This window comes from Streptomyces sp. NPDC093546 (genome assembly GCF_044765045.1).
In the GTDB taxonomy this organism is placed as follows: domain Bacteria; phylum Actinomycetota; class Actinomycetes; order Streptomycetales; family Streptomycetaceae; genus Streptomyces.
The window spans coordinates 1-56,316 of record NZ_JBIWJG010000002.1; the positions used below are offsets into that span (position 1 = coordinate 1).

Annotated in this window: 46 protein-coding genes, 6 tRNA genes, 2 pseudogenes and 1 riboswitch; of the genes and pseudogenes, 31 read left to right on the forward strand and 23 right to left on the reverse strand. The window is 71.7% G+C overall.

From position 1 onward, the window contains the following. Window positions 1-439: 439 nt before the first annotated feature. The gene (locus ACIRNI_RS03045) at window positions 440-979 is read right to left on the reverse strand and encodes a MarR family winged helix-turn-helix transcriptional regulator (protein WP_403547808.1); all 540 of its coding nucleotides are present in this window, start codon (window positions 977-979) and stop codon (window positions 440-442) included. A 131-nt stretch (window positions 980-1,110) separates the two neighbouring features. Between ACIRNI_RS03045 and ACIRNI_RS03050 the strand changes: the two genes are divergently transcribed. Further along, window positions 1,111-2,385: an MFS transporter gene (locus ACIRNI_RS03050; RefSeq protein ID WP_403548794.1), complete on the forward strand. Its 1,275-nt coding sequence runs from the start codon at window positions 1,111-1,113 to the stop codon at window positions 2,383-2,385. Here ACIRNI_RS03050 and ACIRNI_RS03055 read toward each other — a convergent pair. Both ACIRNI_RS03055 and ACIRNI_RS03060 read right to left on the reverse strand, forming a co-directional pair. Continuing rightward, window positions 2,382-4,049: a SpoIIE family protein phosphatase gene (locus ACIRNI_RS03055; RefSeq protein ID WP_403547810.1), complete on the reverse strand. Its 1,668-nt coding sequence runs from the start codon at window positions 4,047-4,049 to the stop codon at window positions 2,382-2,384. The two genes, ACIRNI_RS03050 and ACIRNI_RS03055, sit on opposite strands and share 4 nt — an antisense overlap. A gap of 174 nt (window positions 4,050-4,223) precedes the next feature. Beyond that, a complete protein-coding gene (locus ACIRNI_RS03060) occupies window positions 4,224-5,624 on the reverse strand; it encodes an NAD(P)/FAD-dependent oxidoreductase (RefSeq protein WP_403547811.1) in 1,401 nt (466 codons plus the stop codon). 367 nt (window positions 5,625-5,991) lie between these two features. On the opposite strand from ACIRNI_RS03060, the gene ACIRNI_RS03065 reads away from it, so the two are divergent. Beyond that, window positions 5,992-6,831: a TetR/AcrR family transcriptional regulator gene (locus ACIRNI_RS03065; protein WP_403547813.1), complete on the forward strand. Its 840-nt coding sequence runs from the start codon at window positions 5,992-5,994 to the stop codon at window positions 6,829-6,831. Window positions 6,832-7,006: 175 nt separating this feature from the next. Next, a complete protein-coding gene (locus ACIRNI_RS03070; protein WP_403547815.1) occupies window positions 7,007-8,908 on the forward strand; it encodes a sigma-70 family RNA polymerase sigma factor in 1,902 nt (633 codons plus the stop codon). A 15-nt stretch (window positions 8,909-8,923) separates the two neighbouring features. Here ACIRNI_RS03070 and ACIRNI_RS03075 read toward each other — a convergent pair whose 3' ends face one another. Beyond that, complete coding sequence (locus tag ACIRNI_RS03075) at window positions 8,924-11,014, reverse strand: asparagine synthase-related protein (RefSeq protein WP_403547817.1); 2,091 nt, start codon at window positions 11,012-11,014, stop codon at window positions 8,924-8,926. Window positions 11,015-11,725: 711 nt separating this feature from the next. Here ACIRNI_RS03075 and ACIRNI_RS03080 point away from each other — a divergent pair. From ACIRNI_RS03080 to ACIRNI_RS03095, 4 genes are all read left to right on the forward strand, one after another. Then, the gene (locus ACIRNI_RS03080) at window positions 11,726-13,156 is read left to right on the forward strand and encodes an MFS transporter (protein ID WP_403547819.1); all 1,431 of its coding nucleotides are present in this window, start codon (window positions 11,726-11,728) and stop codon (window positions 13,154-13,156) included. A gap of 69 nt (window positions 13,157-13,225) precedes the next feature. Beyond that, window positions 13,226-14,434, forward strand: coding sequence for an L-2-hydroxyglutarate oxidase (gene lhgO, locus ACIRNI_RS03085; protein ID WP_403547820.1), 1,209 nt, complete (start codon window positions 13,226-13,228; stop codon window positions 14,432-14,434). Between the two features lie 79 nt (window positions 14,435-14,513). Then, window positions 14,514-15,305: a tRNA (guanosine(46)-N7)-methyltransferase TrmB gene (gene trmB / locus ACIRNI_RS03090; RefSeq protein ID WP_403547822.1), complete on the forward strand. Its 792-nt coding sequence runs from the start codon at window positions 14,514-14,516 to the stop codon at window positions 15,303-15,305. A 44-nt stretch (window positions 15,306-15,349) separates the two neighbouring features. After that, window positions 15,350-16,681 carry a PrsW family intramembrane metalloprotease gene (locus ACIRNI_RS03095; RefSeq protein WP_403547824.1) on the forward strand — a complete coding sequence of 444 codons (1,332 nt, stop codon included), beginning with the start codon at window positions 15,350-15,352 and terminating at the stop codon, window positions 16,679-16,681. 39 nt (window positions 16,682-16,720) lie between these two features. On the opposite strand, the gene ACIRNI_RS03100 is transcribed toward ACIRNI_RS03095, so the two are convergent. The 5 genes and pseudogenes from ACIRNI_RS03100 to ACIRNI_RS03120 all read right to left on the reverse strand — a co-directional run bounded on the left by ACIRNI_RS03100 (window position 16,721) and on the right by ACIRNI_RS03120 (window position 21,322). Beyond that, a complete protein-coding gene (locus tag ACIRNI_RS03100; RefSeq protein ID WP_403547826.1) occupies window positions 16,721-17,671 on the reverse strand; it encodes an aldo/keto reductase in 951 nt (316 codons plus the stop codon). Between the two features lie 179 nt (window positions 17,672-17,850). Continuing rightward, window positions 17,851-19,020 carry a M23 family metallopeptidase gene (locus ACIRNI_RS03105; RefSeq protein WP_403547828.1) on the reverse strand — a complete coding sequence of 390 codons (1,170 nt, stop codon included), beginning with the start codon at window positions 19,018-19,020 and terminating at the stop codon, window positions 17,851-17,853. 11 nt (window positions 19,021-19,031) lie between these two features. Further along, window positions 19,032-19,168: riboswitch (cyclic di-AMP (ydaO/yuaA leader) on the reverse strand. Between the two features lie 227 nt (window positions 19,169-19,395). Next, window positions 19,396-20,559: a PP2C family protein-serine/threonine phosphatase gene (locus tag ACIRNI_RS03110; RefSeq protein ID WP_403547830.1), complete on the reverse strand. Its 1,164-nt coding sequence runs from the start codon at window positions 20,557-20,559 to the stop codon at window positions 19,396-19,398. A 168-nt stretch (window positions 20,560-20,727) separates the two neighbouring features. After that, window positions 20,728-20,801 (reverse strand) — tRNA-Met (locus ACIRNI_RS03115). A 45-nt stretch (window positions 20,802-20,846) separates the two neighbouring features. Beyond that, window positions 20,847-21,322 (reverse strand): annotated as a pseudogene (locus tag ACIRNI_RS03120) (carboxymuconolactone decarboxylase family protein). 47 nt (window positions 21,323-21,369) lie between these two features. Between ACIRNI_RS03120 and ACIRNI_RS03125 the strand changes: the two are divergent. Next, window positions 21,370-22,848, forward strand: a complete 1,479-nt coding sequence (locus ACIRNI_RS03125; protein ID WP_403547831.1) for a PLP-dependent aminotransferase family protein — start codon at window positions 21,370-21,372, stop codon at window positions 22,846-22,848. 14 nt (window positions 22,849-22,862) lie between these two features. On the opposite strand, the gene ACIRNI_RS03130 is transcribed toward ACIRNI_RS03125, so the two are convergent. Continuing rightward, complete coding sequence (locus ACIRNI_RS03130; protein ID WP_403547833.1) at window positions 22,863-23,300, reverse strand: PaaI family thioesterase; 438 nt, start codon at window positions 23,298-23,300, stop codon at window positions 22,863-22,865. A 47-nt stretch (window positions 23,301-23,347) separates the two neighbouring features. After that, the gene (locus tag ACIRNI_RS03135) at window positions 23,348-24,535 is read right to left on the reverse strand and encodes a PLP-dependent aminotransferase family protein (protein ID WP_403547835.1); all 1,188 of its coding nucleotides are present in this window, start codon (window positions 24,533-24,535) and stop codon (window positions 23,348-23,350) included. A 550-nt stretch (window positions 24,536-25,085) separates the two neighbouring features. Between ACIRNI_RS03135 and ACIRNI_RS03140 the strand changes: the two genes are divergently transcribed. The 8 genes from ACIRNI_RS03140 (at window position 25,086) to ACIRNI_RS03175 (ending at window position 32,897) form a co-directional block, all read left to right on the forward strand. Beyond that, the gene (locus ACIRNI_RS03140; protein ID WP_403547838.1) at window positions 25,086-25,805 is read left to right on the forward strand and encodes a Phenylacetic acid catabolic protein; all 720 of its coding nucleotides are present in this window, start codon (window positions 25,086-25,088) and stop codon (window positions 25,803-25,805) included. 83 nt (window positions 25,806-25,888) lie between these two features. After that, window positions 25,889-27,001: a radical SAM protein gene (locus tag ACIRNI_RS03145; protein WP_403547840.1), complete on the forward strand. Its 1,113-nt coding sequence runs from the start codon at window positions 25,889-25,891 to the stop codon at window positions 26,999-27,001. Window positions 27,002-27,061: 60 nt separating this feature from the next. Next, window positions 27,062-27,307, forward strand: coding sequence for an acyl carrier protein (locus ACIRNI_RS03150; RefSeq protein WP_403547842.1), 246 nt, complete (start codon window positions 27,062-27,064; stop codon window positions 27,305-27,307). Further along, window positions 27,300-28,514, forward strand: coding sequence for a beta-ketoacyl-[acyl-carrier-protein] synthase family protein (locus ACIRNI_RS03155; protein WP_403547844.1), 1,215 nt, complete (start codon window positions 27,300-27,302; stop codon window positions 28,512-28,514). The genes ACIRNI_RS03150 and ACIRNI_RS03155 overlap by 8 nt, the downstream gene beginning before the upstream one ends. A 21-nt stretch (window positions 28,515-28,535) precedes the next feature. Next, entirely contained in the window at window positions 28,536-29,348 is an 813-nt protein-coding gene (fabI, locus tag ACIRNI_RS03160) for an enoyl-ACP reductase FabI (protein ID WP_403547847.1), read from the forward strand. Next, window positions 29,345-30,286, forward strand: coding sequence for a beta-ketoacyl-ACP synthase 3 (locus tag ACIRNI_RS03165; protein ID WP_403547849.1), 942 nt, complete (start codon window positions 29,345-29,347; stop codon window positions 30,284-30,286). Before fabI ends, ACIRNI_RS03165 begins: the two co-directional genes overlap by 4 nt. Further along, window positions 30,283-31,179 (forward strand): alpha/beta fold hydrolase, encoded by an 897-nt coding sequence (locus ACIRNI_RS03170; protein ID WP_403547851.1) that lies wholly within the window; start codon window positions 30,283-30,285, stop codon window positions 31,177-31,179. Before ACIRNI_RS03165 ends, ACIRNI_RS03170 begins: the two co-directional genes overlap by 4 nt. A 185-nt stretch (window positions 31,180-31,364) precedes the next feature. Then, complete coding sequence (locus tag ACIRNI_RS03175) at window positions 31,365-32,897, forward strand: long-chain fatty acid--CoA ligase (protein ID WP_403547853.1); 1,533 nt, start codon at window positions 31,365-31,367, stop codon at window positions 32,895-32,897. 499 nt (window positions 32,898-33,396) lie between these two features. Here ACIRNI_RS03175 and ACIRNI_RS03180 read toward each other — a convergent pair whose 3' ends face one another. Further along, the gene (locus ACIRNI_RS03180) at window positions 33,397-33,651 is read right to left on the reverse strand and encodes a hypothetical protein (protein WP_403547855.1); all 255 of its coding nucleotides are present in this window, start codon (window positions 33,649-33,651) and stop codon (window positions 33,397-33,399) included. Between the two features lie 171 nt (window positions 33,652-33,822). Here ACIRNI_RS03180 and ACIRNI_RS03185 point away from each other — a divergent pair. Both ACIRNI_RS03185 and ACIRNI_RS03190 read left to right on the forward strand, forming a co-directional pair. Next, window positions 33,823-33,975 (forward strand): annotated as a pseudogene (locus ACIRNI_RS03185) (helix-turn-helix domain-containing protein); the annotation flags it as partial. 225 nt (window positions 33,976-34,200) lie between these two features. Beyond that, window positions 34,201-35,127, forward strand: coding sequence for a pentapeptide repeat-containing protein (locus ACIRNI_RS03190; RefSeq protein WP_403548795.1), 927 nt, complete (start codon window positions 34,201-34,203; stop codon window positions 35,125-35,127). 25 nt (window positions 35,128-35,152) lie between these two features. Here ACIRNI_RS03190 and ACIRNI_RS03195 read toward each other — a convergent pair whose 3' ends face one another. Continuing rightward, on the reverse strand, window positions 35,153-36,034 hold the full coding sequence (locus tag ACIRNI_RS03195) for a hypothetical protein (RefSeq protein ID WP_403547857.1): 882 nt from the start codon (window positions 36,032-36,034) through the stop codon (window positions 35,153-35,155). A 94-nt stretch (window positions 36,035-36,128) separates the two neighbouring features. Here ACIRNI_RS03195 and ACIRNI_RS03200 point away from each other — a divergent pair, with 94 nt between their 5' ends. From ACIRNI_RS03200 to ACIRNI_RS03215, 4 genes are read left to right on the forward strand one after another with little or no spacing between them, the layout of a single operon-like run. After that, window positions 36,129-36,422: a hypothetical protein gene (locus ACIRNI_RS03200; protein ID WP_403547859.1), complete on the forward strand. Its 294-nt coding sequence runs from the start codon at window positions 36,129-36,131 to the stop codon at window positions 36,420-36,422. Continuing rightward, window positions 36,419-37,540: a hypothetical protein gene (locus ACIRNI_RS03205; RefSeq protein WP_403547861.1), complete on the forward strand. Its 1,122-nt coding sequence runs from the start codon at window positions 36,419-36,421 to the stop codon at window positions 37,538-37,540. The genes ACIRNI_RS03200 and ACIRNI_RS03205 overlap by 4 nt, the downstream gene beginning before the upstream one ends. Continuing rightward, on the forward strand, window positions 37,521-38,312 hold the full coding sequence (locus tag ACIRNI_RS03210; protein ID WP_403547862.1) for an SDR family NAD(P)-dependent oxidoreductase: 792 nt from the start codon (window positions 37,521-37,523) through the stop codon (window positions 38,310-38,312). The genes ACIRNI_RS03205 and ACIRNI_RS03210 overlap by 20 nt, the downstream gene beginning before the upstream one ends. Before the next feature lie 30 nt (window positions 38,313-38,342). Beyond that, complete coding sequence (locus ACIRNI_RS03215; protein ID WP_403547864.1) at window positions 38,343-38,780, forward strand: NUDIX domain-containing protein; 438 nt, start codon at window positions 38,343-38,345, stop codon at window positions 38,778-38,780. 151 nt (window positions 38,781-38,931) lie between these two features. Here the strand turns inward: ACIRNI_RS03215 and ACIRNI_RS03220 are convergent, their stop codons facing one another. Both ACIRNI_RS03220 and ACIRNI_RS03225 read right to left on the reverse strand, forming a co-directional pair. Beyond that, window positions 38,932-39,216: a hypothetical protein gene (locus ACIRNI_RS03220; RefSeq protein WP_403547866.1), complete on the reverse strand. Its 285-nt coding sequence runs from the start codon at window positions 39,214-39,216 to the stop codon at window positions 38,932-38,934. A 331-nt stretch (window positions 39,217-39,547) separates the two neighbouring features. Next, complete coding sequence (locus tag ACIRNI_RS03225) at window positions 39,548-41,455, reverse strand: DnaB-like helicase C-terminal domain-containing protein (protein WP_403547867.1); 1,908 nt, start codon at window positions 41,453-41,455, stop codon at window positions 39,548-39,550. Window positions 41,456-41,608: 153 nt separating this feature from the next. Between ACIRNI_RS03225 and ACIRNI_RS03230 the strand changes: the two genes are divergently transcribed. Together ACIRNI_RS03230 and ACIRNI_RS03235 are read left to right on the forward strand one after the other, a co-directional pair. Beyond that, entirely contained in the window at window positions 41,609-41,815 is a 207-nt protein-coding gene (locus ACIRNI_RS03230; protein WP_403547869.1) for a hypothetical protein, read from the forward strand. A 234-nt stretch (window positions 41,816-42,049) separates the two neighbouring features. Then, window positions 42,050-42,772 carry an SMI1/KNR4 family protein gene (locus ACIRNI_RS03235; protein ID WP_403547871.1) on the forward strand — a complete coding sequence of 241 codons (723 nt, stop codon included), beginning with the start codon at window positions 42,050-42,052 and terminating at the stop codon, window positions 42,770-42,772. On the opposite strand, the gene ACIRNI_RS03240 is transcribed toward ACIRNI_RS03235, so the two are convergent. From ACIRNI_RS03240 to ACIRNI_RS03255, 4 genes are all read right to left on the reverse strand, one after another. Then, window positions 42,770-42,842, reverse strand: a tRNA-Lys gene (locus ACIRNI_RS03240). The genes ACIRNI_RS03235 and ACIRNI_RS03240 overlap by 3 nt on opposite strands. A gap of 178 nt (window positions 42,843-43,020) precedes the next feature. Next, complete coding sequence (locus ACIRNI_RS03245; RefSeq protein WP_355352654.1) at window positions 43,021-45,201, reverse strand: DEAD/DEAH box helicase; 2,181 nt, start codon at window positions 45,199-45,201, stop codon at window positions 43,021-43,023. A gap of 202 nt (window positions 45,202-45,403) precedes the next feature. Continuing rightward, on the reverse strand, window positions 45,404-46,051 hold the full coding sequence (locus ACIRNI_RS03250; protein ID WP_403547873.1) for a hypothetical protein: 648 nt from the start codon (window positions 46,049-46,051) through the stop codon (window positions 45,404-45,406). Between the two features lie 119 nt (window positions 46,052-46,170). After that, window positions 46,171-46,521, reverse strand: a complete 351-nt coding sequence (locus tag ACIRNI_RS03255) for a metallopeptidase family protein (RefSeq protein WP_355352648.1) — start codon at window positions 46,519-46,521, stop codon at window positions 46,171-46,173. Between the two features lie 68 nt (window positions 46,522-46,589). Here ACIRNI_RS03255 and ACIRNI_RS03260 point away from each other — a divergent pair, with 68 nt between their 5' ends. From ACIRNI_RS03260 to ACIRNI_RS03275, 4 genes are all read left to right on the forward strand, one after another. Further along, window positions 46,590-48,161, forward strand: a complete 1,572-nt coding sequence (locus ACIRNI_RS03260; protein ID WP_403547875.1) for a metallophosphoesterase — start codon at window positions 46,590-46,592, stop codon at window positions 48,159-48,161. Window positions 48,162-48,242: 81 nt separating this feature from the next. After that, window positions 48,243-48,315: transfer RNA gene (locus tag ACIRNI_RS03265), tRNA-Glu, on the forward strand. 39 nt (window positions 48,316-48,354) lie between these two features. After that, window positions 48,355-48,429, forward strand: a tRNA-Asp gene (locus ACIRNI_RS03270). A 22-nt stretch (window positions 48,430-48,451) separates the two neighbouring features. Further along, window positions 48,452-48,528 (forward strand) — tRNA-Phe (locus tag ACIRNI_RS03275). A gap of 114 nt (window positions 48,529-48,642) precedes the next feature. On the opposite strand, the gene ACIRNI_RS03280 is transcribed toward ACIRNI_RS03275, so the two are convergent. From ACIRNI_RS03280 to ACIRNI_RS03290, 3 genes are all read right to left on the reverse strand, one after another. Further along, entirely contained in the window at window positions 48,643-49,467 is an 825-nt protein-coding gene (locus ACIRNI_RS03280; RefSeq protein WP_403547877.1) for a cytochrome c biogenesis CcdA family protein, read from the reverse strand. Then, window positions 49,464-50,216 carry a DsbA family protein gene (locus tag ACIRNI_RS03285; protein WP_403547880.1) on the reverse strand — a complete coding sequence of 251 codons (753 nt, stop codon included), beginning with the start codon at window positions 50,214-50,216 and terminating at the stop codon, window positions 49,464-49,466. The genes ACIRNI_RS03280 and ACIRNI_RS03285 overlap by 4 nt, the downstream gene beginning before the upstream one ends. Window positions 50,217-50,290: 74 nt before the next feature. After that, entirely contained in the window at window positions 50,291-50,644 is a 354-nt protein-coding gene (locus tag ACIRNI_RS03290) for a hypothetical protein (protein WP_403547882.1), read from the reverse strand. A 101-nt stretch (window positions 50,645-50,745) separates the two neighbouring features. On the opposite strand from ACIRNI_RS03290, the gene hrpA reads away from it, so the two are divergent. The 3 genes from hrpA to ACIRNI_RS03305 all read left to right on the forward strand — a co-directional run bounded on the left by hrpA (window position 50,746) and on the right by ACIRNI_RS03305 (window position 55,382). Next, window positions 50,746-54,684 (forward strand): ATP-dependent RNA helicase HrpA, encoded by a 3,939-nt coding sequence (hrpA, locus tag ACIRNI_RS03295; protein ID WP_403547884.1) that lies wholly within the window; start codon window positions 50,746-50,748, stop codon window positions 54,682-54,684. A gap of 261 nt (window positions 54,685-54,945) precedes the next feature. Further along, a tRNA-Asp gene (locus ACIRNI_RS03300) sits at window positions 54,946-55,020 on the forward strand. Between the two features lie 125 nt (window positions 55,021-55,145). Beyond that, on the forward strand, window positions 55,146-55,382 hold the full coding sequence (locus tag ACIRNI_RS03305; RefSeq protein WP_403547886.1) for a DUF6274 family protein: 237 nt from the start codon (window positions 55,146-55,148) through the stop codon (window positions 55,380-55,382). Between the two features lie 298 nt (window positions 55,383-55,680). Here the strand turns inward: ACIRNI_RS03305 and bldC are convergent, their stop codons facing one another. Next, the gene (bldC, locus tag ACIRNI_RS03310; protein ID WP_003949541.1) at window positions 55,681-55,887 is read right to left on the reverse strand and encodes a developmental transcriptional regulator BldC; all 207 of its coding nucleotides are present in this window, start codon (window positions 55,885-55,887) and stop codon (window positions 55,681-55,683) included. Window positions 55,888-56,316: the final 429 nt, after the last annotated feature.

Sequence of the window (56,316 nt, forward strand, 5' to 3'; positions counted from 1 at the left end):
GGACGCTTCCTTTGTACTCACCCTCTCGGGCTTTCCTCCGGGCGCTTCCCTTCGGTCTTTCGTGTTTCCAGCTTAGCAGATCCGTTTTCCGTTTCTGCCACCCGCTGGAGCGGGCTGCCGGGCCGTTCTTCGCTTTCGCGTTTCCCTTTCCGGCGGTTCCGACTCTATCAGATCCCTTCGGGCCTGATTCCCAGTCAGCGGGCTTGTCTTCCCGACCCGTTGGGCCGTTCCGACGTTTCAAACTCTAGCGGATTTCCCGGGCGGCTCATAATCGAGCCTTTCGAAATGCATTTCGGCATGCCGAAAATACGTCCCGTTCGGGAGATCGTGCTGGGTTTGGTTGCCGCGTTCGCGGCGGGATCGGCTGTCGCAGAACCGTTCCGGCTCCGTGACAACTCGAAGAACCTTACGGATCGGCCAGGGGTGTGTCAAGTGACCTCTACTCGAGGTCGGTCAGCCGGCCGCCCGCGTCCGGCTGGGCGTGCTCGACCCTCCGCAGGACGCGGATCAGGAGCTCCCCCAGCACGCCGCGCTCCTCGCTCGACAGGTCCTGGAGGAGGTCCTCCTCGAAGGCGGTCGCCATGCGCATCGCCTCCAGCCACTTGGCGCGGCCCTCGTCCGTCAGCTCGACGATGACGCGCACCCGGTTGGTCTCGTCGCGGTCCCGCGTGACCAGGCCGTCGGCCGCCATACGGTCGATGCGGTGCGTCATGGCCGCCGGCGTGAGGCCGAGCCGCTTGGCGAGGTCGCCGGGGCCCAGGCGGTACGGGGCGCCGGAGAGGACGAGGTGCTTGAGGACCTCCCACTCGGCGTTGCTGATGCCGAGCTCGGCGACCTGGCGGCCGTACGCCACGTTCATGCGGCGGTTCAGCCGGCCCAGCGCCGAGACCACCTTCTCGACCTGAGGGTCGAGGTCGCGAAATTCGCGCTGGTAGGCGGCGATCTGTTCGTCGAGGGTCGGCTCCTGCGTTGCGGACATGCCCCGGAGTATCCCATGGCACGGCTTGGCGTTGAAGTCCTTCCATGTGTAGAGTTAAGGATCGAACTTTAGTGTTGAAGTCTTCCGAGGTAAGACCTCGCGAACCGAAGTAGGTGAGTGTGTCCAAGGCGATGGGCGCTGCGATGCGCCGGATCCAGGCAGGGAACGTGCTGAGTGCGTTCGGGCTCGGGTTCACCGTTCCGTATCTCTATGTGTATGTGGCTCAGGTGCGGAACCTGGGCGCCGGCACGGCGGGTGTCGTGCTGGCCGTCTTCGCCATGGCCGCACTCGTCGTGCTGCCCTTCACCGGGCGGGCCATCGACCGTCGCGGGCCGCTTCCCGTGCTGGTCGGCGCCGCGCTGCTGGCCGCCGTCGGGGCGCTGGGCATGGGCCTGGCGGGCAGCGTGTCCACCGTCGTCCTGGCCGCCGCCCTGCTGGGTGCCGGTACGGCCGTGATGCAGCCCGCGCTCGCGACGATGATCGTGTGGTGCTCCTCCACGTCGACGCGCACGCGCGCGTTCGCCGTGCAGTTCTTCCTGCAGAACCTCGGGCTCGGCATCGGCGGCCTGATCGGCGGGCAGCTCGTCGACGAGAGCCGTCCGGACAGCTTCCTGCTGCTGTTCTCCATCGAGGCGGCGATGTTCCTGGTGCTGGCCGGGATCGCCGCGACCGTACGGATGCCGCGTACGCCGTCGATCGCGGACGCGCGGCCGCAGACCGAGGGTGGCGGCGTACGGGCGCTGCTCGGGCACCGGGCCATGGTGCAGCTGTGCGTGCTGGGGTTCGTGCTGTTCTTCGCCTGCTACGGGCAGTTCGAGTCGGGCCTCGCGGCGTACGGCACGGAGGCCGCCGGGATCGAGCCGTCGGCGCTCGGCCTGGCCCTGGCCGCGAACACGGCGGTCATCGTGGTCGCGCAGTTCCTGGTGCTGCGCTTCGTGGAGCGGCGTCGGCGGACGCGGATGATCGCGGCGGTCGGGCTCATCTGGACCGTGGCGTGGCTCTTCGCGGGGTACGCCGGGCTCGGGCACGGCAGCCAGACGATGGCGACGGCCGCGTTCATCACCACGTACGGCCTCTTCGGTCTCGGCGAGGCGATGCTGTCGCCGACCGTGGCGCCGCTGGTGGCCGACCTGGCGCCGGAGTCGATGGTCGGGCAGTACAACTCGGCCTTCGCGCTGGTCAAGCAGCTCGCGCTGGCCGTCGGCCCGGCCGTGGGCGGGCCCATGGGGGCCGCGCTGCACGGCCCGTACATCGTGACCTTCGTGCTCTTCTCGCTGGGCATCACCGTGCTGGCCCTGCGGCTGGGCAAGAAGCTCACCCCGGTGCAGGACCACCCGTACCTCGTGGCGAAGTCCCGGGTGGTCGCCCGGCACCAGCCCGAGCAGGCGGTGGAGGCCGCCGTCTAACCCGGTAGCGCGAACTCGCACCAGACCGCCTTGCCGCCTCCCGGCGTGCGGCGGCTGCCCCAGGACGAGGCGATCGTGGCGATGATCGAGATGCCGCGACCCGCCTCGTCCTCCGTTTCGGCGCGGCGGCGGCGCGGCAGGTGGTCGTCCCCATCCGTCACCTCGATGATCAGGCGGCGGTCGGTGCGGCGGAGTCGAAGGCGCATCGGCGGGGTGCCGTGCTGGAGGGAGTTCGCGACCAGCTCGCTGGTGGCGAGCACCCCCAGGTCGCGCAGCTCGACCGGGAAGCGCCAGCTGGAGAGCACCCCGGAGGCGAAGGCACGCGCGCGCGGCGCCGCCTCCACGCCGCCGAGCAGGTCGAGCGCGGCGTTGTGGAACAGCTCCGCGTCCGGGCCCGTACGGGCCGGGTGCTGGAGGACCAGGACGGCGACGTCGTCGTCGTGCTCCGCGGTGACGCCGAGGGAGCGCAGCAGGCGGTCGCAGACGACCTGGGGGGTGCCGGTGGCGCCGGAGAGGGCGCGCTCCAGGGCGGCGACGCCTTCGTCGATGTCCTCGCGGCGCCGCTCGACCAGGCCGTCGGTGTAGAGGACGGCGGTGGAGCCGGGCGGGAGGGCGATGGTTCCGGAGGTGTGCAGCCAGCCGCCGGTGCCGAGCGGCGGCCCGGTCGGCTCGTCGGCGCGGCGTACGGTGCCGTCCTCGTCTCTGACGAGGATGGGGAGGTGCCCGGCGGAGGCGTAGACGAGACGGCCCTCGTTGGGATCGTGGACAGCGTAGACGCAGGTGGCGATCTGGCTGGCGTCGATTTCGGAGGCGAGTCCGTCGAGGAGCTGGAGCACCTCGTGGGGCGGCAGGTCGAGGCGGGCGTACGCGCGCACGGCCGTGCGCAGCTGGCCCATGACGGCCGCCGCGCGCACACCGCGGCCCATGACGTCGCCGATGACCAGGGCGGTGCGGCCGGCGCCGAGGGTGATCACGTCGTACCAGTCGCCGCCGACCGCCGCGTCCGTGCCTCCCGGCTGGTACGTGGCGGCGACGCGCAAGTCGTCGGGCTGCTCCAGCTCCTGCGGGAGGAGGGAGCGCTGGAGGGTGACGGCGGTCTCGCGGTGGCGGCGCTCGCTGGCGCGGAGCCGGGCCGCGGCGTCGGCGTGGTCGGTGACGTCGGCGGCGTGGACCAGGACCCCGCCGCCCTCGTGGCCGGGCGTGTCGACGGGGAGGCAGGTGACCGTGTACGAGCCGCCGTGCGTGCGGCGCGACTTGACCGTACGGGGCTTCCCGCTGCGCAGCACCTGGTCCATGAGCGGCAGCAGGCCCAGCTCGGCGAGCTCCGGGCAGCCGGCCGCGAGGGTGGTGCCGGGGGCGCGGTGGCCGAAGGCGGTGGCATAGGCGTCGTTGACGTACGCGATGCGGTGTTCGGGTCCGTACGCGACGGCGACCAGGCCGGGCAGGCGGCTGAGGATCTCCCGTACGGAGAAGTCCTCCAGGGCGGGAACGCCGTCGGGCAGGGGCTCCGGTCGGCGGCCGGGCTCACCCGTGCCCGACTCTCCGCGCGCGGCGGGGACCGAGCCGTCCCCGCGCTGCGCCGGCGCGACCCCAGGGTCGGTGCCGCGCGCGGCGGCGCGGCGTTGCGTACCGGGGAGCCGGGCGCTCCAACGGGTGAAGTTCACGGATCTGTATGCCTCGTGGTGTCGGTGCCGTGCTGGGTCGCTGGGTCACTCTGTGCAGGTGTGAGCCCACCTATGGTCACACGTCCAGTGTGACCGAGCGCACTGACAATGGCGTCGGCCGTTGCGTCAGCCAGTACGTGCGGTACGTGTGGTGCCTGCGGGACGTGCCGTACCTCAGTCGGACTTCGGCGCGCCGTCCGCGGTTCCGCCCTCGGCAACCTCGTCGGGGTCGGGTGGCGGTGGTCCGGCCGCGAGTTCGAACTCGGCACGCGGGTGTTCCAGCGATCCGAGGGAGACGATCTCGCGCTTGAACAGCCCGGCCAGCGTCCACTCGGCCAGCACGCGCGCCTTGCGGTTGAACGTCGGCACGCGGCTGAGGTGGTACGCGCGGTGCATGAACCAGGCGGGGTAGCCCTTGAGCTTGCGGCCGTAGATGTGCGCCACGCCCTTGTGCAGGCCGAGGGAGGCGACGGAGCCGGCGTACTTGTGGGCGTACGGCTTGAGCGGCCGGCCCTGGAGGGAGGCGGCGAGGTTCTCGGCAAGGGCCTTGGCCTGGCGTACGGCGTGCTGGGCGTTGGGGGCGCACTCCCTGCCCTCCTCCTCGGCCGTGACGTCCGGTACCGCTGCCGCGTCCCCGGCCGCCCAGGCGTGTTCGACGCCCTTGACGGTGAGGAACGGGGTGCAGGAGAGGCGGCCGCGTTCGTTGCGGGGCAGGTCCGTCGCGGCGAGGACGGGTGCGGGCTTGACGCCCGCCGTCCACACGACCGTACGGGTGGGGAAGCGGGTGCCGTCGCTGAGGACGGCGACGCGGCCCTCACACGATTCGAGGCGGGTTTCGAGCCGTACGTCGATGTTGCGGGCGCGCAGCTCGCGCACGGTGTACCGGCCCATGTCCTCGCCGACCTCCGGGAGGATGCGGTTCGTCGCCTCGACGAGGACCCACTTCAGGTCCTCCGGCTTGATGTTGTGGTAGTACCGCGCGGTGTAGCGGGCCATGTCCTCCAGCTCGCCGAGGGCCTCCACGCCTGCGTAGCCGCCGCCGACGAAGACGAAGGTGAGGGCCGCGTCGCGGATGGCGGGGTCGCGGGTGGAGGAGGCGATGTCCATCTGCTCGATGACGTGGTTGCGCAGGCCGATCGCCTCTTCGACGGTCTTGAAGCCGATGCCGTAGTCGGCGAGGCCCGGGACCGGAAGAGCACGCGAGATGGAGCCGGGCGCGATGACCAGCTCGTCGTAGGAGATCTCGACCGGGCCCGCGCCCTCCTCCTCGGTGGCGAGGGTGGTGACGGTCGCGGTGCGCTTGGCGTGGTCGACGGCCGTGGCCTCGCCGATGAGGATCTGGCACCGGTCGAGGACGCGGCGGAGCGGGACCACGACGTGGCGGGGCGAGATGTTGCCGGCCGCCGCCTCGGGAAGGAAGGGCTGGTACGTCATGTAGGGGTCGGGCGTGACCACGGTGATCCGGGCCGTGCCGCTTCTCAGCCGGTCCTTGAGGTGCCGCTGGAGGTGCAGCGCGGTGTACATCCCGACGTAGCCACCGCCGACAACGAGAATGCGCACAGGTTCGGTCACCATCCCATGACGCAACGGGGGCCGGGGTTTGTCCACAGGCCCGACAACTTGTATGACCGGTGACCGCGGCGGGCCCGGAGTGCCGTGGCGGGGTCCGGACGCCGATCGGGCCGGAAGGTGCGCAGGTCAGGGGAGGCGGCGCGGGTGGGGGCGGGGTCGTGTGAGGGGCCGGAATCGGGAGTGTTCCGGTCCTTGCTCCGATCGGGGGGCGCACCGGACGGAACTGCCCCTTCTGAATTGACCCCGACTCAACTATGTTCGTATGTCGTCGGGGTGTCCGGGTCGTTGCGCGTGACCTGAGCAAGGGGTTCGGCCCCCGATCGTCAGGGCGGGGAGTCTCCGGGGGGAGACGTCATAACCGGGGGAACACATGCATGTTCAGGATTCGCATTTGCAGGCCGTCGTCACGTCGTCGTCGGCTGACGGGACCGTACGGGCGATGGCCGACGGGCGCTCGGTGACCGGCGGGAGCGCCATGACGGGCGGCGGCTCCCTGTCCGGCGGGGGCTCCCTCGCCGGCTCGACCGGTCGTACGGCGCCGCTGCGCGTGGACGCGCAGCGCAATCTGGAACACGTCCTGCGGGCGGCCCGCGAGGTGTTCGGCGAGCTCGGGTACGGGGCGCCGATGGAGGACGTGGCGCGCCGGGCGAGGGTCGGCGTCGGCACGGTCTACCGGCGCTTCCCGAGCAAGGACGTGCTGGTGCGCCGCATAGCCGAGGAGGAGACCGCCCGGCTGACCGAGCAGGCGCGCACGGCGCTGGGCCAGGAGGAGGACCCCTGGTCGGCGCTCTCCCGCTTCCTGCGTACGTCGGTGGCCTCGGGCGCCGGGCGGCTGCTGCCGCCGCACGTGCTGCGGGTGGGCGTGGACGACGCGCCCCAGGCCGACGAGCTCGGTGGGCCGCGTGACCTCGGCGGGCTGGGAGAGCTCGGTGACCTCGGTGAGCTGGGCGACTCGCGGGTTCCGCACCAGCGCGCGGTGCCGGTGGCGGAGCTGGACGACCCGGGCGCGGCGGAGCTGCTGGAGGTCGTGGGCCGGCTCGTCGAGCGGGCGCGCGAGGCGGGCGAGCTGCGCGGTGACGTGACCGTGGCCGACGTCCTGCTGGTCATCGCGACGGCGGCGCCCTCGCTGCCGGACGCCGCCCAGCAGAGCGCGGCGTCGGCACGGCTCCTGGACATCCTGCTGGAGGGCCTCCGCTCCCGGCCCGCGTAGCGGCGGGCGCCCGGATCCGCACCCGCGCCGCACCCGAACGGGTGAGGGCTCGTGCGCCGATTCGGGCCGGTTCCCCGGATGAGTGGTCAACGGGCCAACGGCCCCGGACGGGGCCGGGCCCGTGGCACGCTGGCCCGGTTATTCGGGTTCGAGCAGTGGTACGGGGGCTTCCGCCATGAGCGGTGAGGGTCGCGACGAGCCGCCGGGCGGCAGGGTGGCCGGCACGGACGCCGACGCGGGCGTGAATGTGCCCGCGCAGCGCTCCGGCGGGTCCGCCGGAGCCTCCCAGGCTTCCGAGTCCGTGCTGCCTCCGCCGATCGAGCTGCCCCCGTCGGACGTCGAGCTGGTACGGCGCATGCGCTCCGGCGACGACGGCGCGTACGAGGAACTCTTCCGCCGCCACGCGGAGGCGGTGCGGCGGTACGCCCGCACGTGCTGCCGGGACGGGCACACGGCCGACGACCTCACCGCCGAGGTGTTCGCGCGGACGCTCCAGGCCGTGCGCGGTGGCGCGGGACCGGAGCACGCCGTGCGGGCGTACCTGCTGACGACCGTGCGGCGGGTCGCGGCGGCCTGGACGAAGACCGCCAAGCGGGAGCAGCTCGTCGAGGACTTCGCGCTGTTCGCCGCCCAGGCGGCGCGTACGGCGGAGGTGTCCGAGGAGGACACCCTCGAGCTCGGTGCGGACGTGCGGGCGATGCAGGAGGCGGAGCGCTCGCTCGCCATGCGGGCGTTCCGTTCGCTGCCCGAGCGGTGGCAGGCGGTGCTGTGGCACACGACGGTCGAGGAGGAATCACCGAGCGAGGTGGCGCCGCTCTTCGGGCTGACCCCCAACGCCACGGCGGTGCTGGCCAGCCGCGCCCGCGAAGGGCTCAAGCAGGCCTACCTCCAGGCGCACGTGAGCCGGGCGCTCACGTCCGGCGGTGACTGCGCCCGGTACGCCGACCGGCTGGGCGCGTACGCCCGGGGCGGGCTGCGGATGCGCGCCGAGCGGGGGCTGCGCGGGCACCTGGAGGAGTGCGCGCAGTGCCGCGTGGCCGTGGGGGAGCTGGAGCAGGTCAACGCCGGCATCCCCGCGCTGCTGCCGGTCGCCGTCATCGGCTGGTTCGCCGCCGGGGCCTCCCTCAAGGCGGCCGGGGTCGTGGCCGCCGGCGGCGCTGCGGGGGCGACGGGCGCGGCCGGAGCCGCGGCGGCGGCCACCGGCGCGGGAACCGGTGCCGCGACCGGGTCCGGGGCCGGGGGAGCCGTCGGCGGGGCCGCCGCCGAGGGGCTCGGGGCTCCGGCGAAGGCCGGGATCGGAGCCGCGTTGGCCGTCGCGGCGACCGCGGGGCTGGTCTGGGCGTTCGCGGGCGATCCGAAGCCGGCGCCGCAGCCGCAGGCGAGGCCCCCGCAGGCGGAACCGGCCGTCCCGCGCGAGGAGCCGTCGCCCCGGCCCGCCCCCGCGAAGCCGACCCCGACCCCGTCCCCCGCCCCAACTCCGGCACCCACGCCCAGCCCGCGCCCGGCACCGGTCCGTGCGCCATCACCGACGCCCACGCCCACACCGGCGAAACCCGCACCCCCGGCTCCGGCCCCGCAGCCGACCCCGCCTCCGACACCGAAACCGAAGCCGACACCCCCTCCGCCGCCCGCCCTGACCACGTACCGGGTCAACACGCTGCACTACAGCCTCTACGGCGACCACACCCGCCCCGAGGTGCGGCTGCTGGAGTCCAGCTGGCTGTGGCAGCGCTGGGGCATGTCGATAGGCGGCAAGCGGTACGGCCACGGCGTGACCGTGCACGCGCGGTCGTCCGTCGCCATCGACCTCAACCGCCGCTGCTCGACGTACGACTCCTTCGTCGGCGTCGACGACATGGCGCTGGGCCTGGGCGCGGCGCGGTTCTCCGTGTACGGGGACGGGGGCGTGCGGCTGTGGCGGTCGCCGGTGATGCGCGGCGGCGACGCGGCGGTGCCCGCGCGCGTGCCCATCGCCGGGCACCGCACCATCCGGCTCGTCGTCGAGCCGGACCCCGGCACGCCCCTCGGCGCGGTGGCCCCGGTCGACTGGGCCGAGTCGCGGATCAGCTGCGGCTGACGGCCAGGCCCGGCGTCACGACCTCAGTGTCGGCCGCGGCGGAACCCCCGCCGCCACCGCGCGCTGCCGGGGCGCCGCCGTGCCGGTCCAGCAGGTGCCGCGGCGGGCGATCAGGCGGCGCAGCCACAACTCCGTGGAGACCAGGTCGGCGAGGCCGTCCAGGGGCAGCGCTTCGCCCTCGGAGGCGGCGCGCAGCGCCTTGCGGACGACCCGGGCCTCGATCAGGCCCGCGTCCGCGAGCAGCGGCGCCTCGAAGAGGGCCATCAGCTGCGGCAGGGCGAGGCGCAGCCCCGCGCGCGTGGCGGCGGCCGACGGCGTGTGGGAGGGCGCGCCCCAGCCGGGCGGGAGGTCGCGGATGCCGGCGCCCGCGAGCACGGCGCGCAGGATCGCGGCCCGGGCACCGGGCTGGACGCGCAGCGACTCCGGGAGGTCGCGGCAGGCCCGTACGACCTGGTTGTCCAGGAAGGGCGCGTGCAGCCGCTGGCTGCGGATCTCGGCGGCCTGCTCCAGGATGCGGTGGTCCGCCGCGTGCCGCGCCAGGGCCGCACGGGCGCGTGCTTCGCCCGGCCGCTGGACGGACGTGGGGCGGGTCGCCGCCTGCCCCAGGCGAACCGATACTTCAGCGAGCGCCTCGCCGGTGAGCCAGCGCGCGGCGGGCCCCGGCCGGGACCAGGCCAGCGCGGAGAGGGAGGCGTCCAGAGGCCCCGTCACGGCCGACGCGGTCCGGTTCGCCGCGAGCAGGCCGTCGGCGGCGGACTCCAAACCTGCGCGGTAGGGCGTACGGGCCAGTTTGCGCGCCGCGCGGTAGACGGTCAGCGGCACCAGCAGGGAGCCCGCCGAGGGCCCGGCGGCCTTGGCGAGCGCGGTGACCGGCCGCAGCAGGTGCCGGCGTCTGCGGTCCAGCAACAGGTCGGCGAGGCGCGCGGGGTGGGCGTCCAGGACCTGGCGGGCGCCGTGCCCGGTGAAGTGGTCGGCGCTGCCCGCGGCGAGGCGCCGCCGGTGCCGTGCGGCCGCCACCAGGGAGGGGCCCGGCTCGTCGGTCAGGGGCCCTTCCAACTCCAGGTACGGCAACGCCTCTTCGCCCGCGGCGACCACCACGTGGTGGAGGCGGGGGTTCTCGGCGATGAGCCGGGCCCGTTCCAGTTCGTCGTCGCGGCCGCCCGTGGCCAGGTCGTTGAAGGTGACGGCGAGCAGCCGCTCCCCGGCGCCCGTGCCGTGTCCGAGGATCGTGCCGGGCGCGCCGGGCAGCCCCGCCGCGAGCAGCGCCAGGGTGCTGGACGCGCTGCCGCCCGACAGGTCGGCGCCGATGCCCGGAGCGGGCGCCCCGCGCGCGGCGCGCCGCTCGGCGGGCCCCATGCCGGGCACGGGCCCCGGGTCGGGCAGCGGGGTCTCGGGGGCGTGCCGGGGCGCCGTGAGCCGGGCCCGTACCGCCTCGACCAGCGCTTCCCGTACGCCTTCCACGGCCCGGTCCGGGTCGATGCGGGGGCCCTCGACGGCGAGCGAGGCGACCGGTTCGTACCCGGTGATCTCGCGGGAGCCCTCGCGCAGCACGAGCGCGTGTCCGGGCGGGACCCGCTTCACCCCGGCGTACGGCGTGGAGTCGCGCAGCGCCTCGGGCGTTTCGGGGCAGGCGAGGAGCGCCGCCAGGTGGCCGATGTCGAGTTGCGCCTCGATGAGGTCGGCGAGGGGCAGGGCGGCGGTCGCGTACGCCGTGCCGTTGGCCCAGGGGGTGTGGAACACCGGGCGCGCCCCGGCCAGGTCGCCGGCGACGATGATGCGCCGCCCGGTCTGCACGACGGCGGTGTAGCTTCCCGGCCACGCGGTGAGGTGGCGCATGGCGCCGCCGCGCGCCGCGAACAGCCCGACCCTGAGCTGCTCGTCGCTGGCGGCGCAACAGCCCAGTACGGCAAGGCGCGTACAGGGGTCGACGGTGATGATGCGCACCTCGTCGGGGCGCCAGTCGCCCACCGCCCACAGCGGATCCGGGTCACCCCACAGCAGTTGGGCGCCGACCGGGTGCACGGTGCGTCCGTCGTCGTCCGCCCCTACCGCACCCGCCGTACCGAAGCTCGCGGCGATACTGCTCCACCCCACCAGCCACCGCATCGCCGCCTCCACCGCCTGTGGACAACATCAGCCTTCGATGAGGACATGCTGCCACGACAACGGCGCACAAGAGGGCTCCCGGGCGCGCGCCCGGGAAAAGGGAACGCGCCCCTGGCATGGGCGATATGACGATGGTTACAGCGACGGTTCCGACGACGGTTTTGACGATGGTTCGACCGACTCGACGACGGGCATCATCCAGCCAATCTGGTCCGCATCCGTACAGACCCGGTACCGGCTTCGGACCGGATCCGTACGCATGATGTCGGATCCGTACGGAGGTTCGTGCGCATGGCTTCCTACGTACGGTTCCGTACGCGCGGCTCGCTACGGATCGACGGCCCGGGAGGCGCCCTTCGCCTCCCGGACCGGTCCGCCGCCCGCGGGGAATGAGGCGGCGGTGTCCCCCAGCCCACTGGTTCCAGTACGCAGCGGGCCGACCCACGCAGGCCCTATGGAAGCCCTCGCCCTCCGAGCAGGGCCAGAGCGCACGGCCGGGCGCACGGCCACACGGCCGGAGCGCGGGGGCGGGGCCGCGGGCGCGCGTCCGGAACACCGAACGCTCCTGGCCATCCGCCCGTACGCACAACAATCTCGCCATACGGAACACTGCCTCTTAACGGTCGGGATCCGTCGAACTACGCTGGGTTTACGAATGCCGCGCGCCTATGCCTGGCGTGCGGCGGCCGTCTGGGTGTCGAGGGGTGGCGCATGTCCAGGGAGCAACGCGGGCCGAACGAGAAGCTCGGCACCGTTCTCGCCCTCGCGGGAATCAGCAACGCCGGCCTGGCCCGGCGGGTCAACGACCTCGGGGCGCAGCGCGGGCTGACGCTGCGGTACGACAAGACGTCGGTGGCCAGGTGGGTGTCGAAGGGCATGGTGCCGCAGGGCGCCGCGCCGCACCTGATCGCGGCCGCGATCGGGCAGAAGCTCGGTCGTCCGGTGCCGCTGCACGAGATCGGCCTGGCGGACGCCGACCCGGCGCCGGAGGTCGGTCTCGCCTTCCCGCGCGACGTCGGCGAGGCGGTGAAGTCGGCGACCGAGCTGTACCGGCTGGATCTCGCCGGGCGGCGGGCGGGCGGCGGCGGGATCTGGCAGTCGCTGGCCGGCTCCTTCGCGGTGAGCGCGTACGCGACACCCGCGTCCCGCTGGCTGATCACCCCCGCCGACTCCTCGGTGGAGCGGTCGGTGCCGCCGGGCGACGAGCCGGACGGGACCGGGCTGGTGCGCGTGGGCCACAGCGATGTCGCCAAGCTGCGCGAGGCGGCGGAGGACGCCCGCCGCTGGGACTCCAAGTACGGCGGCGGGGACTGGCGCTCGTCGATGGTGCCGGAGTGCCTGCGGGTCGACGCCGCGCCGCTGCTGCTGGGCTCGTACTCGGACGAGGTCGGCCGGGCGCTGTTCGGGGCGACCGCCGAGCTGACGCGGCTGGCGGGCTGGATGGCGTTCGACACGGGCCAGCAGGAGGCGGCCCAGCGGTACTACATCCAGGCGCTGCGGCTCGCGCGGGCGGCGGCGGACGTGCCGCTCGGCGGGTACGTGCTGGCGTCGATGTCGCTGCAGGCCACCTACCGGGGCTTCGCCGACGAGGGCGTGGACCTGGCGCAGGCGGCGCTGGAGCGCAACCGGGGGCTGGCGACGGCCCGGACCATGTCGTTCTTCCGGCTGGTGGAGGCGCGGGCGCACGCCAAGGCGGGCGACGCGGCGGCGGCCGGAGCGGCGCTCAAGGCGGCGGAGGGGTGGCTCGAGCGGTCGCGGGAGGGCGACGCGGACCCGACGTGGCTGGGCTTCTACTCGTACGACCGGTTCTGCGCGGACGCCGCCGAGTGCTACCGCGACCTGAAGGCGCCGCGCCAGGTGCGCAGGTTCACCGAGCAGGCCCTGTCCCGGCCCACGGAGGAGTACGTCCGCTCGCACGGCCTGCGGCTGGTGGTGAGCGCGGTCGCCGAGCTGGAGTCGGGGAACCTGGACGCGGCCTGCGCGGCGGGCACGCGCGCGGTGGAGGTGGCCGGGCGCATATCGTCGGCCCGTACGACCGAGTACGTACGGGACCTCCTGCACCGGCTGGAGCCGTACGGCGACGAGCCCCGGGTGGTGGAGCTGCGCGAGCGGGCCCGGCCGCTGCTGATGACCCCGGCGTGACCTTCGCCTCCCCAGGTTTGGGCGCATTGTCAGTGGGCCAGTGCACTATCTGGGGTGGGAGGTGGCACGGTGTCCGCGTACGGCGACGGCAAATACGACTGTGACGTGCTCGTGATCGGCGGCGGGATCGTCGGGTTGTCGACGGCGTACGCCCTCACGCGCGCCGCGCCCGGGACGCGTGTGGTGGTGCTGGAGAAGGAGACCGGTCCCGCCCGCCACCAGACCGGGCGCAACAGCGGCGTGATCCACAGCGGCATCTACTACCGCCCCGGCTCGCTCAAGGCGCGGTACGCGGTGCGCGGCGCCGCGGAGATGGTGAAGTTCTGCGCCGAGTACGGCCTGCCGTACGAGGTCACGGGCAAGCTGATCGTCGCCACCGAGCGCGACGAGCTGCCCCGGCTGCACGCGCTGGTCCAGCGGGGCCGGGAGAACGGCATTCCGGTACGGGAGCTGGGCCCGGCACAGATCAGCGAGTACGAGCCCCAGGTACGGGGCCTCGCCGCCATCCACGTCGGCACGACGGGCGTGTGCGACTACGGCGCGGTGGCGGCCCAGCTGGCGGAGTCCTCCGGCGCGGACGTCCGGTACGGCGCGGAGGTGACCGCCGTCGACCGGCGTCCCTGGGGTGTCGCCGTCCGCACGTCCGCCGGGGACATCGTCCGCGCGCGGCTGCTGGTGAACTGCGCGGGCCTGCACTGCGACCGGGTCGCGCGGCTGGCGGGCGACGAGCCGGGCGTGCGGATCGTCCCGTTCCGCGGCGAATACTACGAACTGGTCCGCCCGGAGCTGGTGCGCGGCCTGGTGTATCCGGTGCCGGACCCGGCCTTCCCGTTCCTCGGGGTGCATCTGACCCGGGGCATCGACGGCGGCGTCCACGTCGGGCCGAACGCCGTGCCGGCGCTGGCCCGCGAGGGGTACGGCTGGTCCACGGTCCGCTCGCGCGACCTGGCCGGGACGCTGACGTGGCCCGGTTCCTGGCACATCGCCCGCCGCCACTGGCGGTACGGCGCCGGCGAGCTGCGCCGCTCGGCGTCGAAGCGCGCCTTCACGGAGGCGGTGCGGCGCCTGCTGCCCGCGATCGGCCCCGGCGACCTGCGCCGGGCCCCGGCGGGCGTCCGGGCGCAGGCCGTCCTGCGCGACGGCACGCTGGTCGACGACTTCCTGATCCAAGAGGCACCGCGCACGGTCCACGTGCTGAACGCCCCGTCGCCGGCGGCGACCGCGTCCCTGCCGATCGGCCGGGAGGTGGCGCGGCGCGCGCTGGCGCAGCTGCGGTAGCCCGTGTCCCCGCTGCCAGGACCGTGGGGACCTTCGGTCCTGCCGCCCCTCGGGGCCGGGGCCGTAGAATCGGGGCATTGTGTCTGAGATCCGTGAATCCGCCGTGGAAACCGCCGTGTCCTTCCGGCCCAAGGGCGAGCCCCGCTTCCCCGAAGGTCCCGCGCCCGATCCCGCCGGGTCGCACTTCGAGCGGCGGATCCGCAGCTTCCAGCCCCGGCGCAGCCGCGTCACGCCCGGGCAGGCCGACGCCCTGCGACGGCTGTGGAGCCGGTGGGGGCTGGACATCGACGGGCAGCGGGTGCTCGACCTGGGCGAACTGTTCGGCGGACTGCCCGTCGTGCTGGAGATCGGCTTCGGCATGGGCGAGGCGACCGCGCAGATGGCCGCCGACGACCCGTCGACCGGCATCCTCGCGGTCGACGTGCACACCCCCGGCCAGGGCAATCTGCTCGCCCTCGCGGACCGGGCCGGCCTGACGAACGTCCGCGTGGCCAACGGTGACGCGATCATCCTGCTGCGCGAGATGCTGGCGCCCGACGCCCTCGACGGCGTACGCGTGTACTTCCCGGACCCCTGGCCCAAGAAGCGGCACCACAAGCGGCGGCTGATCCAGCCCGAGTTCCTGACCCTCGCCGCGTCCCGCATGAAGCCCGGCGCCGTGCTGCACTGCGCGACCGACTGGGAGCCGTACGCCGAGCAGATGCTGGACGTGCTGAGCGCCCACCCCGACTTCGAGAACACCCAGGCCGACGGGGGCTACGCGCCCCGGCCCGCCTTCCGGCCGCTGACGCGGTTCGAGGGTCAGGGTCTGGACAAGGGGCATGTGGTGCACGACCTGCTGTTCCGCCGGGCCGCGCGAGCAGCCGAGTAACTCACTCATCGCGGACTGTCAGTGGTCCTCGTTAGGGTCGTTGTGTGACCCACTCGTCCCCGCAGCCCGCAGCACAGGCGGCGCACCCGGCCGTCCCGGCGTACGACCCCGAGCCGTCGTTCGACGCGGTGCCCGAGCGCGCCCGCTGGCGCTACAAGCCGCGGCGCCTGTGGCGCAGTCGGGTGGTGCGGCTGGGGTCGGTGTTCACCGTGCTCGCGCTGTGCGCGCTGGTGATCCTGGCGCTGGTGCGGGAGCAGACGGGTACGGAAGGCTTCCTGGTGGGCCTCGGCCTCGCCCTGCTGCCCGTGCCGCTGCTCCTGGCGGCGTTCCGGTGGCTGGACCGGGTGGAGCCGGCCCCCTGGCGGAGCATGATCTTCGCCTTCTCCTGGGGCGCCTTCGCCGCCGCGCTCGTCGCGATCATCGCGAACACCTTCGCGCACCGCTGGATAGCCACCGCCACCGCCGATCCGACGGCCGCCGACACGATCGGCGCGACGGTCATAGCGCCCGTGGTGGAGGAGACCGCCAAGGCCGTCGCCGTACTGCTCCTGTTCCTCTTCCGCAGACGGGAGTTCACGGGCATGGTCGACGGCGTCGTCACAGCGGGCTTCACGGCGACCGGCTTCGCCTTCACCGAGAACATCCTCTACCTGGGGAACGCCTTCGGGGAGGACCAGCAGCTCGGGGCGTCGGGCTTCGCCTCGGTCACGGCCGCGACCTTCTTCGTACGGATCGTGATGTCGCCCTTCGCGCACCCGCTGTTCACGGTCTTCACCGGCCTGGGCTTCGGCATCGCCGCCGTCAGCGCGCGCCGCAAGCGCGTGCGCCGCATCGCGCTGCCCCTGCTCGGCCTCCTGTTGGCGATGAGCGTGCACGCGATGTGGAACGGCTCGGTGTCGTTCTTCGGACCCTGGGGGTTCTACGCGGTCTACGGGGCGTTCATGGTGCCCGCCTTCGGGCTGATGACGTGGCTGGTGATCTGGACCCGCCAGCGCGAGCTGCGCACCATATCCGGCGAGCTGCCCGCGTACGCGGCGGCCGGCTGGCTGTCGCCCACCGAGCCGCTCGCGCTGTCGTCGATGCGGGCGCGCGGTCTGGCCCGCGCGTACGCGGCCCGCGCCTTCGGCCCGGGGGCGGCACGGGCGGTGGGTGAGTACGAGGCGTTCGCGACGTCGCTGGCGTTCCTGCGCCACCGGGCCCGCCGGGGTGCGGCGGGCCCGGACTTCCTCGCGCGGGAGCAGGAGCTGCTGCACCACCTGTGGCAGCGCAAGGCGCTGGCGGGCCCGGCCCTGACGTACGCGGCGCGCGCGACGGGCCGGGTGTGGGTGCCGCCTCCGCACCGGGACTACGACGGCTACAACCCGTACCGGGCCTGACGCCCGCCCCGGGGCCGGACCCCGGGGCCCTGACCAGCGCTACGCGGACGCGGCCGTCAGCACGGCGAGCTCGTCCGCCGTGAGCTCCAGCTCCGCGGACGCGAGCAGCGGGGGCAGCTGCTCGACCGTGCGGGCGGAGGCGAGCGGCGCGGCGACGGTCGGCTGCGCGGCCAGCCACGCCAGCGCGACGCTCGAGACCTCGATCCCGCGCGCCCCGGCGATGGTGTCGAGCGCGGCGAGGACCTCGCGGCCCCGCTCGGTCGCGAGGTGCTTGGCGGCGCCCTCGGCCCGCGCGCTGTCGACCTGCGTGCCCGGCCGGTACTTGCCGGTGAGGAACCCGGAGGCCAGCGCCCAGTACGGCACGGCCGACAGCCCCGCCCGCTCGGCGGTGTCGCGCAGGGCGCCCTCGTAGGTGCCGCGCGAGACGAGGCTGTAGTGCGGCTGGAGCGCGACGTAGGAGGCGAGGCCCTCGCGCGCGGAGAAGTCCAGCGCCTCCTGGAGCCGCTCGGCGGAGATGTTGGAGGCGGCGACGGCCCGCACCTTGCCCTCCTTCACCAGCCGGTCCAGTGCGGGGACGAACTCCTCGACCGGGACGGCCGGGTCGTCGACGTGGGTGTAGTACAGGTCGATGTAGTCGGTCCGCAGGCGGCGCAGCGACTGCTCGGCCGCGGCCTTGATGGTGGTGGCGCCGATCCCCTTGTACTGGGGGTGGCTGCCGACCTTGGTGGCGACGATGACGTCGGACCTGTTGCCCCGGGCGGCCATCCAGTCACCGATGACCGTCTCGGACTCGCCGCCCTGGTGGCCGGGGGCCCACGACGAGTAGGTGTCGGCGGTGTCGACGAAGTTGCCGCCGGCTGCCGCGTACGCGTCGAGGGCGGCGAAGGACTGCGCGGCGTCGGCGGTCCAGCCGAAGACGTTGCCGCCGAGACCGAGGGGGAAGACGTGGAGGTCGGACGTACCCAGCCTGCGAAGGGGAAGTGAGGTCATGCGATACCTCAACACCCCGCGTGACGTGCCGTATTCCGGGCATCCGCCCATGGGGCGAAGGAACCGGTGGCCCTGGCGTCGGGGGGTGGAACGCCAGGGCCACCGGAATCTGCGGGCCGTCGGACGGTCATTCCGTCAGACGGTGGTTCAGACGGTCAGGCCGTCGGAGAGTCGGGCCGTCAGACGGTCAGGCCCTTGCCGCGGAGCCACGCCAGCGGGTCCACTCCGCCGCCGCCCGCCGTGTGGACCTCCAGGTGCAGGTGCGGCCCGGTCACGTTGCCGGTGGCGCCGACGCGCCCGATGGTCTCGCCGGTGGCGACCTTCTGCCCGGCGCCGACCGTCATCGAGGAGAGGTGGCAGTACCAGACCTCGGTGCCGTCCTCCAGCTCCAGGACGATCCGGTAGCCGTACGAGCCGGACCAGCCGGCCGACTTGACGGTGCCGCCGTGCACGGCCTTGGCCGGGGTGCCCGTGGGGGCCGCGAGGTCGAGGCCGGTGTGGTAGCCGGAGGACCACATGTTGCCGGCCTGGCCGTAGGTGGAGGTGATGGTGTACGAGGAGGTCGGCAGCGCGTAGCTGCCGGCGAGCTTGGCCAGCCGCTCGGCCTCCGCCTTGGCCGCGGCCTCCGCCTCGGCCTTCGCCGCCGCTTCGGCCTTCGCCTTCGCCTCGGCGGCCGCCTCCTTCTCGGCGGCGGTCTGCTGGGACTTGGCCAGCGCGGCCGCCTGCTCGGCGGCCTCCTTCTCGGCCGCGAGCTTCGCCGCCGCGTCCGCGGACGCCTGCTGCTGCTCGGCCTGCTGGAGGATGCGCGCCCGCAGGGCCTCGCCGGCACTCGCGCCGCTCTCGGCCCGGTCCCCGGCGGAGCCGTCGTCGGCGGCGAGGGACCCGGCGGTCAGCGGCGCGGCGGCGGTCAGCCGGGCGTCCGCGGAAGAGCCGCCGGAACCGCCGTCGGCACCGTCGTCGGAGATCAGGGAGCCGATGCCCGGCATGGACTCGGCGTCCGGAAGGCTGTCGGCTATCGCGCCGGACAGGTCGGGCAGGGATATGGAGACCGCCGGCTTGTCCTGCGCGGTGGCCATCCCTCCGGCGCCGACGGCCGCGATGACGCCCACGCCCAGGACCGTGGAACTACGGGCCAGCCCGCCGCGCTGCTTGACCACGCGGTGGCGGCCACGGACGGGACGGACGGTGTCCTCGGTGGGGTTCCACTCCTCCCACTGACCCTCCGCGGGCGCACCGGAACCGGGGCCCGGGCCGAAGGAGTCGACGAAGTGGGGTGCCGGGGAGGCGGGGGCGGCCGGGGAGGCCGATGGAGCAGACGGCGCTTCGGGGGCAGGCCTGTTGGACGCCACGGGGGCGCACTCCTTTCCTTCCTTCTCGCCTACCGGGTTAGCTGACGGGTTCGGAGCAGGAAGGTCTCCTTCAGGCCGGCGATGCGGCCCGATTCACCCCAAGGTGGTGGTTCCCCGGTTCCCTTGCGGAATTCGGCGCGCGCGCACGGTGCCGTCGCTCTTGCGTCGGCTGGGACGACCGCGCTGCGTTATCGAACGTTAATAGACGCGGGGCCGTGATTCCAAGCCGTTCCTACTGATCATTAACCACGTAGCCCCCGGCATACCGCCCCACAAACGGGCATAGGCAGCTAAGTTGACTGCCCCTCATGCCCCGTGTGCCTCACCACACTTTCTGACGGTTAGTCAAATGTTATGCGGAGGGCTCCACAGCGATCACCCTCCGTGCCCAGTCGCCCCGGATGCTCCCGCCGCCGCGGCCCGCTGCCCCTGAGGCGTGTTCACCGCCAGCAGCGCGAGGTCGTCGGTCGTCCCCCCGCCCCCCGTATGCCGCCGTACGTCCTCGACCAGGGTGTCCAGCATCTCCCCCGGCCCCGCGAAGCTCCGCCCCGCCAGCCGCTCCGCCGGGTCGTAGAAGGCGCCGCTCGCGTCCCGCGCCTCGGAGAGCCCGTCCGTGTAGAAGAGCAGCGTCGCCCCGGGCGGGAACGGCACCTCGTCCGCGCGGTCGGGCCACGGCCCCAGGTCCGCCATCCCCAGCGGCAGCGCGGGTTCGGTCGGTTCCAGCCGCTCCAGGCCCCCGTCGGCGTACAACACCAGCGGCTCCGGGTGGCCGCGGTTGACGATCCGCACCACCGCCTCGCCGCGCACCACCTCGGCCAGCACGGCGGTGGTGAAGCCCTCGAAGGCGTCGAGCCCGTCGCGCCGGGTCCCCTCCCGCGCGAGCGCCCGCTCCAGCCGCTGCGACACCCCCTCCAGCGAGCTCTCCTGCTCGGCCGCCTCCCGGAACGCACCCAGCACGACCGCCACCGCCTCGACCGCGCCCATCCCCTTCCCTCGTACGTCCCCGACCACCAGCCGCACCCCGTAGGGCGTGTCCTGCACGGCGTAGAGATCGCCCCCGATGAACGCGTCCGCCTGCGCCGCCTCGTACCGCGCCGCCACCCGCAGGCCACCGATCCGCTCGGCCGGCGTCGGCAGCACGGCGCGCTGCGCGGATTCGGCGATGCCGCGGGCGGAGGCGAGCCGCTCGCCGCTGCGCCGCACGACCCGGTTGATCATCAGCGCGAACGCCGAGACCGTGATCAGGGTGACGAGCTCCGTGATCGACGGGGCCTCGTCCAGCGTGCCGCTGTGGAGGCGCAGCCCGGCCAGTGCCAGGACGGCGGCGGTCCCGGCCACCAGGGTGATCCGTACGGTGAAGAACGGCGCGGCGACGAGCGGGGCGGCGGTGAACAGCGGCACGGCCGTGAACCGGGGCGGCGTCAGCAGGTCGAACACCACCCCGCCGACGATCATCAGTACGGGCGCCACCCGGAGGAAGCGGCGCACCTTCGCGCGTCGCGCGCTCCGACCCCAGGCCCTGTCGCCGTTGTCACCCACGGTTACGGACGGTAGGCGGGCCCCGCGCACACCGTCCGGAGCCGCGCCGCAGGATGCCCCGCCATCGGCCGACCGGGCGACCGGGCGACCACCCAGGACATGCAGCACACGCACGACATGACGACGAAGACCCGGTGCCTTGGGGCACCGGGTCTTCGTCGTCATCAGTAGCGGGGACAGGATTTGAACCTGCGACCTCTGGGTTATGAGCCCAGCGAGCTACCGAGCTGCTCCACCCCGCGTCGGTAAACACCACCCTACGCCATGCGGAGCAAGATCAACACCAATTACTCGCCCGGCACCTTCGCCGTGCTGAGGGCAATGCGGTTCCAGGTGTTGATGGTGAAGATCAGCGCGAGCAGCTGCCCGAGCTCGCCCTCCTCGAACTGGGCGGCGGCGCGCGCGTACACCTCGTCCGGCACGCCCTCCGCCGCGACCAGCGTGACGGCCTCGGTCAGCGCGAGCGCGGCCCGCTCCCGCTCGGTGAAGAAGCGCGCCGCGTCGCGCCAGACGGCGACCATGTGCAGCCGCTCCTCGCTCTCCCCGGCCTTGCGCGCGTCGGTGGTGTGCATGTGCAGGCAGTACGCGCAGCCGTTGAGCTGGGAGGAACGGATCTGTACGAGCTCGACCAGGGCGGGGTCCAGGCCCTGGCGGGCGCGGCGTCGAAGCCGATCAGGGCCTTGAACGCCTGGGGAGCGGCCTTCGCGAAGTTGATCCGGGAAACGGCGTCCGTGTGCGTGTCCCTGTGCGTGTTCGTCGTCATGTCCATGAATCTAGGCGCCGGAAAGACCGCCTGTAGGGTGCATTTCCATGCCTGAATCAGAGGTCAATTCACCGGTCGGATCGCGGGCCGGCTCCTGGGCCGAAGCGGCCGAACGCATCGGCGCCGACCTCCACCTGGAGCTGTCCCGTACGGGCAGCCGCCGCGCCGCGCTCCTCACCGCCCTGCGCGACGCCGTACGCGGCGGCCGGCTCGCCCCCGGTACGCGCCTGCCGCCGTACCGCTCGCTCGCCGCCGACCTGGGCCTGGCCCGCAACACGGTGGCCGACGCGTACGCCGAGCTCGTCGCCGAGGGCTGGCTCACCGCCCGCCAGGGCTCCGGAACCCGGGTCGCCGAACGCGCCGCGCCGGCGAATCCGCCCCGCGTTCCGAAGAAGTCCCCGGCGCTCCCCGCCCCCGCGCCCCGCCACGATCTGCGGCAGGGCACCCCCGACGCGTCCTCCTTCCCCCGCGCCGCCTGGCTCACCTCCGCCCGCCGCGCCCTGAACGCCGCCCCGAACGAAGCCTTCGGACCCGGCGATCCCCAGGGCCGTATCGAACTGCGCACCGCGCTCGCCGCCTACCTGGCACGCGCGCGCGGCGTGTACACCGACCCCGAACGCGTCGTCGTCTGCTCCGGCTTCGCGCACGCGCTGCGACTGCTGTTCGGCGGCGGCGTCCTGCGCGGGCCGCTCGCCGTCGAGTCGTACGGGCTCGGTTTCCACCGCTCCCTCCTCCAGGCCGCGGGCGTCCGGACCGTTCCGCTCGGCCTCGACGAGGACGGTGCCCGGACCGAGGAACTGGCCTCCCTCACGGGCGGCGTACGGGCGGTGCTGCTCACCCCCGCGCATCAGTTCCCCACCGGCGGCCCGCTCCACCCCGCCCGCCGGGCCGCCGCGGTCGACTGGGCACGCGGACGCGGCGGCCTGGTCCTGGAGGACGACTACGACGGCGAGTTCCGCTACGACCGCGAACCGGTCGGCGCCGTCCAGGGCCTCGACCCGGCCCGCGTCCTCTACCTCGGGTCGGTCAGCAAGAGCCTGTCCCCCGCCGTACGGCTCGGCTGGATGGTCCTGCCCGAGCACCTCGTCGAGCCGGTCCTCACCGCCAAGGGCGAGCGGGAGGCGTGGGCGAGCGTCCTGGACCAGCTCACGCTCGCGGACTTCCTCGCGTCGGGCGCGTACGACCGTCACGTCCGCCACATGCGCCAGCGCTACCGGCGCCGCCGCGACCGGCTGGTCGCCGCCCTCGCCGACCGCGCCCCGCACATCCAGCCCACCGGCATCGCGGCCGGCCTCCACGCCGTGCTGCGCCTCCCGCCGGGCACGGAGGCCTCCACGGTGAAGGCGGCCACCTGGCAGGGCATCGCCCTCGACGGCCTCGCCGCCTTCCGCCACCCGTCGGCCACGATGCCGCACCGCGACGGCCTGGTCGTCGGCTACGCCACCCCGCCGGACCACGCCTACGGCGCGGCGCTGGAGGCGCTGTGCCGGGCGCTGCCGCCCGGCGGCCCGGATCGGGCCACCTGACGCACGCCCGAGGGCTACCGGGGCACGGAGTAGGTGACCGTCGCGGTGGCGGCCAGGGTGCCGGCGCTGTCGCGGAGTTCGGCGAGGACGACGCAGAGGCGGTTGCCGAACTTGGCCATCTCCGCGTGGGTACGGAGCAGACCCGGGCGGGGGCGGCTGAGGTAGCTGATTTGGAGGGAGCTGGTCAGGGCCATGGGGGTCGGGCGGCCCAGGCGCGCGTTGATGAGCAGGAAGGCGGCCAGGTCCACGAGGGCGGCCTGCTCGGGACCGGAGATGGTGCCGCCGGGGCGGGTGCGGAGACGGGTGCCGTCGGCCTCCATGGTGAGGCGGGTTCCGGTGGCCTCGGTGACCTCGCAGGCGGCGTAGTCCTGGAAGTCCCGCGCGATCATGTCGTTGAGCGCGGCGGGGGTCATCGGGGCGTCGTCAACCAGGGTGGCCGACTCGGTGGGCATGGGAATCCCTTCTGGGGCACGTGGATGACGCGGGTAGGGGCTGCGGATTACGCGAACGCCTTGGCCAGACGGCGCAGGCCCTCGGTGATCTCCTCGGGGGAGTGGGTGGTGAAGGAGAGGCGCAGGGCGGCCGGGTCGGGCTCGCCGGCGAAGAACGGGGCGCCGGGGACGTAGGCGACCTCGTGACCGATGGCGACCTGGAGGAGCTGGGTGGCGTCGGATCCCTCGGGCAGGCGGGCCCAGACGAACATGCCGCCGGCGGGCTGGTTCCAGCGGCTGCCGGCGGGCAGGGCGGCGGGCAGGCCGTCGAGGAGGGCGTCGCGGCGTCCCCGGTAGGCGTCGCGGATGGTCCGGATGTGGGCGTCCAGGTCGCTGTCGCGCAGGTAGCGGGCGGCCACGGCCTGGTCGACGGTGGAGGTGTGGAGGTCGGCGGCCTGCTTCGCGATGACGCAGGACCGGCGGATGGCCGCGGGGGCGCGCAGGTAGCCGAGGCGCATGCCGGGAGCCATGATCTTGGAGAAGGAGCCCAGCAGGATGGTGCGGTCGGACGCGGCGGGGGACGTGGCGATCCAGGGCACCTGCTCGCCGTCGTAGCGGAGTTCGCCGTAGGGGTCGTCCTCCACGATCCAGAAGCCGTGCCGGGCGGCCGTCTCGGCGACGGCGGTCCGCCTCGCGGCCGGGAGGGTGCGGCCGGTGGGGTTCTGGAAGGTGGGGACGAGGTAGAGCAGCTTGGCGGGTTCGCGGGCGGCGATCTCGTCCAGGGCCTCGGGGATGATGCCGTCGTCGTCGGTGGGGACGGGGACGACGCGGGCGCCGGCGAAGCCGAAGGTCTGGAGGGCGGCCAGGTAGCAGGGGTCCTCGACCAGGACGACGTCGCCGGCCTCCAGGGTGGTCGTGGTGATGAGGGTGAGGGCCTGCTGCGAACCCGTCGTGATCACCAGGTCGTCGGCGCCGGTCGGCAGCGCACGCGCCGTGAGCCGCCGCGCGATGGCCTCGCGCAGGTCGGCGTCGCCCTCGGTGGTGGAGTACTGGAGGGCCCGGCGGGCCCCTTCGGCCATGACGCGGTCGAATGCCGCCTTCAGGCCGTCGACGTCGAACAGTTCCGGAGCCGGAAGTCCCCCCGCGAAAGAGATCACTTCGGGGCGTTCGGTGAGCAACAGGATGTCCCGTACCGGCGAGGAAACGACGCTGGCCAGGCGGGAGGCGACTGCGGGCGGGGGGACAGAAGGCTGCATGCCCCAAGCATAAAGAAATCAGGGGGGCTGTCCAGGCTGCGGATTGGTCAGGAGGCCCTGATTCGAGGGTAGTTGAGCCTGCCTGCTGGACGCGCTTCGGCTCAGCATTTGAGACTTCGGTGCATAGGGAAGGAATGTTTGCGGGGAGTCCTTGGCCGATTTACGACGGCGGATTCGAGCGCACTCCACCGGTGGCGCTTGGTGGGGAGTCACCGCAGATGGGAGGCGCTGCGCCGTGAGGGCGTTCCGGGTGGCGGAGGTGGTCCCACCCCCTGCCGGGGAGAGGGTAGGGAGAGGGAATCCCGACACCTCTCGGTGGCGTGTCGGCTGCCGTGGCCGAAAGTTTTCCATTGAACACCCGTTTGGGGTGTGGTTATCGTCGGCCCGCTCTGCTGAAGGCAGCGGTGCCGACCGGCGGCGCGGACAGGTGAAGCGGAACCGGAGTTCCGTTCGGGCGCGTACACAATCCCCATCCCCGATTTCCCCGACCGAGTTTCGGTGATCCGGCATGCCTGGACCCGGTGGGGGCCAGTGAGGTGTAGAAACGCACATGTCATTCACCATCCCGAGCGATGAGGTCGTCGTAGTCCGCACTCCCGACGAATTCCTCGCGATGCCCGAGGACTACCGGGAGATCGCGATCCGGGCAATGATCGTCAACACCGAGGGGGAACTCTCGGGCGCCGACGACTACATACAGGTCTTCCTGCCGCTGGCGCCCAACGCCGAGGAGCGGCAGGTCTGCGCGGAACGCGCGGTCGAGGAGTACGACCACTACAAGATCGGCAAGCGCGTCCTCGCCGACATCGGCATCGACACGGCCTACATGGAGAAGCAGACGCTCGCCGAGCGGAACCTCTTCGCCGGCCACGAGTTCCACCAGTGCACCACCTGGGCCGAACGCGGCATCTTCTCCTACATCGGTGAGGAGACGGCGATGGTGATGATCTCCGAGTTCGCGCAGAGCAGCTACAAGCCGTGGGCCGAGGCCGTCCGCACCATCATCCTCGACGAGAAGGTCCACATCGCGCACGGGGCGCGGGTCTGCCGCAATCTGGCGCAGACGGACGAAGGACGTGAAGAACTGCAGCAGGCGCTGGACCGGCTGTGGCCCGGGTTCGAGCGGATCTTCGGCAGCTCGCGGTCCGAGCGCTCCCGCATGGCGGTCCGCTTCGGCCTGCGGCAGACGACGAACGGTCAGGCGCGCGAAATCTGGCGGGAGAAGGTGACGCCCCGCATCAAGAACCTGGGGCTGAAGGTTCCGGAGTAGGCGGGACGCTCCCCGAGCGTCCCGTGAGGGGAGTGGCAACGACAGCACGTCTCTGAGATCCCGAGAACGAGGAGCACATCCCCATGGCGACACCGGTCACCATAGGCCAGCGCCCCCTTACCCGCAGGGAGGCCAAGGAGCGGACCGCCGCTCTGCTGGCGGAGCGGCCCGACCTGGCCGACCGGCTGCACCGTCTGCGCCGACTCGGACGTACCGTCCGCTCGTGCGAGGTGCACCTGACCAACACGTGCAACATCCGCTGCAAGGGCTGCTGGTACTTCGAGGGCGGCTTCGACACGGCGGTCAAGGAACTGTCCGACGTCGACAAGATCAAGGCCTTCGCGAGGAGGCTGCGTGACGACGGCGTCAACCAGGCGACACTGATCGGCGGGGAACCCACGCTGGTCCTGCGCCGGGTGGAGGCGTTCGTCGAGGAACTGCCGTACATCACCATCTCCACCAACGGGCTGCGCCCGATGCCCATGCAGGGCTTCGAGCACATCGCCGTGGCCGTCAGCATCTTCGGCGGCGGGCCGCTGGACGACGACCTGCGTGCCATCCGCGTCAACGGCTCCAAGTTCACCGGCCTGTTCGACACGGCGCTCTCCCACTACCGCGACGACCCCCGGGTGCTGTTCATCTTCGCGCTCTCCGAGGCCGGCCTGCAGTATCTGGAGCCGACGGTCCGGAAGATCGCGGACAACGGCAACATCGTCACCTTCAACTTCTACAGCGAGCACGGCTCCGACCACCCGATCCAGATCGAGAACGAGCGCCGGGTGCTGGAAGAGGCGCTGCGGGTCAAGGAGCTGTACCCGGAGACGGTGGTGAGCCACCCGTACTTCATCCGCACCCTCATCACCGGCACCTCCCACTGGGGCGCCCGGTTCGGCTACGACGTCTGCCCGAGCCTGAGCGTGGACCACCCGGACCATGAGGAGCGCGTCGCCAACGGCAATCCGGTGATCCCCGGCTTCGCGGCCTGGGGCGCCGACTACGAGACGCTCCAGTTCTGCTGCACCTCCGGTGACTGCGGCGGCTGCCGGGACAGCCAGGCCGTCTACAGCTGGCTGGTGGTCAGCGCCAGCCGGTTCCTCGACAGTGCGGAGCGGCTGGAGGAGTGGCTGGACATCGCGGAGAGCTACTGGCGGCAGTGGCACTGGTCCCCGCTCCACGCCACCAAGGTCGCGGCGTAGCCCGCGAAGCCGACGGCACGCAACCCCCACGACGTCCCGCACGAGGAGGGCACATCACCCATGCTTGATCACGCCGCGATCGAGAAGTTCATCCACGAGGCGCTGGTGGAACTCGGTGTCGACGACGGGGACATCCGCCCCGACGCCGCGCTCGACGACCTGGAGATCGACTCGCTCGACATGGTCGAACTGGCGCAGGCCATCAAGAAGGACCTGCAGGTCCCGGTGAAACCGAAGGACTTCGACGGGCTCGACACCGTCGGCCAGATACTCGAGCTCTGCTACGCGAAGGCCGGACTTGAGTGACGCCGTGACGGGGGCGGTGGTGACCGGCTTCGGCGCGGTCACCCCGCTCGGTGTCGGCGCCGACGTGCTGCACGAGCGGGCCGTCGCCGGAGAGAGCGGGCTGCACGACGGGCTCGGTACCTGTGACGGTTTCCGCGCCGCCGACCACCTCTCCCGTCACCTCGTGCGTCGCACCGACCGGTTCACGCAGTTCACGCTGGTGGCGGCGGAGGAGGCGCTGACGCGCGCCGGCTGGGCACCCGGGGCCGCGCCGTACGACGCCGGGCGCGTCGCCTGCGTCATCGGCTGCGGCCTCGGCGGAACGGCCAGCTTCGAGGCGCAGGGCCCGGTCCTCGCCGAGCAGGGCGCCGAGTACGTCTCGGCGCTCATGGTGCCGCAGATGATGGCCAACGCCGCCGCCGCGCACCTGTCGATGCGGTACGGCTTCCGGGGCGAGTCGCTGTGCGTGGCGTCCGCGTGCAGCAGCGGCGCGCAGGCCATCGGTACGGGGATGCGGATGCTGGCGGCCGGCGCGGCGGACGCCGTGGTGGTGGGCGGCGCCGAAGCGTCGACGTCGGAGCTCGTCAGCGCCGCCTTCCGCAACGCCGGGGCGCTCTCGCCCACCGGCCGCTGCCGGCCGTTCGACGCGGAGCGCGACGGCTTCGTCATCGGGGAGGGCGCCGGCGTCCTCGTCCTGGAGACGGCCGTCGGAGCCGCCCGGCGCGGGGCCGACGTCCTCGGCGTCGTACGGGGCTACGGCGCCACCTCCGACGCCCACCACCTCACCGCCCCCGAGCCCGGCGGCCGCCCCGCCGCCGAGGCCGTCTCCCAGGCGCTGCGCCACGCCGGGACGGCCCCCGGGGAGCTGGACTACGTCAACGCCCACGGCACCGGCACCCTGCTCAACGACCGGCTGGAGTGCGACGCCCTGCGCCTCGCGCTCGGCGACGACACCCTGGCCGGCATCCCGGTGTCGTCCAGCAAAGGCGGCATCGGGCACCTCTTCGGCGCGGCCGGAGCGGTGGAGGCCATCGTCACCTTGCAGGCGCTGCGCCACGCCGTCGCACCCCCGACCGCCGGCCTCCGGCAGCCGGACGAGCGGCTCGGCGGGCTCGACCTGATCCGGACGGCACGCGAGCTGCCCGGCGGCGACCGGCCGCGGGTGGGCCTGTCCACGTCGTTCGGTTTCGGCGGCCACAACGCGGCGCTCGTCCTCTCCACCCCCTGACCGACGAAAGGCCACAGCGTGATGCTCGGCTTCGCAGGACGCCGCTATCTCGTGACCGGGGTCCTCAACGACGACTCCATCGCCTGGCACACCGCCAAGGCCCTCCAGGAGGCGGGCGCGGAGGTCCTGCTGACCGGGTTCGGCCGGACGCGGCGGATCACCGAGGCCGCGGCGGCCGGGCTGCCGCACCCCACGGACGTCCTGGAGCTGGACGTCACCCGGCCGGACGACCTCACCCGGCTGGCCAAGGAGCTGGAGGGCCGATGGGGTGCGGTCGACGGCGTCCTGCACGCCATCGCCGCCGCCCCGCAGTCCGCACTGAGCGGCAACTTCCTCACCACCCCCGTGGAAAGCGCCACGCACGCCCTCCAGACGGCGGCCGTCTCCCTGCACGGGCTCACCGCCGCACTCGCCCCCCTGCTGGCCAGGAAGCGCGGCAGCGTCGTCGGGCTGGACTTCGACTCCACCGGCGCCTGGCCCGGCTACGACTGGATGGGCGTCAGCAAGGCCGCCCTCGGCGCCGTCTGCCGCTACCTCGCCCTCTACCTCGGTGACAGCGGCATCCGCGTCAACCTCGTCGCCGCCGGACCCGTGGAGACGGTGGCGGGGTCGGCCATCAGCACCTTCGACGCCATCGCCGACCGGTGGGAGCAGGAGGCGCCGCTCGGCTGGGACCGCGCGGACGTCCAGCGCCTCACCGGGCCCGTCCTGTTCCTGCTCTCCGATCTCGCCGCCGCCGTCACCGGCGAGATCGTGCACGCCGACGGCGGAATGCACGCCGTCCGCATGGGCGTGGGCGGCGGCCGGACCTCCGGGAAGGAGACCGCACGATGACAGCGGCGATCACCGGTATCGGCGCGGCGTTGCCCGAACGCACCGTGCCGAACAGCCACTTCGAGTCGATCGGTTCGTCGGAAGAATGGATCGTCAAGCGGACGGGGATCAGGGAACGCCGCTTCCTGCCCGAGGACGGCCGGCTCGCCGACCTCGCCGTCACCGCCGCCCGAACAGCGCTGCGGCAGGCCGGACGGGACGCCGCCGACCTCAGCCACGTCGTCGTCGCGACGACCACACCCGACCGGACGACGCCCGGGCTGGCGGTGGAGGTGGCCGCACGGCTCGGCACACCGCAGGCCGCCGCCTTCGACCTGCACGCGGCCTGCGCCGGATTCGTCTACGCGCTGGACCACGGGACGGCGCTGATCGAGTCCGGGCGGGCGGAGGCCGTCCTCGTCTGCGGGGCGGAGGCGCTGACCCGCATCACCGACGCCCAGGACCGGTCGACGGCCGTCCTGCTCGGCGACGGCGCCGGTGCCGTCGTCCTCACCGACCTCCCGAACGCTCCCGTCGCGCCCGCCTTCCACCTCGCCTCCGACGGCGAGCAGATCCCCCTGCTCTTCGCCGACCGCCATGACCGCAAACTCCGCATGAACGGCCCCGAGATCTTCGTCCACGCCGTGGAGAAGATGAGCGACGCGGCCCGACGGGTACTGGAGCGACGCCACCTGACCTGCGACGACGTCGACCTCTTCGTCGCCCACCAGGCCAACGCCCGCATCGTGAGGGCCGTCGGCAAGGAGATCGGGGTGCCACCCGAGAAGCTGTTCCTCAACGTCGACCGCGTGGCCAACACCTCGTCGGCGTCCATCCCCATCGCCCTGACCCACGCCCAGGAGGCCGGCCGGCTCGGGCCGTCCGGGGTGCTGGGCGTGGCGGCCTTCGGCGCGGGGATCACCTGGGGTGCCGGTGTGCTCGGCTGGCGGCTGGGATGAGCGCCAAGCAACCCCGCCTGCCGCTGCTGGGCGAGATCACGGCCCCCGACGGCGCGCGGCTCACCGTACGCGTACGGGCGCGGGACGACGACGCCGGTGCGCCCGTCATCGTCCTGCTGCCCGCGATGGGGACGCCCGCGCGGAACTACCTCCCGCTCGTGCGGGCGCTGCACCGGCGCGGCATGACGGTGGTGACGACGGACCTGCGCGGGCAGGGCGAGAGCGTGCCCGTGCCCGCGCGCGGCGTCCGGTTCGGCTACCGCGACATCGTCGAGCACGACATCGGGGCCGTGCTCGACCTCGTCGACACCGCGTACCCCACGGCACCGCGGCTGCTGCTCGGGCACAGCCTGGGCGGGCAGTTGGGGCTGGTGCACTGCGGGCTGTTCCAACCCGCGGGGCTCGACGGCGTCGTGCTCGTCGCCAGCGGCTCCGCCTGGTACCGGACACTGGGGCGCGACGGCGCGCGGTGGCTGGTACGGAGTCAGCTCAGCGCCCTGGGGGCCGGGATACTCGGGTACTGGCCGGGGGAGCGGTTCGGATTCGGCGGCCGGGAAACGGCGCGCCTCATGCGGGACTGGGCCCGCCAGATGCGCACCGGCCGCTACACCGTCCCCGGGGCGCGGGTGGACTACGAGCGGGCGCTGCGGGCGGTGACGCTGCCCGTCCTCGCCGTCGACGTCGAGAACGACACCATGGCGCCGCCGACGGCCGTGGACCATCTGTGCGCCAAGATGCCCGCCGCCCGGGTCGAACGCCTCCACTACGCGTGCGCCGACGCGGGAGGCCGCCCGCTGGACCACTTCCGCTGGATACGACACCACGGCGGCCTCGTCGAACGCATCGGGGCCTGGGCGGAGCGAGTCGTCCTCGCCTCCGACCGGGCGGCCTGATACCGGGCGGCCCGCCCGGGCGAGCGCTGCCACCGTGACGCCCTGCCGACGGCCGCGATCGTCCTGAGCCGCGGTCGCCCGCTCGCCCTCGACCCGCCGTACGGGAACGCCGTACGAGAACCGCCGCACTGGAACCGCCGTACGAGAACCGCCGTACGAGAACCGCCGCACTGGAGGATGACCCGATGCAGCCCGAGCCTGCCCCCGACCCCGGCACCGTCCCCGCCCTCCTGGCCCGCGCGGCCGCCGCGTACCCCGACCGCCCGGCCCTGCGGTTCGACGGCGACGAGCTGACGTTCGCCGAGCTGGACGACCTCAGCTCCCGGGCCGCCGCCCTGCTCCGCGCCCTGGGCACGGCACCGGGCGACCGCGTCGCCGTCCTGCTCCCCAACTCCCCCCTCTTCGCGGTGCTGTACTACGGCATCCTCCGCGCCGGGGCGATCGTCGTGCCCATGAACCCGCTGTTGAAGGCCGGGGAGATCGAGCACTGCCTGAACGACGCGGGAGCGGCCCTCCTCTTCGCCTGGCACCAGGACGGGGACGAAGCGGCTGAAGGCGCCCGCCGGGCCGGCACCCCGCGCATCGTGGTCGAACCGCAGGCGTTCCTCGCCACGCTGCGCACCCACCTCCCGTCGGCCCACGACGAGCCGCGCTCACCCGCGGACTCCGCCGTCGTCCTGTACACCTCCGGAACCACCGGCAAGCCCAAGGGCGCCGAACTCACCCACCACAACCTGCGCCGCAACATCGACGAGGGCGCGCGCGTGCTGCGCCTCGGCCCCGCCGACGTCATCTTCGGCGGGCTGCCGCTCTTCCACTCCTTCGGACAGGTCATGGGGCTGAACTGCGCGGTGTCGGTGGGCGCCTGCCTCACCCTGCTGGCCCGCTTCACACCGGCAGCCGCCTTCTCCGTGATCCAACGGGACCGGGTGACCGTCCTCCTGGGAGTCCCCACGATGTACACGCTGATGCTGCGGCTGGCGGAGAGCCCCGAGTCGGGTCCGTACGACCTCTCCACCCTGCGCGTCGGCCTGTGCGGCGGCTCCCCGCTGCCCGTGGAGGTGCTGCACGGGTTCGAGAAGGTGTTCGGCTGCGCCGTACTGGAGGGGTACGGGCTCTCGGAGTCGTCACCGCTCGCCTGCGTGAACCGCCTCGACCGTGAGCGCGTCGCCGGCACGGTCGGCATCCCCGTCGACGGCGTCGAGATGCGCGTCGTCGACCGCGAGGGCAAGGAGCTGCCCGACGGCGAGGTGGGCGAGATCGTCATCCGCGGGCACAACGTCATGCGGGGCTACTGGCGCCGTCCGCAGGAGACCGCGGAGACGGTACGGAACGGCTGGCTGCACACCGGTGACCTCGGCACCCGGGACGCCCGCGGGGACTTCCGGATCGTGGACCGCATCAAGGACCTGGTCATCCGCGGCGGGTACAACGTCTATCCGCGCGAGGTGGAGGAGGTGCTCTACGCCCATCCAGCGGTCGCGGAGGCGGCGGTCCTCGGCGTCCCGCACCCCGTCCACGGCCAGGAGGTCGCCGCCGCCGTGGTGCTGCGTGACGGGGCGTCCGCCACACCCGACGAACTGCTCGGCTTCGTCCGTGAGCGCGTCGCACCCTTCAAGTACCCGCGCATCGTGTGGATCGCCGACTTCCTGCCGAAGGGCCCCACCGGCAAGATCCTCAAACGGGAGATCGTCCGGCCCGAACCGGCCGCCGGCTGAGAAACGTGCACGCCCCACCTGCGGCCACCGGATCGGGATCCAGGAGCCGCAGATGGGGCGTTCCGCCACCCTGTCCCGCGTCCTCGCAGGTCAGGGCATTCTCGGCGGTACATCGACGGTAGGCCGTGTGGGACTCGAACCCACAACCAACGGATTAAAAGTCCTGGCTGGCTCCGACCGGATGATGGCGAGCAGTGTTGCTCCGTCCAGGGATGCCTGGTCGGACGGGGTGAGCGGTGCTGAGCGATCCGGCCAAGACCAGGCTGTGTCGAACGTCCGCTCACGCATCGCTCACGCACGGACGGACGTCGCTGCGGCCCGCCATTTGACCAGCGCTGTTGCTCCCCTCATTCCCCGTGGTTACCTGCGTCAGCTGGAACTCATCTGGCGCTGCCACCTACGTGTCACCGCACTGCGGCCTGGCACTTAGCGCGAGCAGAACTGCCACAGGTCGCTGACCCTCCCCTATAGGGACAGGAGGGCCAGCAGCCGCCAGAGGTCAGGAAATCAACCAGTCCAGAACCTCAGACCAGCGGAACTGCTGAGCCTCATGCATGAGTGCCAGGGCGGCGGAACCACTGAGCGCCCGGACCAACACATCCGCTAGCGGAAGTGCATACAGCCGCCAACTGTGGCGCAGCTTGGGTACCGGTGCGGCCGTTGCACCGGCCTGTCCCTCCAGTACGACTACTACCGTCGTCCCCTCAGCCGCTCCGCGTATCTGGACCAGCACCACCCGGCCATCCTTGTTCATGGTCCTCTCCTCGTCATCACTGCTGTCGTTGGGTCGAGATTGGTCGCCGCAGGCCCTGAACAGTGCTGATCGCAGACAGGCCGCGAACGCGCCCCGAACAGGGAAACTAGGAGTTTCCTGGTGATCGACGAGTCGAGGCTGAGGTCCTGAGAGGATGCTGGGGTGAACGAGGTGGCTACGGACTGGCAGAAGGCCGTCCGGCGATTCGGGGGTTTGCTCGGCCAACTGCGCGTAGAGGCCAGACTGACCGTGCGCGAGCTCGCCGCAGCCATCGGGGTCTCCCCTGCCACCGTTTCGAAGACCGAGAACGGAGGCCACGCTAGGCCGCAGGACTTCTACGTCGTCAGGCAGTGGGTCACGGGCTGCGCGCATCGCATGGATGGGCACAGTAGGTCGAGCTCGATTCCGGTGTCACTCGACTGGTGGCGTAAGGAGCACAGTCAACTAGAACGCCTACACCAGGAGTTGAGTCTGCGCATACCTGGCCCTGAGTTAACCAGTCCCGCCGCGCCGACTGCGGGCCCCAGCCACGAGCACGATCCCCCTCTGGTGTCCTTCGAGGTACTGCATCAGAAGGCAGTTGATCATCTGGCCGACCGATCGCCCCACGTACGCATGGCCGCTCTGCGCACGCTGGGAGACCTAGGGGACCAGTACCGCGAGAAGCGGCAGCGCATCGTCGACGAGTTGTGTGACTACCTCCGTATCCCTCCAGACACCAGCGACGCTGGCGAGGGCCAGGTCAGACGCACGGCCCAGATGGTGCTGGCTGCCCGTCTGCGGCCCGAACGCGGTAAAGGCGCGACCGCCACGAACACTTCCTTCTGGCCAGACATGGAGGTTGACCTAAAGCGGGCGTTCCTCCGCGATGTTTACTTTAGCGGCTGTGAGTTCCTCCGCGCCGACTTCGACGAAGCACAATTCGAGGGGGAGGCTCATTTTGATGATGCACGTTTCATCGGGGAGGCCAGATTCGTCGGAGCCGCATTCCTTGGATACGAGGTCTCGTTCCAGCGCGCACGCTTCGAGGGAGTCAGCTGGTTCCGGTGGGTGGCCTTCCACGGCTACGCCTACTTCCAAGGAAGCTACTTCGGCTTCAATGCAGAGTTCTCGCGATCACAGTTTAGCGAAGACGCTTACTTCGACCATACGACGGTAGTGGAACACGCCTGGTTCACGCACGCCGTGTTCCACGGACCCGTCACATTTCGGCATGCCCGGGCTGAGCGTGCGACGTTTTGGCTCGACTCCTTCCGGGCGGGCACTGACTTCCGGTGGGCACAATTCACCTCACCTCCAGAGGTCTACGATTGCGAAGCATTCGGCCATGCCGATCGATACTGGCCCGATAACTGGGTGGAACTGGCTGCTGAGGATACTCCTGGGATCGCCGCCCCGTGGCCAGCAGGCTGGGTGGCAATCGTCGATGAGGCACATATCGCAGAGATAAGGGATCGGCGGAAATCTCCACCCTGACCAAGATTCCCAATCGGGGCCATTACTAGCCCGTGATTCGGGCGGCCCTCTCGCACAGCTCTTGCGTCTCCGCCACTCCGCTGTACCGCCGAAGACGGACCCGCATGTCCTGGAGTGCGGCCTGGACCTTGACCGAGCGGATGCCGTCCGCGCAGTCGAGGAAGTCGCGCCAGGTGGCCATGGCGCCGTCGACGTCACCTTGGCGGAGGCGGACGCTGCCGAGGTCGGCGAGGAGTCGGTCGTGCAGGCCGAGCTGGTCGTGGACGCGCTGGACCGCTTCTGCCATGCCCACCACTTTCTCGACTCCGTCAGCATCGAGTCGCTGCACGACGGCGACTCGACCGCCGAACTCGCCCGGATGCTCGGGCCCCAGCTCACCATCGCCTATCTGGACGCCTCCGAGGCCACCCGCATGCGGCGGGGCACCGCCGGGGCCCAGGACGTCGCCGACCGGGACCACGTCAAACGCGCACGGGGCGCGGACAAGATCATCTCCATCGCGCGCGAGGTCATCGGCAACGACGGGCCGCGCCTGGCGCTGGAGCGGCGGCTGGACCGGATCGCGCTCGACCGCCGCTGGCCGGAGCACCAGCCCTCCGCCATACCGGTCAACGCGCTCGGACTCCCCGTGCACCTGGAGTCCTACCTGGCCGAGCTCCTCGACCGCACCACCGGCCTGCGCCCGCTGATCGACCTGCTGGCCGTCACCGGCAGCGGCGCTCGGGGCAAGTACCAGCACGGCTGGAGCGACCTCGACGTCCTGGTCGTGGCCGACACCTCCTCCCTCGACGAGCTGCGCCAGATCCTCGCGGACCTGGAAACGAAACTCGGCGGGGTCAAACTGGGCATCACCCTCCTGCCCCGGGCCGAGTGCCGAGCCGGCGCCGTCACCTCCCGCCTCCTCCACGTCCTCGCGCTCATCGGCAGCGGGGCGCTGGTCCCCCTGTGGGCCACCCCCTGGCCTGGCCCTTCCCGCTCCGGACGCGGCCACCGACGTCACCGTGAGCCTGCGCGACGGCGTCCAGGCCGCCATCGAGATCCGCCGCCAGCTCCTCAAGAGGACCCCGGACCTTCGCGCGCTCTACAAGGTCACCGCGCTGCTCGCGAAGACCCATCTCCGCTTCAGCGGGATCGAGTGCCCCTCCGACAGCGACGCCCTCACCGTCCTCCTCGACGCCAGACGGCAGGACACGAGCCTGGCCGCAACCGCTCGCACCGAGCGCCCCGCCGCCGAAGCGCTCGCCCGCCTCGTTCTCCAGGCGTGGCTGGACACCCTCCCCAGGGAGACGCGGTGAGCGCGAGCACCTGGCGAACCGCGGCACCGGCAGGCGCCTTCCACAAGCCGGTGGCGACCCGCGAGCAGGCCGAGGCCGAGGCGAAGGGATGGGCACGGCTCGCCTCCCGTATTGCGGTCCCGGCCCTCCACGGGCAGATCGCGTTGCCGGACAGGCAGCTCCTCGCCTACGAGGACGTCTTCGCCACCGGCCGGTGCGAGCTGCTCCTGGGCGACGTGATCGTCCTCGCCGACCGCGACCCGGCCATGCAGCCCCGCCTCGACCGCCTCGTGGACGGCGTCTGCGCCGACCTGCGGGCAGCGGCCGAGGAGACCGCGAAGAACGTGCCACTGGCCGAGTGCGTCCCGTACCTCTACCTCGACCGCATCCGTCCCGGGGGCTGTCTGGACCGCTGGTACCTGCGCCGCGACCTACCGCTCGTCCTGCCCCATACCGATACGGCCCTCACCCTTCGGGAACTGGCCGACTTCACCCTCACCGCCAACGGCAGACCGCTGACGGTGAACGTTGCCGACACCATCGACAGCCTTCGCCACGCTCTGGCTCCCGACCGCCGCCTGCTCGCCGGCCTGACGCAGGGCGACCCCGCGGAACCCAACATCGCCGACCCGTTGTGCTGGCTCGACTTCGAGTTCGCCGGCCTCAACACCGTCGCGGGCGAGGCCGCCAACCTGCTCTGGTACCTGATGGCCCTGGGCGGCTGGCTCGTCCCCCGCTATCAGCCCGACGTATACGCCCACACCCTCCGCCTCGCCCTGCCGCCCCTGTCCCGCCCGCGCGTCGAGCACCTGGAAATGGGCCGGAGCAGCCGGCACATCGACATCCGGTACTCCTGGAACACCGGCCCCGGCCGCGGTGCGGCCATCACCCGGGCCCTGGACGGTCTTAGCGGACAGAGCGGTCGCAGCGGGCTGGAGGAGATCCGTGCCTTCCTCACCCTGCGCATCCTCGGGGTCATCCCGCCCTCCCGGCTGACGGGACACGACCTCCTGCTCGTCCTGATCAGGCTCGCCGAGAGCCAGGACCCACACACGACGCTCGACACCTTCTTCACCACCACACCGGCCTCGCACCCCCACCCTGGTGAACGGAGCAGCGATGTCCCTGCCCCTGCTTGAGTCCCCCCTCCAGGCCCGGCCGCTCCAGGGCCGCAACGCCCTCGTCACCGGCGGGGCCACCGGCATCGGCGCCGAGATCGGGCGGGCGCTCGCCGCCGCCGGCGCGACCGTCGCGGTCAACCACCTCGGCCAGGACCCCGACGCCCACGCCCTCCTCGCCGCCTTCGAACGCGCAGGCAGCCCCGGGATCGCGGTGAACGCCGACCTGACCGCCCCGGGCTCCGTCCACACCATGGCCGACCTCGTCCGCGCCGAGATCGGGCCCGTCGACATCCTGGTCAACAACGCCGGCTCCTACCCCCGCGTCGCTTGGCAGGACACCGACGAGACCGCCTGGAACTACTCCATCGACGTTAACCTCACCGCCCACTACCGCACCTGCCACGCGTTCACCCCCGGCATGGTCGAGCGCCGCTGGGGCCGGATCGTGAACATCGGCAGCGTCAACGCCCGCGCCGGCCGGACGAACCTCGTTGCGTACAGCACCGCGAAGGCCGGGCTGCTGGGCCTGACCCGCTCTCTCGCCCGCGAACTGGGCCCGTACGGGATCTGCGTCAACACGGTCCTGCCCGGGGCCATCCAGGTCGAGGCCGAGAACACGATCCCCGCCCAGCACCGTGCCCGGCCGGAGGACCAGATCAAACGCCAGTGCGTCCCGCGCCGGGGCCGACCCGAGGACGTCGCGGCCCTGGTGGCGTTTCTCGCGGGCCCCTCCGCCTCGTTCATCACGGGGCAGTCCGTCCACGTCGACGGCGGCTGGCTGCTGCACTGAGGCCGTCAACAAGCAAGGAGACGAACCGAAATGATCGAACGAGTCCGTGCCGTCCTCGTCACCGCCGACGACACGATGCTGGTCATCCGCCGCACCAGGCCCGGCATCCCCGAGTACTGGGTCCTGCCCGGCGGCGGCGTCGAACCCGGCGACGCCTCCCGGGAGGCCGCCCTCCACCGGGAGATCCACGAGGAGATCGCGGGGAAGGCCGACATCATCCGCCTCCTCCACACGATGGAGACCGACGACGAGCGCCAGCTCTTCTACCTCGCCCGCATCGCGACGTGGTCCTTCGAGGACCGCACCGGTCCCGAGTTCAGCGCCGAGGGCCGCGGCGAATACGCGCTGGAGGAGATCCCGCTGACCGTGGAGGGGCTCGACGGCATCGACCTCAAGCCCGAGGAGATCGCCCACGTCCTGCGGGGGGCCATCACCGCCGGAAGCCTCGGAGTCGAGGCACAGCTCTGAGCCTTAGTACACGTCAACACGCCATGGGGGCTGGGTCTGAAACGAACCGGCCCCGATGGCGTCCCTACGTTCTACTGGGTTTAATGCCGGAAGCTGTGGCGTAGTAGCGGGAAGCGGAACGTGCCCGCGGCTCCCGGGGCGAGCGGCGCTGCTACTGGGCCAGTCGGAGCACCGGCCTCTGCTCCTGCACGCCCTGTAGGTCCTGCTCCTGCACCTCGCGGGACGAGGGCTTGCTGTCGAGCGGGGCACCCTCCGCCAGCAGGGACCGCCACGCGGCGTGCTCCACGCTGTAGCGGATCGCGCTAGCCAGGCCGCTCAGCTCGCTCAGGTAGTACTGCAGGTCCTTAGGAGACGCGCAGTCCCCGCCGATCTGTAGCAGCTTCTTGGCCATCTGGTTGAGACGGGCCTGGAGGTCGGGGTTCCACTGATCGTGCACGATCACCTCTCTGGGGCTGTCCCGGGAGGCGCTCAGATCGCCCCTCCCCCTGGATTCAACGTTTCCAGCTCGGTCGATGTTGCGGCTCCCGAGCGAAGACCGAATCCGGGTGTGTCTCGCCGCTCGTGGCCGACACTGACGCTGCCACTTGGTGGTTGTCGCGCTGTCTCACGGCTTGGCCAACCGCCCACTCTCACAACCGTGGCCAAATGCTCGGAAAAGCTACCAAGGGCAAGCCCTTGACCTGCGGATTCTCGGGAGTGACCATCGGTTGGCCATCATTCGTGAAACTTGGCCACGGAATCTGAGATCCCAAAGGAAATAAGCCCAGCTAGCGCATGTCGACGAACCGGGAGTAGTGCCCCTGGAAGGCCACGGTGATGACGCCGGTCGGACCCTGGCGGTGCTTGGCGATGATCAGATCGGCCTCTCCTGCACGAGGTGACTCCTTCTCATAAGCATCTTCCCGGTGCAGAAGGACAACCAGGTCTGCGTTGTTCTCGGGCGTGCCGGACGCATGCAGGTCAGCGAGCGTCGGCTTCACGTCGGTGCGCGTCTCGGGGCCCCGGTTGAGCTGAGAGACAGCGATCACTGGCACTTCGAGTTCGATAGCCAGGAGCTTGAGCTGACGCACGACCTCAGCGATCTCCTCGAAGCGCGAGTCCATCGGCCGCGGGTCGTAGGTGAGCAGGTGCAGGGCGTCGACGACAATGAGCCGGATACCGTTCCGGGCACGCAGGTGACGGGCGTGCGAGCACAGTTCCGTGAAGGACGAAAGGCCGCCGTCCTGGATGTAGAGGGGCGCGGCGTTCACATCCGGCATACGTCGCGCCAGCCGTGTCCAGTCCTCGTCGGTCATCGTGCCGGAGCGCATGTGGTGCAGGGCGACCCGGCATTCGGCTGACAGCAGCCGCATCACCACCTCGTTCCTGCCCTGCTCAAGCGTGAAGAGGACCGACGGAAGCCCCTGACTGATGGAGACTGACCGCAGGATGTCCTGGGCGAGGGTGGACTTGCCCATTGAGGGGGCGCCGGCGAGAACGATCAACTGCCCCGGGTGCAGCCCGTCCGTCAGGCTGTCGAGGTCCTTGAAGCCAGTCGGCAGACCGGTCAAACCCGCCGAGCCGATTTGATCGATCTGATCAAGGGCTCCTTCCAGGACGTCGCTGAGCGGGAACGCCGCAAGCGGAATGGCGTCAGCCAATGCATCTTCGCTGGCCAGAGGGTTGTCAGGGGTTGTTCCAGACAACCCGTCGTCCGGGCCGGGACCCTCCATGCCGATGGCCTGACCAGGAATGACTCTGCCAGCAACTCGCTGCTCCTCGGCATCCCACCATCCGATGTCCTCAGCCGCCTCCTGAACAACCTCGTGCTCGCGGTCGAGTACATCGCGAGCCTTGCGGAGCACCGCGTCGACCTGGTCAAGGGCGTCGTCCTCCGCAGCACCCACTGAAGCACCGAACACAACATCCGCGCCCCCCGCGAGCCGTCCGCCGCCCTCCGTATCGCGACCACGTTCCCGCAGCTCCGCCTCCAAGTACATGATCTGACGGGCTGCAAGATCGGCGACTTGCTGCGCTCTGTCCCGCTCAGCCTCGGCGCGGACCAGTTGCAGGCGGAGGTCATCTGTCTGTGTCTGGGCTCGCACCAGACGACCCGACGTCATCTGGACCTCGACCGGCTCGGGATTGGCGACGGAGCGCATCGCGTCCAGCCGTCGTGTGAGCTGAGCCACCTGGGCCTGTGCCTGTCCGAGCAGGGTGAACAGGACCGTAGCCACCTGCAGGGCCTGCAACCGCGCCTGCTCGCTGACCTCGAACGCCTGGCGGACCCGATTGAGCTCCTCCAGTGCCGCGATCGTTCCCCTCTGGGCCTCGACAAGGTCGTACGCGGAATCGGTCGAAGCCGGAGTCGGGGCCGTGTTCGCTGCCACCCACAACGGCCGGATCAGCTCCAGTCGGTCGGCGGCCTGCTGCCCGCTCTCGTGTGGGAAACACACATCGGCGACGGCCTCGGCCAGCTCCCAGGTCAGCCCCACACCACTGAGTTGCCTGTGCAGGCGCCCCAACGCCGGTACATCCCCTCCGAAGTGCTCCGGCGTAAGTAGCCGGTGCAGTCTGGCCACCGACACATTCGACGCGTCAAGCCAGTCGCGCAATATGCGGACGAGGTCATTGATCTCCTTGCACGCCCCGCGCGCCTCTGTCCACGGTCGCCCCGGCCGCTTCGCTGTCCCCACGCAGTCTCTCCTCAGCGAGTTGTTCTTCGAACAACCCTCGTTGTCCCATAAACAACATCCAACCGGCTTATCGGCGCAGGTGGGAGGTGGATCGTCGATTCAAGGCGGTGCGCGAGTGCATCGTCACCTGTTGAACCGACTCGGAGGGGATCCGTGAGCCTCACCCACACTGCGATGCTGGTCCTGTCGATCACCCTGGCCCTGGTCCTCTCGCTGCTTACAGCCGGAGCGGCCTTCGCCGTCGCCCGCTGGGGCGGTAGCCCTGTCCCTGCGTGCATCGCCACATCCGGCAAGGCGTTCGCTACGTCCCTGTCGGTGATCAGCGCCGTCCTCGTGGTCGTGGTCACGGTCGTCAAGTAGTCGGCGACGGGACATTTCATGTCTACTTCCGCCGACATTTACAGCGAGGTGGTCAGAAGAAGCCTGATGCTTGCCTCTCCGCCCCTCATGCCGATGCGGCGCAGCCCCATCTCGAGCTGCCCGACGAGATACATGTGCATCTCGTCCGACGAGGCGAGAGTGCTGGCTGAGGTCGTGGAAGGCAGTCTGCCGCACCGGCCACGGCTGTCAGAGGTATCGGCGAGGATGCCCGGCGTGAACGAGTACGACGATCTGCTGGAGCGCGTCTCCATCAGGGCTGCGGCGAACAGACCGCACCGTCCCCCTGTGACCGCAGACGCCCTCACCGCGGCCGACGAACGCCTTGGGTTCCCCTTGCATCCCCTACTTGCAGCCCTCTACTGGCAGGCGGGGGACGGGGGTTTCGGCCCTGAGTACACGCTCTTCCCTCTCACCCGAGCAACGGCTGCCGAAGAAGACACCGTGGTCGACGGCTACCTCGACCGCGTGCCACCCGCCGACGCGGACACCTGGCGGTCCTGGCCCAAGGGAGTCGTGCCGATCCTCGCCCGGGGCTGCGCCATGATCGCCACCGTCGACTGCCTGAGTGAGGACGGGACGGTCCTGGTCTTCGATCCGAACGCGATCACCGGCCAGGACCTCACCAGCGCCTGGTTCGTCGACGCAGGCAGCTTGGCCGAGTGGCTGGAAACGTGGCTGGCCGGCTCCGGCTGGTACGAGGGGGACATGGTCGACGAGGAGTTCGACATGCCGCTGTGGGCGGATGCCGCCTCTCGCCTGAAGTCGGTGAGGCCGTCAGCTGCCCCTCAGTCCGCCGGGATCCACCTCCTGCCCAGACCATCCGCTCACGCATCGCTCACGCACCCGCCATGGAACGACGAAGCGCCCCACCCGGTCGCAACCAGGTGGGGCGCTTCACAGCAGGTCAGAGGGTTTCCCCTGTCTTGCCTTCGGTAGGCCGTGTGGGACTCGAACCCACAACCAACGGATTAAAAGTCCGCTGCTCTGCCAATTGAGCTAACGGCCCGTAACCCGCAGCATAGCCCGGGCGCGGAGCGTCATGCCGAGCATAGTCCCCCCGCGTCGGGGAGCCGATCGAGTATCGGTGTCCTCCCCTGCGACGCGGAACGGGCCCGTACGGCACCGGAGTGCTGTACGGGCCCGTCTCAGGCGCGTGGATCAGACGTACGCGTCAGGCGTACGGATCAGCCGTTGCGCTTCCAGCGCGGCTTGTCGTCGCGGCGGAAGCCACCGCTGGACGGACGGTCGTTGTCCCGGCGGAAGCCACCGCTGGACGGACGGTCGTCGCGACGGTCGCGGTTGAACGGGCGGTCGCTGCCACGGTGGCCGCCGGAGGGGCGGTCGTCGCGGCGGAAGCCACCGCTGGAGGGACGGTCGTTGTCGCGGCGGAAACCACCCGACGGACGGTCGTTGTCGCGACGCTCGAAGGAACGGCCACCACGGTCGTCACGGTCCCGGTTGAACCCACCACGGTCGTCACGGTCGCGGCGGAAACCACCCGACGGACGGTCGTTGTCCCGGCGGAAGCCACCGCTGGACGGACGGTCGTTGTCCCGACGGAAGCCACCCGACGGACGGTCGTTGTCCCGACGGAAGCCACCCGACGGACGGTCGTTGTCCCGACGGAAGCCACCCGACGGACGGTCGTTGTCGCGGCGCTCGAAGGAACGGCCACCACGGTCGTCACGGTCCCGGTTGAACCCACCACGGTCACCGCGGTCGTCACGGTCGCGGCGCTGGAAGTTGCCCCGGTCGTCCCGGCGCTGGAAGCCACCCTCGCGACGGTCGTCACGGCGGTCGTCGCGTCGGTCGTCACGGTCGCGGCGCTCGTCGCGCGGCTGCTCCGGTACGGAGAGGGCGGCGGCGACCTCGGCGAGCTCGGCCTCCGCGGCCTCCGTCACCTCGGCGACGGCGGCCTCGGGGTCCTCACCGCGCTCGCGCGCGGCGCGGGCCACCAGGCGGTCGGCCTCCTCGCGCAGCTCGGCGGCGCGGCGCTGCACGCGCTCCAGCTGCTTGGTGAGCTCGGCGACCTCGCGCTCGGCCTGCTTGGCGGCGTTGTTCGCGGAGTCGGCCTGCACCTCGGTCAGGGACCGGGCGCCGGTGATCTCGGCGACCTCCGGGTCGAAGGCGCCGGCGCCGCCGACGATGTGGCGCGAGGCGTCGACGCCCGCGTCCTCCATCAGGCGGAAGATCTGGCGCCGCTGGTGCGGCAGGGCCAGCGAGACGACCACGCCGGACTTGCCCGCACGGGCCGTACGACCCGAACGGTGCAGGTAGTCCTTGTGGTCACCGGCCGGGTCCACGTTCAGGACCAGGTCGATGCCGTCGACGTGGATACCGCGGGCGGCGACGTCGGTGGCGACGAGCGCGTTGACGTAACCGTCCTTGAAGTCGGCGAGGGTGCGGGTACGCGCGCCCTGCGTCATGCCGCCGTGGAGCGCGTCGGCCTTCACGCCCGCCTCGCGCAGCTGCTCCGCGATGCGGTCGGCGCCCAGCTGGGTGCGGACGAAGATGATGGTGCGGCCCTTGCGGGCGGCGATCGCGGCGGTGACCGGCGCCTTGTCCTTCGGCTTCACGACGAGGACGTGGTGCGTCATGGTCGTGACGTTGCCCTGGGCGCTGTCGACCTCGTGGACGACCGGGTCCGTGAGGTAGCGCTTGACCAGCGTCGCGATCTCGTTCTCCATCGTGGCGGAGAAGAGCAGGCGCTGACCGCCGGCCGGGACCTGGTCGAGCAGCTCGGTGACCTCGGGCAGGAAGCCCAGGTCGGCCATCTGGTCGGCCTCGTCGAGGACCGCGACCTGGACGGCCTCCAGCGAGCAGGCGCCGCGGTTGATGACGTCGCGCAGGCGGCCCGGGGTGGCGACGAGGACGTCGACGCCGCGCTCCAGCGCGTAGATCTGGTTGCCCATGGACGTACCGCCGCAGACGACCTTCATCTTGAGGCCGAGCACGTCGCCGTACGGCTGGAGGGCGTCCGCGACCTGCATCGCGAGCTCACGGGTCGGGGTGAGGATGACGCCGCGGGGCTTCTTCTTGTCGGTGTGGCCGCCGGCCAGGGTGGCGAGCAGCGGCAGACCGAAGGAGAGGGTCTTGCCGGAGCCGGTGCGGCCGCGGCCGAGGATGTCCTTGCCGGCCAGGGCGTCCGGGATGGTCGCGGCCTGGATCGGGAAGGGCGTGGTCACGCCGTTCTGCGCGAGCTTGCGGACGACACCCTCGGGCAGACCGAGGTCCGCGAAGGTGATGGTCGGCTCGTCGTCGGCGACGACGTCCGCGATGGCGTCGGTCTCGACGGCCTCTACGGCCTCGACGAGCGCCTCGTCGGCCTCGGGCAGGACAGCGTGGTCAGAACTGAAAATGGACATGCGAAATGCGAAACCTTCCGGAGTCTCGGCACGCGCCCGTCAACTCCGTGTTTCGCAATTCGACCGCCTCGATGCGGTCAGCCACGGCTGGGAGTACGCGCCACACGCGGCGCGCTTCTGTCGGCGCCGGGCAAATGGGAAATGGGATCAAACGATCTACCACCATACGCACCTACCCCCACCCAACGCAAACCGACCCGTCTCAGGCGGGTGCGACCTGCGGCGATGCGTGCGGCTCGGCCGACCAGTCCGGCGCCCCCAGCGCCTGCGTCCGGGTCGTGTCCGCCGCCGGCGACGCGGTCGGCGAGTCGGACGGCTTCGGGCCCGGCCCCGGGTCCGTGGGCGGGTCGGCCGGCGTGGGCGTGGGGTCCGCCGGGGTGGGCGCGGGCGGCGTCGGCGCCTGGCTGGGCGAGGCGTCCCCGCCACCGGGCCCGCCGGAGCCCCCCGGGCCGCCGCCCTCGCCGCCGGACCCGCCGGCCGGAGGCGTGGGGTCCTGCGGCCGTCCCGGCCGGTCGCCGTCACCGGGGGCGCCCGCGGACGGCTTGGCCGACGGCGCCGCCGAGGCGCTCGGCTCCGCGGAGGCGCCGGCCTCGCCGTCCTCCTCCGCCGCGCCGGGCTTCCCGTCCGGGCCGAGGCCCTCGGCGCGCCCCGCGTGCCGGGCCCCCGGTCCGGCGGCGGCACCGCCGTCCACGTCGGCCGCCGCCGCCGCGCCCGAGGGCCCGGCCGAGCCGGACGGCACGGGCTTGGCACTCTCGTCGGACACGCTCATGCAGCCGCTGAGCGAGCCTGCGGAGGCCGCGACCGCCAGTGCGGTCACGGCCCATCGGACGGGGGCGGGCAACTGGCGCACGCGGGCACCTCCACAGGCACGGGTCAGGGTTTCCCTGCCCAACTCCCCACGCCCGTCAAGGACACGCCCGAAAGCGGGGGCCGTGACCGCGGGCCCCCGCCGGTTGTCGCCCGCCGCCGTCAGCCGTAGCCCAGCTCGTGCAGCCGCTCGTCGTCGATCCCGAAGTGGTGGGCGATCTCGTGCACCACCGTGACCTCGGTCTCCGCGACCACGTCCTCGCGCGAGTCGCACATCCGCAGCGTCGGCCCCCGGTAGATCGTGATGCGGTCGGGCAGCACGCCCGCGTACCACTCGCCCCGGTCGGTCAGCGGAGTCCCCTCGTACAACCCCAGCAGATCGGGGTCGTCGGACGACGGCTCGTCCTCCACGAACACCGCGACGTTGTCCATCAGCCGCGTCAGCTCCGGCGGGATCCTGTCCAACGCCTCGGCGACCAGTTCCTCGAACTCCTCGCGCGTCATCTCCAGCACCCGGCCATTGTCACGGATGACACGGGCGTACGGGCATAGCCGCCCGCGCGCCCGGGCATACGGCGGCCATGGTCGCCCCAGCCGCTCTTCGCACCGCCTACGACCGCCTCCGCCGCCACTACCGCTCGCGCCGCACCGGCCCCACGCCCGCCCTGGTCCACTCCCCGCACCCGTACGCACGCGCCGCCGGCCTGATCACCGTCGTCCTATTCGGTGCCTGGCTGGGACTCCTGGTCGTCGGCAGCGTCCGCACGCCCGTCGGGCCGATGGACACGAGCATGACCCTGCGCCCGTCCCTCTCCGGCGGTACGAAGATCAACGTCTCGCCGCTCGGCGCGCTCACGCTCGACTCGCACCACGCGCCCATCCGCCTCGACGTGGACGTCGAGCAGCTCGACCCCGTACGCGCCCAGGCCCTGGTCAAGCACCCCGAGCGGCTGGCCGGGCTCCAGGACGAGATCACCCAGGACGTCACGGACGGCACGCGCGAGCTGGCGCTGCGCTCCTGCGTCGCCGTCGTCACGGGCGCCACCGCCCTCGGCCTCGCCGTCTACCGCCGCCCGCGCCGCGCGGTGGCCGCCGGGGGCCTGGCGCTGGCCCTGCTGGCCGGCTCGGGCGCCTCCGCCTTCGCCACCTGGAACCCGAAGTCCGTCCTCGAACCCAAGTTCTCCGGACTCCTCTCCTCCGCCCCCTCCGTCGTCGGCAACGCCCGCTCGATCGTCAGCGAATTCGACATCTACCAGAAGGAGTTGGCGCGGCTCGTCACCAACGTGACCAAGCTGTACGAGGCGACCTCCACGCTCCCGACCTACCAGCCGGACCCGGCGACCATGCGGGTCCTGCACGTCTCGGACATCCACCTCAACCCGGCCGCCTGGGAGATCATCCGCTCGCTCGTCGAGCAGTACCGGATCGACGTGATCATCGACTCCGGCGACACCATGGACCACGGCACCGCCGCCGAGAACGGCTTCCTCGACCCCATCAGCGACCTCGGCGCGCCGTACGTGTGGGTACGCGGCAACCACGACTCCCAGGCCACCCAGCGCTACCTGGAGAACCTCGACAACGTCCACGTCCTCGACCAGGGCCGCGCCGTCACGGTCGCGGGCCTCCGGGTGGCCGGCACGGGCGACCCCCAGTTCACACCGGACCGCTCCGTCGCCCCGGCGGGCGACGACGCCGAACGGGCGGCGGGGGCCCAGTTGGCGGACGCGCTGCGCGAGCAGCGGCAGGCGGGCACGCCCGTGGACATCGCGGTCGCCCACAACCCCGTGGCCGCGCAGGAGACCGACGGCGAGGTGCCCCTCGTCCTGGCGGGCCACGTCCACCGCCGCGTGACCAAGCTCCTCCCGGACGGCACCCGCCTCAAGATCGAGGGCTCCACGGGCGGCGGCGGCCTGCGCGCCCTGGAGCGGGACGAGCCCGAGAAGGTCCACGCCTCCGTCCTCTACCTGGACCGGGACACCCGGCACCTCCAGGCGTGGGACGAGATCACCCTGGGCGGCCTGGGCCTGACGACAGCCGAGGTCAGCCGCCACCTCCCGGAGGAGAACCGCCCGGACGCCCCCTCCCCCAGTCCGTCCCCCACACCCTCCCTCGCCCCGTCCCCCAGCGCCTCACCCACCCGCTCCCGATAAAGCGTTTTGGCGAACCGTCCCCCCATCCCATATGCTTCTCACGTCCCCGACGCGCTGATGAAGCGCCCAGGCGGGCCATCAGCCCTCATCGTCTAGTGGCCCAGGACGCCGCCCTTTCAAGGCGGTAGCACGGGTTCGAATCCCGTTGGGGGCACGCATTACCGTGTGCGAGACTAGAGCTCGCACAATGCTTGGTCCTGTGGAGCAGTTTGGAGTGCTCGCCACCCTGTCAAGGTGGAGGCCGCGGGTTCAAATCCCGTCAGGACCGCTGCGGCTCGCAAGAGCCGCGTGGCTGGGTAGCTCAGTTGGTACGAGCGTCCGCCTGAAAAGCGGAAGGTCGCCGGTTCGACCCCGGCCCCAGCCACCACCACGAAGGCCCCGTCCCAGGACGGGGCCTTCGCCGTTCCCTCCCCGGGATCGGGTCCCCTGGGACCTGGATGCAGTGGAGGCGCAGGCCCCCACCACACCCCCAGGCGGAGCCTCACGCGTCCCGCCGGTGGCGCCACCCCCGCGCCCCCAGGACCACCGCCGCCACCGCCACCGCGCCCAGCAGCAGCGCCCAGTCGGGCACCGCACGGCCCAGCGCCGCGACGCGGGTCTCGAGGGCGTACGACTCGTCCACCGACAGGAGGCCCGGCAGGGCGGTCGTGCCGTCGAAGGCCAGGAACAGCACGCCCAGCGCGACGAAGAACAGGCCCGACAGCACCGACGTGCTGTGCAGGTCGAAGCGGCCCACGCGCAGCGCCCGTCCCCGGAGCCAGGCGCGCCGCCCCAGGTCCCAGCGCTCCCAGAACACGGCCAGCAGGAACAGCGGCACCGCCATGCCGAGGGCGTACACCGCCAGCAGCAGGCCCCCGTAGACCGGGTTGCCGCCGACCGCCGCGACCGTCAGGACGCTGCCCAGGATCGGCCCCGCGCAGAAGCCCGCCAGGCCGTACACCAGGCCCAGCGCGTACACCGACACCGCCGAGACCGGGCGGATCCGCCCGCTGACCTCGGCGAGGCGCCGCGAGGCGAAACCCAGACCCACCGCCTGCGCCACGCCCAGGGCGATGATCAGCCAGCCGCCCACGGACACCAGCAGGTCCCGGTGCCCGTAGAAGAGCCGGCCCGCGACGGACCCGGCGGCGCCCAGCGGGACGAGGGTGGTGGCGAGGCCCGCGTAGAAGATCCCGGTACGGGCGAGCAGCCGGCCCGGACTGTCGATCGAGTACGCGAAGAACGCCGGCAGCAGCAGGGCGCTGCACGGGCTCAGCAGCGCGAGCAGCCCGCCCAGCAGGGCGGCGAGGTACCCGATACCCGTCACTTCGCCGCCTCGCGTCGAGCGGACTCGCGGGCGGACTCGCGAGCGGACTCGATTGCGCTCGCGAACGTCTCCATCGGCTGCGCACCCGCGATCGGCCGCCCGTTCACCAGGAAGGACGGCGTCGAGCTCGCACCCAGCGACCACCCCTGCTCCTGGTCCGCCGCCACGGCCGCCCGCGCCGCCGCGCTGTCGACGTCCCGCCCGAACCGGTCGAGGTCCGGCACGCCCGCCTCCCGCGCCAGCGCGAGCAGCCGGTCCTTCGCGAAGCCCCGCTCCTTCGCGCCCTCGGCGTACGCGGCCCGGTGGAACGGCCAGAAGCGCCCCTGCTGCCCCGCCGCCCACGACGCGCGCGCCACGCGCTCGGACTCCTCGCCGAAGATCGGGAAGTTGCGCCACTCGATGCGCAGCACCCCCGCGTCGACGTACTTCTCGATCAGCGCGGGCTCGATGTCGCGGGCGAACTTCCCGCAGTAGCCGCAGGCGAAGTCGGCGTACTCGATCATCACGACGGGCGCGTCGGCGCGCCCTATGGCCAGAGGGTCCGCGGCGTCGCGCCGGGCGTACTTCTCCAGCTCGGGATAGGCGGCGACCTGCTGTTCGGCCCGCTCTTCGGCCTGCTGCTCGACGGCCACAGAGGGGCCGGGCCTGGTCGCCGTGTAGGAGGCGAGGCCGGCCAGCGTGGCGACGACGGCGACCCCCGCGCCGATCAGATACGGCTTGTTCTTCTTGGTCTTCGACTTCTTGGACATGGTGGAGCGACTCCTGAGCACGAGAAAGGCAGAAACCGGCGGCACGACGTGCGTACGTACGCACGCGCCGACGGCTATACGCGCAGGATCGACAGCTCCACCGGCGTCGGCCCCGCCGCCCACGGCGGCGCCCGCTCCGGGCGGACGCCCGCCGGAACCGAATCGCCGTGCCACAGGGACACCCGTGGGTCGGTGTGCGGCGCGGACGGCAGGCAGTCCGCCGTCACCGAGCGCGGCGGAATGGCCGGTTCCAGCCCGCCCGACTGGGCCAGGGGGTCGCACGAGGGCCCCGAGCCGGCCGCCGCGGCCACCACGTCGTGCGAGCCGTCCGCGGCCCCGGACCCGCAGAGCGGGAACAGCGCCGCCACCAACACCAGCACGGCGGCCGCCACACGGCACCACCGCCACCGGCCGCCGGTGAAACGCATGCGGACCGCCCCTCCATGACCCAAGATCGTCGACTCGCCGGAAATGGTACGGGGAAATGCGTTCGCCACTCCGTCGCCGCGAGTGAGATCCTGGAGCAGGTATGTCTACTTCCCTCGCCGACCTCCAGACCCTGCTGGCCCAGGTCTCGCTGCGCGACGCGCACCGGCTGGGCCGCCGTCTCGAAGGCTCCCGCCGCATCCGCAAGCCCGAGGCCCGTCAGGCCGTACTGGACGAGATCGCCGCCGAGGCCACCAAAGCCGCCGCCCGCACGGCCGAGCGGGCGGCGCGCATGCCGGAGATCACGTACCCCGAACAGCTGCCGGTCAGCCAGAAGAAGGACGCGATCCTGGAGGCGATACGCGACCACCAGGTCGTGATCGTCGCCGGTGAGACGGGCTCCGGCAAGACGACCCAGATCCCCAAGATCTGCATGGAGCTGGGGCGCGGCGTGCGCGGCATGATCGGCCACACGCAGCCCCGCCGCATCGCCGCCCGCACGGTCGCCGAGCGCGTCGCCGACGAGCTGAAGACCCCGCTGGGCGAGGCGGTCGGCTGGAAGGTCCGCTTCACGGACCAGGTGAACCCGGACGCGACCTTCGTCAAGCTGATGACGGACGGCATCCTGCTCGCCGAGATCCAGACGGACCGCGAGCTGCGCGCGTACGACACGATCATCATCGACGAGGCCCACGAGCGCAGCCTCAACATCGACTTCCTGCTCGGCTACCTCGCCCAGCTGCTCCCCAAGCGCCCCGACCTCAAGGTCGTGATCACCTCCGCGACCATCGACCCGGAGCGCTTCTCCCGCCACTTCGGCGACGCGCCGATCGTCGAGGTCTCCGGCCGTACGTACCCGGTGGAGGTCCGCTACCGCCCCCTCCTCGAAGAGGACTCCGAGGACTCCGACCGCGACCAGATCACCGCGATCTGCGACGCGGTCGACGAGCTCCAGGGGGAGGGCCCCGGCGACATCCTGGTCTTCCTCTCCGGTGAGCGCGAGATCCGCGACACGGCGGACGCGCTGGTGAAGAAGAAGCTGCGCAACACCGAGGTCCTCCCCCTCTACGCCCGCCTCTCGCACGCCGAGCAGCACCGCGTCTTCCAGGCGCACTCGGGCCGCCGGATCGTCCTCGCCACGAACGTCGCCGAGACGTCCCTGACCGTCCCCGGCATCAAGTACGTCATCGATCCCGGCACCGCCCGCATCTCCCGCTACAGCCACCGCACCAAGGTGCAGCGCCTGCCGATCGAGCCGGTCAGCCAGGCCAGCGCCAACCAGCGCAAGGGCCGCTGCGGCCGTACGTCCGACGGCATCTGCATCCGGCTGTACTCGGAGGACGACTTCCTCGCCCGCCCCGAGTTCACGGACGCCGAGATCCTCCGTACGAACCTGGCGTCGGTCATCCTCCAGATGACGGCGGCGGGCCTCGGCGACATCGAGAAGTTCCCGTTCATCGACCCGCCGGACCACCGCAACATCCGCGACGGCGTGCAGCTCCTCCAGGAGCTCGGTGCCATCGACCCGGCGCAGAAGGACCCGAAGAAGCGGCTCACCCAGCAGGGCCGCAAGCTCGCCCAGCTGCCGGTGGACCCGCGCCTGGCCCGCATGGTCCTGGAGGCGGACAAGAACGGCTGCGTGCGCGAGGTCATGGTGATCGCGGCGGCCCTCTCCATCCAGGACCCGCGCGAGCGCCCGGCGGAGAAGCAGGCCCAGGCCGATCAGAGCCACGCCCGCTTCAAGGACGAGACGTCCGACTTCCTCGCCTTCCTCAACCTCTGGCGCTACATCCGCGAGCAGCAGAAGGCGCTGTCGTCGTCGGCCTTCCGCCGGATGTGCAAGTCGGAGTACCTCAACTACCTGCGCATTCGCGAATGGCAGGACATCTATACGCAGTTGCGTACGGTCGCGAAGCAGATGGGCATCCACCTCAACGACGAGGACGCCCCCGAGGACCGCGTCCACGTCTCGCTGCTCGCCGGCCTCCTCTCCCACATCGGGATGAAGGACGTGAAGGAGGGCGCGAAGAACGAGTACCTGGGTGCCCGCAGCGCCAAGTTCGCGATCTTCCCCGGCTCGGCGCTCTTCAAGAAGCCGCCGCGATTCGTGATGTCCGCCGAGCTGGTGGAGACCTCCCGGCTGTGGGCGCGGGTCAACGCGAAGATCGAGCCCGAGTGGATCGAGCCGCTGGCGGAGCACCTGCTCAAGCGCACGTACTCCGAGCCGCACTGGGAGAAGGACCAGGCGGCGGTGATGGCGTACGAGAAGGTCACGCTGTACGGCGTGCCGATCGTGGCGCAGCGGAAGGTCAACTACGGCCGGATCGACCCGGAGACCAGTCGTGAGCTGTTCATCCGCCACGCGCTGGTGGAGGGCGACTGGCGCACGCACCACAAGTTCTTCGCGGACAACCGCAAGCTGCTGACCGAGGTCGAGGAGCTGGAGCACCGCGCCCGGCGCCGCGACATCCTCGTGGACGACGAGACGCTCTTCGACTTCTACGACCAGCGGGTGCCCGAGCACGTGGTGTCGGGCGCGCACTTCGACTCGTGGTGGAAGCACAAGCGGCGCGAGGCGCCGGACCTGCTCGACTTCGAGCGCGAGATGCTCATCAACGAGAAGGCGGGCGCGGTCACCAAGGCCGACTACCCCGACGCGTGGCGGCAGGGCGCGCTGAAGTTCCGCGTGACGTACCAGTTCGAGCCGGGCGCGGACGCGGACGGCGTGACCGTGCACATCCCGCTCCAGGTGCTGAACCAGGTGACGGACGAGGGCTTCGACTGGCAGATCCCGGGCCTGCGCGAGGAGGTCGTCACGGAGCTGATCCGCTCCCTGCCGAAGCCGATCCGACGCAACTACGTGCCCGCACCGAACTTCGCGAAGCGGTTCCTGGACACGGCGGTCCCGCTGGAGGAGCCGCTGGACGTGGCGCTCGCCCGCGGGCTCCAGCGGATGGTGGGTGTCCCGGTCGGCGCGGACGACTTCGACTGGTCGAGGGTGCCCGACCACCTGAAGATCACCTTCCGGATCGTCGACGAGCGGCGCCGCAAGCTCGCCGAGGACAAGGACCTGGAGACGCTGAAGCTCCAGCTGCGCCCTAAGGCCCGTCAGGCCCTTTCCAAGGCCGCCGCGGCCGCCACGGCGGGCCCCTCGGGCTCCGGGCAGTCCCTGGAACGCACGGGCCTGACGGACTGGACGATCGGCACGCTGGTGAAGGTCTTCGAGACGCGGCGCGCCGGCCAGCCGGTCAAGGCGTACCCGGCGCTCGTCGACGCGGGCGACACCGTCTCCGTACGGCTCTTCGACACGGAGGCCGAGCAGGAGCAGGCGATGTGGCGCGGCACGCGCAGGCTCATCATGCTGAACATCCCGGTGAACCCGGCGAAGTTCGCGGCCGACAAGCTGACGAACCAGCAGAAGCTCGCCCTGTCCCGCAATCCGCACGGCTCGGTGCAGGCGCTCTTCGAGGACTGCGCGACCGCGGCGGCCGACCGGCTGATCGCCGACCACGGCGGGCCGGCGTGGGACGAGGAGTCCTTCCGCAAGCTGTACGACAAGGTCCGCGCCGACCTCGTCGAGCTGACCATCCGCACGGTGGCCCAGGTGCAGCAGATCCTGGCCGCCTGGCAGTCCTGCGAGCGGCGCCTGAAGGCCACGAACAGCCTGGTCCTGGTGAGGAACGTCCAGGACGTACGGGAGCAGCTGGCGGCCCTCGTACCGGCCGGCTTCGTGACGAAGACGGGCCTGCGGCGCCTGCCGGACCTGATGCGCTATCTCGTGGCGGTGGACCGGCGGCTCCAGCAGATGCCGACGGCCGTCCAGCGCGACACCACGCGCATGGAGAAGGTCCACGAGATGCAGGACGAGTACGCCTGGCTGCTGGAGCAACTGCCCAAGGGCCGCCCGGTGCCGCAGGAGGTACGGGACATCCGCTGGATGATCGAGGAGCTGCGCGTCAGCTACTTCGCCCACGCCCTGGGCACCGCCTACCCGGTCTCCGACAAGCGCATCCTGAAGGCGATCGACGCGGCCGCGCCGTAGGGGGTGTCTTGTCGATCAGGCCGGATCAGGGAGCGGCGTCTGGTGCGTGCGATCGCAAGGCGGAGGAGGGAGCCACTGCGGAGCATTGGCGACCGACGACAACGCGGCGAGCGCGCGTGCCAGGCGTCGCGAGCCCGGCAAGACCGGCAAGACACCCCCTGGTGACGGGGGCGTCGCCTTGAGTGAGTTCGACCGCACCCCGTGACCTGCTGTAGAGTCTCTCTCGCAGCCAAGCGCAGAACTCAACCGGCTGCGAAACCTGGTCCTGTGGAGCAGTTTGGAGTGCTCGCCACCCTGTCAAGGTGGAGGCCGCGGGTTCAAATCCCGTCAGGACCGCAGTAAGCAGTACGGAGAAGGCCCGGATCCTCAGGATCCGGGCCTTTTCGTCGTCTTGACGGCGGCATCTGCCGGGGGTACCCAAGCAACAAGGGGTACAGGGCCCTTCGGCGGAGGTGACGCGGATGCCCAGCACACCGGTCAGGCCGGGCCGGCCCGATCTGCCGGACCGGCCGGTCAGGCACGAGACCCGCGCGCTGCTCCGCGCCCATCTGGCGGCCGCTTCCGGCTACCGGCACGCCACCCCGCGCTGCGTCGTCTGCCGCCGCCTCCTGCGGCTCGCCATGGAGGCCCCGGACGACGGCGGAAACGGCCCGGACGGAGGCGCCGAGGACCCCCTCCCGGAGCTCTCCGCCGTGTGACGCGAGTCACGAAACCTGTTTTGAAAACTGCTCAGCTTACGCCCCGCCTACAACCGCCCCATTTAATATGTGCAATTGCACCAGTCGGGAGGGGCCGCGCAGTCGGCCCCCACCCGGCCCCCGCCGCTCCCCATCGGGCCCCTGCGCGGGCATAAAAAGATCGCGCTGGACCCGGCGGAGTCCAGCGCGATCGATGACGAAGACCCGTTGGGGCGGGCAGCCGTCGGTGGAGCTATGGGTGGGCGGACCGGGTTGGGGGATCCGGAAATGCCCGGTTCAGCGGGGTGTTCGGGGTGTATCAGGCCTCGCTGCGCTGCTGCGGAATGCCCGCCAGCAGTGCGCGGACCTCTGCCTCGCGGTACCGACGGTGTCCACCCAGGGTGCGGATGGACGTGAGCTTGCCCGCCTTCGCCCAGCGGGTCACCGTCTTCGGGTCCACGCGGAACATCGTGGCAACCTCAGCGGGGGTCAGCAGCGGCTCGGCATCAGGGGTGCGAGCGGTCATGAGCGGCCTCCTCGGGAGAACCGAACCTTCTCGGTTCTTTCCTCTAAATTCTGCACCTTGACCCGCGTTGCCCGAAATGGCGGACGCGAGCCGAGTCGGTTATAGGACGAACGGCTTGTCCTCGGCACTACAACTACACCATCTGTCCAGCCACGTTCGGCCAAACCGACGGAATTGCCCTCTCAGGTGTTCATCAGCGACGGAAGCCGATGGACCATGCCATAGCGGACAGTCACGTCACAGTGACGATCAGTCACAGAGCGATCAGGAGCCACCAGACCCCCCATAGCGTGCAATGCTTAGCCTTCCGCCCACACTTGGACGGAAGAAAGCCCCTCCCGGACTCCTTGTCCTATTTTGGCATGAGGTTGGGTGATGGGCGCAAGAGCCCGGTTAGTGCTGTCCGTCACGCTTGACACAAAGGCCCGG

Coding starts and splice junctions, on each gene's coding strand:
- bldC (WP_003949541.1), bottom strand. CDS start 55,887: ATGACCGCTCGCACCCCTGATGCCGAGCCGCTGCTGACCCCCGCTGAG.
- ACIRNI_RS03170 (WP_403547851.1), top strand. CDS start 30,283: ATGAGCGCCAAGCAACCCCGCCTGCCGCTGCTGGGCGAGATCACGGCC.
- ACIRNI_RS03150 (WP_403547842.1), top strand. CDS start 27,062: ATGCTTGATCACGCCGCGATCGAGAAGTTCATCCACGAGGCGCTGGTG.
- ACIRNI_RS03215 (WP_403547864.1), top strand. CDS start 38,343: ATGATCGAACGAGTCCGTGCCGTCCTCGTCACCGCCGACGACACGATG.
- ACIRNI_RS03100 (WP_403547826.1), bottom strand. CDS start 17,671: ATGACCTCACTTCCCCTTCGCAGGCTGGGTACGTCCGACCTCCACGTC.
- ACIRNI_RS03245 (WP_355352654.1), bottom strand. CDS start 45,201: ATGTCCATTTTCAGTTCTGACCACGCTGTCCTGCCCGAGGCCGACGAG.
- ACIRNI_RS03135 (WP_403547835.1), bottom strand. CDS start 24,535: ATGCAGCCTTCTGTCCCCCCGCCCGCAGTCGCCTCCCGCCTGGCCAGC.
- ACIRNI_RS03080 (WP_403547819.1), top strand. CDS start 11,726: ATGTCCAGGGAGCAACGCGGGCCGAACGAGAAGCTCGGCACCGTTCTC.
- ACIRNI_RS03070 (WP_403547815.1), top strand. CDS start 7,007: ATGAGCGGTGAGGGTCGCGACGAGCCGCCGGGCGGCAGGGTGGCCGGC.
- ACIRNI_RS03210 (WP_403547862.1), top strand. CDS start 37,521: ATGTCCCTGCCCCTGCTTGAGTCCCCCCTCCAGGCCCGGCCGCTCCAG.
- ACIRNI_RS03140 (WP_403547838.1), top strand. CDS start 25,086: ATGTCATTCACCATCCCGAGCGATGAGGTCGTCGTAGTCCGCACTCCC.
- hrpA (WP_403547884.1), top strand. CDS start 50,746: ATGTCTACTTCCCTCGCCGACCTCCAGACCCTGCTGGCCCAGGTCTCG.
- ACIRNI_RS03175 (WP_403547853.1), top strand. CDS start 31,365: ATGCAGCCCGAGCCTGCCCCCGACCCCGGCACCGTCCCCGCCCTCCTG.
- ACIRNI_RS03065 (WP_403547813.1), top strand. CDS start 5,992: ATGCATGTTCAGGATTCGCATTTGCAGGCCGTCGTCACGTCGTCGTCG.
- ACIRNI_RS03145 (WP_403547840.1), top strand. CDS start 25,889: ATGGCGACACCGGTCACCATAGGCCAGCGCCCCCTTACCCGCAGGGAG.
- ACIRNI_RS03045 (WP_403547808.1), bottom strand. CDS start 979: ATGTCCGCAACGCAGGAGCCGACCCTCGACGAACAGATCGCCGCCTAC.
- ACIRNI_RS03285 (WP_403547880.1), bottom strand. CDS start 50,216: ATGTCCAAGAAGTCGAAGACCAAGAAGAACAAGCCGTATCTGATCGGC.
- ACIRNI_RS03165 (WP_403547849.1), top strand. CDS start 29,345: ATGACAGCGGCGATCACCGGTATCGGCGCGGCGTTGCCCGAACGCACC.
- ACIRNI_RS03290 (WP_403547882.1), bottom strand. CDS start 50,644: ATGCGTTTCACCGGCGGCCGGTGGCGGTGGTGCCGTGTGGCGGCCGCC.
- ACIRNI_RS03260 (WP_403547875.1), top strand. CDS start 46,590: ATGGTCGCCCCAGCCGCTCTTCGCACCGCCTACGACCGCCTCCGCCGC.
- ACIRNI_RS03050 (WP_403548794.1), top strand. CDS start 1,111: ATGGGCGCTGCGATGCGCCGGATCCAGGCAGGGAACGTGCTGAGTGCG.
- ACIRNI_RS03075 (WP_403547817.1), bottom strand. CDS start 11,014: ATGCGGTGGCTGGTGGGGTGGAGCAGTATCGCCGCGAGCTTCGGTACG.
- ACIRNI_RS03130 (WP_403547833.1), bottom strand. CDS start 23,300: ATGCCCACCGAGTCGGCCACCCTGGTTGACGACGCCCCGATGACCCCC.
- fabI (WP_403547847.1), top strand. CDS start 28,536: ATGCTCGGCTTCGCAGGACGCCGCTATCTCGTGACCGGGGTCCTCAAC.
- ACIRNI_RS03060 (WP_403547811.1), bottom strand. CDS start 5,624: ATGGTGACCGAACCTGTGCGCATTCTCGTTGTCGGCGGTGGCTACGTC.
- ACIRNI_RS03180 (WP_403547855.1), bottom strand. CDS start 33,651: ATGAACAAGGATGGCCGGGTGGTGCTGGTCCAGATACGCGGAGCGGCT.
- ACIRNI_RS03305 (WP_403547886.1), top strand. CDS start 55,146: ATGCCCAGCACACCGGTCAGGCCGGGCCGGCCCGATCTGCCGGACCGG.
- ACIRNI_RS03125 (WP_403547831.1), top strand. CDS start 21,370: ATGCCTGAATCAGAGGTCAATTCACCGGTCGGATCGCGGGCCGGCTCC.